Source organism: Paracoccus pacificus (assembly GCF_042680785.1).
Classification (GTDB): domain Bacteria; phylum Pseudomonadota; class Alphaproteobacteria; order Rhodobacterales; family Rhodobacteraceae; genus Paracoccus; species Paracoccus pacificus.
In genome coordinates, this window is sequence record NZ_JBHUEN010000053.1 from 56,658 (window position 1) to 111,974 (window position 55,317).

Sequence of the window (55,317 nt, forward strand, 5' to 3'; positions counted from 1 at the left end):
ACATGACCCAGCGCAGCACTTCATTGCGGTCGCGGCCCAGAAAACTGCCGGTCTTTTCGGCGACATGATACTGGATCACTGCCGATTGGGTCAGCGTCAGGCCATCCTCGCGAAAGACCGGAACTTCGCCCATCTCGTTGATGGCGCGGAATTCGGGGCTGCGGGTCTCGCCGTTGAAGAAATCGACATAGACGGGCTGCCAGTCGTAACCGGCCAGCTGCATGGTCAGCGCCGCCTTATAGGCATTGCCGGATTCGCCAAAGCACCAAAGCTGAGCCGTCATTCCATCTCCGATTCCGTTTTCACCGGGGGCTTTGCGCCCCCGGACCCCCGCAGGATATTTTCACAAGGAAGATGCGGACGGTAACCAATTCTCAACCTTTTCGAGGCAGTTTGTCGATGCGGGACAGGCTGGGAAGCCGTTGGCCGTCAAGGAAGAAGCCCCGATCCGGCAATGATGCCCAAGGGCCCGCAGGATCGGGGCCCCAAAGACAGGTTATGTGCATTCTTCCTTGTCCAAATATCCCCGCCGGAGGCACGCGCGCGTTCCGGCGGGACGATTGCCCGAAATTTCAGAACTGCGCGGCATCCAGCGCCATCACCGGATCGGCGCCGGATTTGATGCGGGCCAGATGGGTCGCCGTCATCGGCAGTTGCCGCGCCATGTAATAGCGCCCGGTGGCCAGCTTGGTCTCGTAAAAACCCGCGTCGGCCGCCCCGGCATCCAGCGCCGCCTGCGCGGCCACCGCCATACGGCCCCACATCAGGCCAAGCGCGACATGACCGAACAGATGCATGAAGTCATACGAGCCGGCCAGCGCCGCATTGGGGTTCTTCATGCCGTTTTCCATGAAGAACATGCCGGCCGCCTGCAGATCCTTCGAGGCGGCTTTCAGCGGTTCGATGAAATCGGCGGCGAGGGGTCCGCCGGCGTTCTCCTTGCAGAAATCCTTCACCATCTCGAAGAAGGCCATGATCGGTTTGCCGCCATCGGCCGCCAGCTTGCGGCCGACCAGATCCAGCGCCTGCACGCCGTTCGCGCCCTCATAGATCATGGTGATGCGGGTATCGCGGACGAACTGGGACATGCCCTGTTCCTCGATATAGCCATGGCCGCCGAACACCTGTTGCGCCAGCACCGTGGTGTCGAAACCCTTGTCGGTCAGAAAGCCCTTGATGACCGGCGTCAGTAACGAGATCATACCGTCCGCCGCCTTGTCGCCGTTATGGGCCTGGTCGATCAGATGTGCGCCCCAGAAGGCCAGCATCCGAGCGCCTTCCAGAAAGCTTTTCTGGTCCATCAGGCTGCGCCGGATGTCGGGATGGACGATCAGCGGATCGGCCGGGCCCTTCGGGTTCGCATCGCCGGTAACGGCACGGCCCTGCAGACGTTCGCGGGCATAATTTGCCGCCGCCTGATATGCGCCGACCGCGCAGGCATAGCCCTGAAGCCCGACCCCCATGCGCGCTTCGTTCATCATCGTGAACATGGCCCGCATGCCTTTGTGCAGATCGCCCAAAAGCCAGCCCTTGGCGCCGTCATAGTTCATGACGCAGGTGGCATTGCCGTGAATGCCCATCTTTTCTTCAAGATTGCCGACGCTGACCCGGTTGCGTTCGCCCAGCGAGCCATCCGCGTTGACCAGAAACTTCGGCACGATGAACAGGCTGATGCCCTTGGTGCCCTCGCCGCCGCCGGGCGCCTTTGCCAGCACCAGATGGATGACGTTCTCTGCCAGATCATGGTCGCCGGCCGAGATGAAGATCTTCTGTCCGGTGATCAGATAACTGCCATCCTCCTGCGGTTCGGCCTTGGTGCGCAGCATGCCCAGATCGGTGCCGGCATGGGGCTCGGTCAGGTTCATGGTGCCGGTCCATTCGCAACTGACCATCCTGGGCAGATAGGTCTGCTTTTGCGCATCGGTGCCGTGGGCGTGGATCGCCGAATAGGCGCCATGCGTCAGGCCCTGATACATGTTCAGAGCCATGTTGGCCGAAACGAACATCTCGCCCGTCGCCAGCCCCAGAAGATAGGGCATGCCCTGACCGCCATATTCGGGGTCGCAGTCAAGCGCGGTCCAGCCGCCGTCACGTATTGCGGCAAAGGCGCCGTCAAAGCCGGTCGGCGTCCGCACCACGCCGTTTTCCAGCGTGCAGCCCTCGCGGTCGCCGACGGCGTTCAGGGGCGCCAACACTTCCGCGGCAAGCTGCCCGGCCGCTTCCAGCACGGCCGCGGTGAATTCCCGGTCCAGTTCGGCGTGGCCCGGCAACGGGCTTTCCGAGACTTTCAGAACGTCATGCAGCACGAACTGCATATCCTGGACGGGCGGGGTATAGGCGGTCATTTAAGCTCTCCGTGGGCGGGGGATTCGAATTTGGCGGTCTCGGTTTTGGCGGTCTCGGTTTTGGCGGTTTCGGTGGCCAGCTTTTCCTCGATCAGGTCCAACTGGCCGCGCAGGTCCTTGATCGCGATGCCCAGATCCTGACGTTGCCGTTCCAGCGCGATCAGACGCTCGCGCCCTATCTGAATGGCGGCGGACAGTTGGGCCATGTTCTTGCCGGGCTCGTAAAGCTCCAGCAGCTCGCGGATTTCCTCGAGGCTGAAGCCAAAGCGCTTGCCGCGCAGGATCAGCGTCAGCCGGCCCCGGTCGGCGCGGTTGTAAAGACGATGCTGACCGCGCCGGATCGGGGACAGCAGTTCCCGCGCCTCGTAGAAACGCAATGTCCGGGGGGTAACGCCGAAACGATCACACATCTCTCGAATATTCATGAGGTCCGATAAGGGTGTGACTTCAGCCATTGGTTCACCGCGTACTGATCGACATGCCGCACCGAAATGGTGCAACGTTATCATGGCATATAGTTGACGCGAACGTAAACAAAACGTCGCGTCAGGAATTGCCCGCGACGTGGCGCCGGAAATTGGCGACGGGCCCCGCGTCGGCGCGCCATGGGCCATAGCCGCCCGACGGCGCCGGGCAATCCGCCGCCGCGCCGTTTAGCGTGTTTCGGGTCAGGACCGATGCGGCACCCGCCCTGGGTCGGGCGCGGCGCGGACGGATCAGGCGTTGCGGAATTCCTCATAGCCGTAGCCCTGAAGGTACAGCAGCGAGGTCAGGTCACCGTGGTTGATCCGGACATCCGTCTGGGCCGCGACGACGGGTTTCGCGTGCAGCGCCACGCCGGTTCCGGCCAGATGCAGCATGCCCAGATCATTGGCGCCGTCCCCGACCGCGATCACGTCCAGCCGCGACAGCCCGCGTTCCTCGGTGATTTCGCGCAGGGCGTCGACCTTGGCCTCGCGCCCGAGGATCGGCAGCGAGACATGCCCGGTCAGCACCCCGTCGTCGATCATCAGGATATTGCCGCGGGTCTGATCAAAGCCCAGCACCTCGGCCACCTTGTCGGTGAATGCCGTGAACCCGCCCGAAACGAGGACGCACCATGCGCCGTTGGCCTTCATCGTCGCCATCAGGGTCTGGGCACCGGGGGCGAGCGTGATGCGGGTATCCAGCACCTCCTGGATGACGGATTCGGGAAGGCCCGCCAGAAGCCCGACGCGCTCGGTCAGCGCCTCGTCAAAGGCAAGCTCTCCGTTCATCGCGCGGGCGGTGATTTCGGCCACGCGCGGACCGACGCCGGCGAAATCGGCAAGTTCGTCGACGCATTCCTGCTCGATCATGGTGCTGTCCATGTCGGCCATCAGCATCGCCTTGCGCCGGCCCTGACTGGGCTGGACGACCAGATCAATGCCCTGAGCCTGCAATTCCTCCCAGACGCGCCACTGATCTTCCGGGGGTTCGGCAAGGCGCAGATCGACGGCGATTCCGGGGTTCAGCCAGTCAAGCCCGCTTGCCTGCCAGCGCGCGGCAAGGTTTTCGGCCAGCCTCTGGGTCAGATCGGCGCGCGTCGGATTTGCAAGCAATGTGGCGGTGAACATCGGAAAACTCGCGGCTTTGAATGGCGGATGGGGGCTGGTTAGAACACAATGCCCGCTCGCGCCATGGTGGAAAGCGCAGATCGCAGGAAACCCTTCGGCGGCGCGGCGCGTTAGTGGGCAAATGTTTAACAGGAGGGCGCCATGTCCATCGCACGCGTAACCGAAATTTCCGCAACCTCGGAAAAGGGCTTTGAAGACGCCGTCCGGCAGGGGTTGCAGCGCGCCAATGAGACGCTGCGCAACGTCAAAAGCGCCTGGATCAAGGAACAGAGTGTCGATTGCGAGGGCGGCGAGATCGGCCGCTTTCGGGTCAACATGATGGTGACCTTCGTTCTGGACGACTGACGAGGTCTCCTGCAAACGGATTGTTAAACAGTTTTCGTATTACGAGTTTGGGAAGGTCGGGTCGGGCTAACGCTTGTACCCGGCCTTTCTAACTGTGCGTTTCCAGTTCCGTGACGGGCTTGCCATTCCGGTCACCTGTTTCTGGCACCGGCTTCCGGGTGCGAGCTTCCGGCCACCAGCTTCCAGCCACCAGCGCATCGCCGCATCCATCGGAGATGACCCGAAAATCCGCTTGCGGGAATCGCGGCGCGGGTATATCGCCGATAGCGGGACACGCCGCCCCAACGCGGCGCTTATAGCTGGAAGGCTAATCATATGGGCAATACTGCTCCGGCCGCGCGGCCGGTCAATCCGCGCTTTTCATCTGGCCCCTGTGCCAAGATCCCCGGATATTCGCTGGACATGCTTGCCGACGCGCCCTTGGGCCGGTCGCATCGTGCCGCCGTGGGCAAGGCCAAGCTGGCCGAGGCCATCGACCTGACCCGTCAGGTGCTGGGCGTTCCCGAAGATTACCGCATCGGCATCGTCCCCGCCTCGGACACCGGCGCGGTCGAAATGGCGCTGTGGTCGCTGCTGGGCGCGCGCCCGGTCGAGATGCTCGCATGGGAAAGTTTCGGCGAGGGATGGGTCACCGACGTAGTCAAGCAGCTTAAGCTGGACGCGACGGTGCGCAAGGCCGATTACGGCAAGATCGTCGATTTCGCCGAGGTCGATTTCGACCGCGACGTGGTTTTTACGTGGAACGGCACCACCTCGGGCGTGCGGCTGCCGAACGGCGACGCGATCCCGGCCGACCGGGCCGGGCTGACCATCTGCGACGCCACCAGCGCCGCCTATGCGATGGATCTGCCGTGGGACAAGCTGGATGTGGTGACGTTCAGTTGGCAGAAGGTTCTGGGCGGCGAGGGCGGACATGGCGTCCTGATCCTGTCGCCGCGTGCCGTCGAGCGGTTGGAAAGCCATGTTCCGGCCTGGCCGCTGCCGAAGATTTTCCGCATGACCAAGGGCGGCAAGCTGATCGAGGGCATCTTCAAGGGCGAGACGATCAACACGCCCTCGATGCTGTGCGTCGAGGATTATCTGGTGTCGCTGAAATGGGCGCAGAACCTGGGCGGTCTCTCCGCGCTGATCGGGCGTTGCGATGCCAATGCCGCCGCAATCCGCGATTTCATCGCCGGCAAGGACTGGATCGCCGATCTGGCCGAGGATCCGGCGACGGGATCGACCACCAGCGTCTGCCTGAAATTCACCGATCCCGCGATCCGGGACGGTGCGGCTTTCGCCAAAGCCGTGGCCAAGCGGCTGGAGCGTGAGGGCGTGGCGCTGGACGCCGGTTCCTATCGCGATGCGCCCCCCGGTCTGCGGATCTGGTGCGGGGCCACGATCGAGGCCGCGGATGTGGCGGCGCTGATGCCCTGGGTCGAGTGGGCCTACCGCGCCGAGATCGAAGCGCAGGGCTGAACCGTCGGCCGGGGGCGCTGCCCCCGGACCCCCGGGATATTTTCGCAAGAAAGAAATGAATTTGCGTGGCTGCCTGCCCGCATCCTGTCAAAGGACATATGACATGCCGAAGGTACTTGTTTCCGACAAGCTGAGCGAAACCGCCGTCCAGATCTTTCGCGATCGCGGCGTCGAGGTGGATTATCTGCCCGATCTGGGCAAGGACAAGGAAAAGCTGGCCGAGGTGATCGGGCAGTACGACGGGTTGGCGATCCGTTCGGCCACCAAGGTGACCGAAAAGCTGCTGGAGAAGGCGGTCAATCTGAAGGTGATCGGCCGCGCCGGGATCGGGGTCGACAATGTCGATATTCCGGCCGCGAGCAAAAAGGGCGTGATCGTCATGAACACGCCCTTCGGCAATTCGGTCACCACGGCCGAGCATGCCATCGCCATGATGTTCGCCGTCGCCCGGCAATTGCCCGAGGCCAGCAGCTCGACCCATGCGGGCAAGTGGGAGAAGAACCGCTTCATGGGGGTTGAGCTGTTCAACAAGACGCTGGGGGTGGTCGGCGCGGGCAACATCGGGTCCATCGTCATCAACCGAGCGCTTGGGCTGCATATGAAGGTGCTGGCCTATGATCCCTTCCTGTCCGAGGAGCGCGCCAAGGAACTTGGGGTGACCAAGGTCGAACTGGATGACCTGTGGGCGAAGTCGGATTTCATCACCTTCCACGTGCCGCTGACCGACAAGACCCGCGATATCCTGTCGCGCGACGCGATTGCCAAGCTGAAGCCCGGCGTGCGCATCATCAACTGCGCCCGTGGCGGACTGGTGGATGAGGCGGCGCTGGCCGAGGCGCTGCGGGACGGCCGCGTCGCCGGTGCGGCCTTCGATGTCTTTGCCGAGGAGCCGGCCACGGCGAGCCCCTTGTTCAACCTGCCGAATGTGGTGGTGACGCCGCATCTGGGCGCCTCGACCACCGAAGCGCAGGAAAACGTGGCCCTTCAGGTCGCCGAACAGATGTCGGACTATCTGCTGACCGGGGCAGTGCAGAACGCGCTGAACATGCCCAGCGTCACCGCCGAGGAAGCCGCCGTCATGGGGCCGTGGCTGCGGCTTGCGGGTCATCTGGGCGCCTTCGTCGGGCAGATGACCGATCAGCCGATCAAGGCGATCAACGTGCTTTACGACGGCTCGGTCGCCGAGATGAACCTGAACGCGCTGAATGCGGCGGTGATCGCGGGGGTGATGAAGGCCACGAACCCGGATGTGAACATGGTCTCGGCCCCGGTCATGGCGCGCGAACGCGGCGTGCAGGTCGCCACCACGCATCAGGAAAAATCGGGCGCTTTCGATGGTTACATCAAGGTCACCGTGGTGACGGCCGAGCGTGAACGCTCGATCGCCGGGACGGTGTTCAGCGACGGCAAGCCCCGCTTCATCCAGATCCGCGGGATCAATGTTGACGCCGAAATCGGCGAGCATATGCTTTACACCCGGAACAAGGACGTGCCGGGTGTGATCGGTGCGCTGGGGACGACGCTGGGCGATCTTGGGGTCAACATCGCGAACTTTACCCTTGGCCGCACCCGCTCGGGCGAGGATGCGATCGCGATCCTTTATCTGGACGAGCCGCCCCGGACCGAGGTGCTGGACGCGCTGCGCCGGACCGGCAAGTTCCTGCAGGTGCGCCCGCTGCACTTCGAGATCGGCTGATCACGATGGCGCAGGTCTATGCCATCGGCGATATCCACGGCCAGCTGGACCTGCTGAGATCGGCCCATGCCCGCATCACGGCCGATGCGGGCACGGATAATCCCCGCATCGTTCATATAGGCGATCTTCTGGATCGCGGACCGGACAGCCGGGGCGTCGTCGATTACCTGATCGAGGGCCAGCGCGCCGGGCGCGACTGGATCGTCGTGAAAGGCAATCACGACAGGTTCCTGCCCCGGCTCATCACCAATCCCGAATGGATAGACTCCGGGCTGGCGTCCGGGCGGCACTGGCTGGATCATACCGGGCTGGGCGCGGCGGCGACCTTGCGCAGCTATGGCATCGATCCCGATCAGCCGAAGGACGCGATTATTGCCGAGGCCCGGGCCAAAGTGCCCACGCACCATGTCAAATGGCTGAAAAGCCTGCCGAACTGGTATCTGGACCCGCACGGGCTGTTCGTGCATGCCGGGATCCGGCCCGGCGTCGATATTCAGGACCAGGCCGAGCAGGATCTGGTCTGGATACGGCAGGGCTGGCTGGAAAACACCCGCGATCACGGCGTTCTGGTGGTGCACGGCCATACCGCGCTGGACCACGCGACCCATTACGGCAACCGGCTGAACATCGACAGCGGGGCAGCCTATGGCGGTCCGTTGTCGGCGATCGTGCTGGATGATGACGGCGCGTCGCTGCTGGTCGAGGGTGGCGGCCGCCAGCCGTTGCGCCCCGGGATCGCGCAGTGAGATCGACGCGCCTGCCCTGGCTGCTGACAGGGGTGATCATCCTGGGCGCGGCGGTCATCCTTCTGGCCATGGGCCGGGTGCCGATCTGCACATGCGGATCCGTCAAGCTGTGGTACGGCGAGACCATGAGCAGCGAGAATTCGCAGCATCTCATCGACTGGTATTCGCCCTCTCATATCCTGCACGGAATTCTGTTCTATGCCGCGCTGTGGCTGGTGGCGCGGCGTATCCCCATCAGCTGGCGGCTGGTCATCGCGACGCTGATCGAAGCGGCATGGGAGCTGACCGAGAACAGCGATGCGATCATCGAGCGGTATCGCGCGGTCACGATCTCGCTGCACTATTATGGCGATTCGGTCGTCAACTCGGTCTCGGACATGGTGATGATGGTGATCGGCTTCGGTCTGGCGCGGGTTTTGCCGGTCTGGGCCAGCGTCGCCATCGTGATCGGGGCGGAATTGCTGACCATGTGGATCATTCGCGACGGTTTGGCGTTGAACATACTGATGCTGGTCCATCCGATGGACTGGGTACGCACATGGCAAGCGGGGGGCTGAGATGAAAACGGCGATCGTGATGGCGGGGCTTGTCCTGTCGGGCTTGGCCCCTGCGGCAGCCGAAGAGGTCGGGCGGGTCGGTGTCGATTGGGTCGGCAACGACATCATCGTCGAGGCGGTGCCCGACCCCAAGGTGCAGGGCGTCACCTGCCATCTGGCCTATTTCGAACGGTCGACCTTTGACCGGCTGAAGAACGGCAACTGGTTCGAGGACCCCTCGAACAGCGCTATCGAATGCAGCCGCACCGGCAAGGTCGTGCTGGGCGACATCGCGCGGGGACCCGAGGGTGAAGAGGTGTTTTCGGAATCGCGCTCGCTGATCTTCAAGTCGCTGCGGGTGACGCGGATTTATGATGAGGCGAACCAGACGCTGATCTATCTGGCGCACGCGAATGAGGTGACCGAGGGTTCGGCGAAGATGGCGATTTCATCGGTGCCGCTTTTCGGCAACTGAAAATTTGACATCGCCCCCGCCAAGGCTAGGCTTTCCGTGGTCCATTAGGGGGGGATTAACATGTCCGATATCGTCATTCTGTCCGGGGCGCGTACCGCGATTGGCGGCTTTGGCGGGTCACTCGCCGCAATACCCCCGACCGAGCTTGCCGCGACGGTGACACGCGCGGCGCTGGAACGTGCGGGAGTGGCGCCCGACCGGATCGGCACGGTGGTTTTCGGCCATGTCATCAACACCGAACCCCGCGATATGTATCTGTCCCGGGTCGCGATGCTGGATGCCGCTATTCCCGACACCACCCCGGCGATGAACGTCAACCGCCTGTGCGGCTCGGGCGTGCAGGCGATCGTTTCGGCGGCGCAGGCGCTGACCCTGGGCGAGGCCGAGTTCGCCGTTGCCGGCGGCGCCGAATCGATGAGCCGCGCCCCCTACGGCCTGTTGACCGCGCGTTGGGGGCAGAAAATGGGCGATACCAAGGCGCTGGACATGATGACCGGGGCGCTGACCTGCCCGATGGGCACCGGGCATATGGGCGTGACGGCGGAAAACGTCGCCGCTGAACATGGCATCTCGCGTCAGGATCAGGATGCTTTCGCGCTGGAAAGCCAGAACCGCGCCGCCGCCGCCATCGCCGAGGGGCGGTTCCGCGACCAGATCGTGCCCATCGAGGTCAAGACCCGCAAGGGCGTGGTGTCGTTCGACACCGATGAACATCCGAAACAGACCAGCCCCGAGGCTCTGGCCGGTCTGAAAACCGTATTCCAGAAAGACGGCACCGTCACCGCCGGCAACGCGAGCGGCATCAACGATGGTGCGGCCGCGCTGGTTCTGGCCCGAGCCGATGCCGCCCGGACCGCCGGTCTGACGCCCCGCGCGCGCATCATCGGCTGGGCGGTGGCCGGCGTGCCGCCGCAGGTCATGGGCATCGGCCCGGTGCCGGCGGTGCGCAAATTGCTGGAGAAAACCGGGCTTGGTGTCGGCGATTTCGACGTGATCGAATCGAATGAGGCGTTCGCCGCGCAGGCGCTTGCCGTGTCGCGCGCGCTTGGCTTCGACGCGGACCGCGTGAACCCGAACGGTGGCGCCATCGCGCTTGGCCATCCGGTGGGCGCGACCGGGGCCATCATTACCGTCAAGGCGCTGGCCGAACTGGAACGTACCGGCGGCCAACGCGCGCTGGTCACCATGTGCATCGGCGGCGGGCAGGGGATCGCACTGGCCATCGAGCGGATCTGAGGGCGCTGCGCGGTACGCCCGGCCGGTGACGGCGTAAGCCTCGCCCGGACGGCAAGCCGGTTGGCAGAGCCCGCTGCCTGCGCCGTGGCCCCCGCGCGGATCGTCCGTATAGACCAAAAGCCACACGCCCGGTGACTGACTGAACCGCCGCGGTGAGCCGCCCGGCTGAGCGTGCGTCGCGCTCAGTCCATTGCCACGCGCCGCCGTGGGTCCGCGGGGACCGGCGTGCCGGCGATTTCCAGCACCATCTTGCGGCGCACCGCAGTCTCGAAACTTTCGTCGCCGTCCGCCGTGACCATGAACGCGCCCGAGCCGCCGATCAGCCGGTCCAGATATTCCTGTTCCAGATTCGGGCCGGTCGGCCTTCCGCTGCAATCAAGGCACAGAACCGGCAGACCGTTGATGGTGATGCCGGCGTCCAGCACCGCCTGCCGCGCTGACGCGATCGGCGGTCCGCTGCCGTTCCAAAGGCTGTCGCTTGAGAAATCAATCACCTTGCGCCAGCCGTTGAAGTCGTTTTTCTCGATAAGATCCAGACTGTACAACAGCGCCGCGCCGATAGCGTTGCCGCCGATCGATTCGCGCGGCGCGCCCATCAGCGCGTCGGCAAAGCGCCGGGCGTCCGTCGCGCCACCGATCACCATCCACGGCACGATCACATCGGTCGTATCGGCGAATTCGACATAGGTGACGGCAACGCCGCCGGCCGTGTCGGCGATTGCCGCCAGCACCTCGGGCGAGGTCATCGCGTTGGCATAGCCGCGTCGCTGCAACTCCAGCTCGATGGCGTCGATCGAACCCGAGGCATCGGTCAGAAGCACCAGCTCCAGTTCCACATCCTGCGCCAAAGCCGCGATCGGCGCGGAAAACAGCATCAGAACGGCGATGATGTGGCGCATGGGTTCAACCTTTCCGGCGAAAGATGACGTGCCCTGTCCCGGGGGTTTTTGACGGCGGCGCCAAAAACGGAAACGGGCCGCCCGGATCAGACGGCCCGCGAGATCTTCGGAGATGGTTCGGTTAGGGTTGGTGCCTACCGTCCCAGTCAGGGCTCTCAACCCTTGGGTCTGCCCTTAGGCCACGGCCCCCCTGACTGTCCCGTCACCTCTCTCCAATATCACTCTCGACACTGGACCACCTCCTTTCGCTCTGGTTGCCGTTACCAAAAGCGTGCCACAGTTTTGAATCCTGTCAACGCATTTCTGCGATCCGCGTGGCGCGGCGATCCAACATGTTGCGTACGATGATGCGAAACGGCACCAGCGCCAGTATGCCGATGGCCAGCTTCACCAGAAAGTCAGCGGCGCCAAGCGACAGCCATACCGGCACCAAAGGACCCCAGCCCAGCAGCGGCACCGCCTCGTTCGCCCAGGCCACATCCTCGGCCGGGTTGATGAAGCTGAAGGCGCTGGCGAATGCGACCGAAAAGAACGTGAGCGTGTCCAGCACCGATCCGGCGATGGTTCCGAACAGCGGCGCTTTCCACCAGCCCAGCCGGTCGCGCAGCCGGTTGAAGACGCCGATGTCCAGAAACTGCGCCAACAGGAACGCCAGTCCCGAGGCGACGGCGATGCGCGTCGTCGTCGCATCCACCCGGGCGGCGATGGCCGAACAGATCAGCCCGACCACGAAACCGGCGACCACGACCCGTCGTGCTGCCGCTGGGCCGTGGACGCGGTTGACGATGTCGGTCACCAGAAAGGCGAACGGGTAGGTGAAGGCCCCCCAGGTCAGCGATTCGCCAAAACGGAACTGGACAAGGATGTTCGAGGCCACGACGACGATGGCCATGGCGATGATGCCGGGCAGAAAGCGGGTCATTATGATTTCCGTTTTACAAGGTTGCGGAAGAACTCGGCCCGCCAGCGCGGACAGGGGGGCGGATAGCCCCGCCCGCACCGCCTGTCAATGCCGAGATCACGGGCCGCCGGCGGGACCCGCGTTCAGGCCGTGGTCAACGTGCAGTCAGGGGACGACCCGGTATTCGACCAGTTCGGTGCGCTGCACGAACAGGAAATTGTCGTCTGAGATCATGGTCAGCCGCACGCCTTTGTCATCCTGCCAGACCGCGATGCCTTCCAGATTGTCGAACCGCATCGGTCCCGCGACCAACAGCTCTTGCTCATCGGTGAAACCGTCCTCGCCAAGCGCGAAGCTGCGCACCCGCGACCGAAAGCCCAGAACCCCCCAGAAGTCGCGTTCCAGCAGATAGAACCGTCCGTCGGGGCCGAAATCCGAGCCGACCGGCAACCACGGACCACGGCGCGGAATCTGGAACGGCTGGTCCCATTCGCCGTCCCGCAGCCGCCAGACCGGAAACGGCTGGTCCTCGGCCTTGGAACGCTCGGGCATCGTGTAAATCGTCCCCTCCGGGGAAACGGCCAGCGATTCAAGCCCCTTGTTCGGCTCGAACGATTTGAATGCATCGGGCGAGTTCAGCAGGATCGCGGGCCCGTCCGGCCTGTCATAGGCGACCACCCGGTGCAGCCCCTCGTAAGACACGTAGATCCGGCCGTTCGCGTCGATCGCCAGCCCCTCGCTATCGCCGAGCTGACCGGGCTTCAGGACTTTGCCCTTGCTGTCGCGCAGTCTGGAGCCGCCCGTGGTCTTGACCGCCTCGATCCTGCCGTCGGCATTGCGGGTGATGGTCCCCCAGCGCAGCGTGGCGCGATCCGACAGGACGGTCAGTTCCGTGCCGTCATCGCTGATCTCCAGCCCCGAGAAGCCGCCGAAATCGGCGTCATCCTCTTGCCAGATATAGGTGCCAATATATTCGGCGCTGGCTGAGATGGCGGGAATCGGCATCCCCGCCGCCAGCGCCGTGCAAAGCCCCGCGATCAGCGCGCGGCAGCTACGTTTCGACATACAGAAGGAAGCTCACTCAATCGGTAGGAACGGGGGTGACGGGTCGCGGGCTGGGGCCCGGGCGCGGGTTTCGGCGGGTTGATCCGCTCCTGTATCGCCTGCGCCGCCGCATCGCAATGATCGCCGGGCGGCACTTCGGCCTGACCGGTGCAGCCGGGACTGCCGGCGGGGCAGCGCAGCCGGACGTGGAAATGATAGTCATGCCCGTTCAGGACCTGAATCTTGCGCAGATAGCTGCGGTCGCCGCGCTCGGACTGGCACATCGACCATTTCGCCACCGGATCGACGAAGATGCGCTGCACCCGCGGGTCGCGGGCGGCGGCGCGGATGATCGCCATATGCGCCCCCGACCACAGCGCGCTGGGTTGGGTGCCGTTGCCGGCGACCACGGATTGCGACGAGATTTTCTCGCGTTCGCCCTGCGACAGTTGCAGGCTGGGCGGCGGCAGCATCCAGATATCGGCATCCAGCCCAAGCTGATGGCTGGCATGGCCGGTGACCATGGGGCCACCGCGCGGCTGGCTCATGTCGCCGAAATAAAGCCCGCGCCAGCCGACCTGGGCGGCCACCTGCGACAGCCCCTGCAACAGGCCGACCAGATCGGGGGTGCCGTAAAAGCGGTTCCGCGACAGGCGCATCACCTGCCATGTGGGGCCGGATTCGGGCATCGCCACCAGCCCGCTCGCACAGCCCTTGCTGTAAAATCCGATCGCCTGCGCCGGTCCGGCGGTGGGGCCGCGCGCTGCGCCGAAGACGTCCTTTGCAAGCGGGTCGGCCGTCGCGGGAACCCCGCAAATCAGCGCCAGCCCGGCGGCAAGCGCCCAAGAAACGATCTTGCCCATCACTGCCCCTCATCTCCTTTTGGTTGGACCCAGAGTAGCAGCCACAGCCCGAAAAGGAATATCACGATCAGCGGAGAAATGCCGACGCGCTGGGACCCGCTTAACGTGGTCGCAAGCGTGATAAGCATCGGCGCGAGGAAGGTGGTCGCCTTGCCGGAAAGCGCGTAAAGGCCGAACGCTTCGGTCGCGCGATCGGGCACGGTGTGGCGCGCCATCATGGTGCGCCCCGCCGCCTGCATCGCACCCCCCGCGCCGCCGATGATACAGCCGCAGACATAGAATATTTGATCGGGCAGGCGCGAGCCTTGGGCGACCGCGATGCCGAAAATGCTCTCCCGGCCCATGCCGATCAGGATGACGCAGACCACCAGCAACGCCAGCGCGCAGGCGATGATCACCGGCTTGGGTCCCCAGCGGCGGTCGGCGTGGCCACCCAGCCAACTGACCACGGCGGCCGCGACCACGCTGACCAGACCAAAGCGCCCGACATCGACCACCGTCCAGCCAAGCACGCCGGCGCCATATATGCCGCCGAATGCATACATGCCGTTCAGCGCGTCACGCAGCAGCATCGAGCTTGCCAGCCAGGCGGCAAGGCTGGTCCGGTGGCGCAGGCTGGCGATCAGCCGCACCAGATTTGTCATCGCCGCCCCGATCCGCAGCCGCTTGCCGGTCGCGGCGGGCTCGCGCACCCACAGGAAGAACGGGATCATGAACACGACATACCAGATGGCGGTGAACGGGCCGACAAAGCGCGTGCCCTCGCGCGTCTCGGGGTTCAGCCCGAACAGCGGATCGAAACCCAGCAGGGTCTTTCCCGACGTGCCGCTTTCGGCGAAAAACCCGACCATGATCAAAAGCGCGACGGCGCCGCCGACATAGCCAAGCGCGAAACCATTGCCGGAAATGCGGCCGATCTCTTGCTCGGGGCCAAGCGAGGGCAGCATCGCGTTGGTGAAGATGGTCGCAAACTCCATCCCGATCAGCCCGATGCCGAACATGGTGATGGTCAGGATCAGGTCGGGCGACTGGGGTGCCAGCCACCACAGCCCGGCCGCGCCGATCACATACAGCGCCGAGAACAGCCAGATCCAGATCAGCCGCCGCCCGGTGTTGTCGGCGATCGCGCCCAGCACCGGCGCAAGCACCGCCACGATGACGCCCGATATGGTCAGACCCAGACCCCAAAGCGATTGCGCATTGGCCTTGGCCTGCATCACGTCAAGCCCCTGCGAGACATAATGAATGCGCGCGATCTCGCTGAAATAGGTCGAGAAAATGAACGTCAGCAGCAAGGTCGCATAGGGTTGGCTGGCCCAGTCGAACAGCCACCAGCCCCAGATTCTGCGCCGTTGCCCGCCGGTCGTCATATCAGCCATGGCTCTGGTTATCCCTCATGTCGATTGCATAAGGCCGAAAACCGGCCGCTCTGGCAACCCGCCTAGGCGTCTTCGGGCGGCGCGTTCAGGGGCGGCCATGGCCGCAGGGCGTCGGCCTTGATCCAGGCCGCGACCCAATCGGGCAGGGCGGGGCTGTCGTGTTCCTGTCCGATGACCCTTAGCAGTTCGGCCGGCGGAACGATGCCATCGGCCGAGGTCACCGCCGAACGCAGCAGCATCTGCGAGGTGCATTTGCCCTTACGCCACATGCTTTGCTCCATATAAAAGAACCGCTCGTCCCAGCCGATGACCCGCGACAGCATCACGAAGCGGTCGAACAGGCGCACGCGGTGGCGATAGCGCACGGTATTGCCCGCGACGGTGATGCCCCAGCGGTTCTTGCGCAAATGGCCGATCAGGCCGGTTCGCCGCGCCATCGGAATGCGGCCAAGATCGTAAAGCGTCAGGGTGCGGCCGTTGTTCAGCTCGATCCACGGGTCGATGTCCCACGGCCAGCAGATATGGGTCGAGACATGGGTGCCCGTCATCGGGATGGCGGGCGCATTGCGGAACTTCCACAGCTCCTTGACGAAACGGACGACAGGATACACGCGGGATCCCCCTTTTTGACCAGCGGGTAAGCCGTGGTCCGCTGCGCGTCAATCGAAACGCCGCGACACCTTTGCGCGAAGGCCGGTCAAGGGCGGTTGCAACCGGGCCCCCGCTGCCTTACGTGAATTGCCGGACCAGCAAGCGAGCGAGGATCGAATGACGACGCTGTACCAGGCGCTGATGCTAATCTTGGACGTGGTGTGGTTCGTGATGATCGCGCATATCCTGCTGTCCTGGCTACTCGGCTTTGGTGTTCTGAACCCGCGCCAGCCGATCGTCGCCCAGCTTTGGCAAGGGCTGAGCCGTCTGCTCGAGCCGATCTATGGCCCGATCCGCGCGATCCTTCCGAATACCGGCGGGCTGGATCTGGCGCCGCTGGTGGTCTTTATCATCGTCATCATCCTGCAACGCGCGCTTCAGAACAACGCCGGCTTCTTTCTGGGCTGAGTGATGCCGCCCGACCTGCTTTTGCGTCAGGTCTTTGGCTATGACGCCTTTCGTCCCGGTCAGGCCGAGATCGTCGAGGCCGTAGCCGCCGGGCGCGATGTGCTGGCGATCATGCCGACGGGCGGCGGCAAATCGCTTTGCTTTCAGCTTCCGGCGCTCATGCGCGAAGGGCTGACGGTCGTCATCTCGCCGCTGATCGCGCTGATGCGGGATCAGGTCCGGGGGCTCGAGGCGCTGGGCGTGGCTGCGGGGGCGCTGACCAGCGGCAACACCGATGCGGAAACCGCGGCGGTTCATCAGGCCGTCGCCGACGGGCGGCTGCGGCTTTTGTACATGGCGCCCGAGCGGCTGGCGGCGGGCGGGACGGTGCACTTCCTGCGCCGCGCCGGGGTGACGGCGATCGCCGTGGACGAGGCGCATTGCGTCAGCCAGTGGGGCCATGATTTCCGCCCCGACTATCTGCGCATCGGCGAATTGAAGCGGGCGCTGAACGTGCCGCTTGCGGCCTTTACCGCCACGGCCGACGCCGAGACCCGGACCGAGATCGTGGCGCGGCTGTTCGGCGGGGCGGATCCGGTCACCTTTCTGCGCGGTTTCGATCGCCCGAACATCCGTCTGGCGTTTCAGCCAAAGGACCAGCCCCGCCGCCAGCTCATGGAGTTCGCCGCCGCGCGTCGCGGGCAGTCGGGCATCGTCTATTGCGCCAGCCGGGCGCGCACCGAAACGCTTGCCGCCGCGCTGTCACAGGCCGGTCAGCCCGCCATCCCCTATCACGGCGGCATGGAGGCCGGGCCGCGGCGCGAGGCCGAGACTCGCTTTCAGCGCGATGACGGGCTGATCGTCGTCGCCACCGTTGCCTTTGGCATGGGCATCGACAAGCCCGACATCCGTTGGGTGGCGCATGCCGACCTGCCGAAGTCGATCGAGGCTTATTATCAGGAAATCGGCCGTGCCGGGCGCGACGGCGCGCCGGCCGAGACGCTGACGCTTTACGGCGCCGACGACATTCGCTTGCGCCGTGCCCAGATCGACGAAGGGCTGGCCCCGCCCGGCCGCAAGGCGGCCGATCATGCGCGGCTGAACGCGCTTCTGGGTCTGGCCGAAGCGCAGGGCTGCCGCCGCCGCCGACTGCTCGACTATTTCGGCGAGGACAGCGGCCCTTGCGGCAATTGCGACCTGTGCAGCGATCCGCCGAAGCTGTTCGACGGCACCGAAGCCGTGCGCAAGGCGCTTTCGGCGGTTCTGCGGACGGATGAATGGTTCGGCACCGGCCATCTGATCGACATCCTGCTGGGGCAGGCGACCGAAAAGGTGCGGGCGCGCGGTCATGACCATCTGCCGACCTTCGGCGTCGGCTCAGATCTGTCGCGGGCGCAATGGGGCGCGGTGTTTCGTCAGATGTTGGGGCTGGATCTGCTGCGGCCCGACCCGTCCCGCCACGGCGCGCTGCGCATGACCGAGGGCGCGCGGCCGATCCTGCGCGGTGAGAACACCGTCACGCTGCGGCGTGACCTGATCGGCAAGGCGCGTCCGGCCTATGCGGTCCGTGCCCTTGTGGATGACGAGGATGCGCCTCTGTTGTCGGCGCTGAAGGCCGCCCGCCGCGCGCTGGCCGAGGCGCAGCGGGTGCCGGCCTATGTCATCTTTACCGACAAGACGCTGATCGAAATGGCCCAGACCCGGCCCGCCGATCTGGACCAGATGGCGCGGATCGGCGGGGTCGGGGCCAAGAAGCTTGAAAGCTATGGCGCGGCATTCCTGAAGGTCATCGCGGGCGAGGCCCCGGCCGCGATGCACCCGGCGCGGCGCAAGCTGGCCGGCAGCGCCTCGGGCGATTTGTATGACCGGCTGATGGCGGTTCAGCAGCAGCTTGCGCGCGGCGACGACGGCACGGCCAAGCCGATGTCATGCCCGGCCGGCACCATCCGCCGCATCGCGCAGGATCGCCCGCGCGATCTGTCGCGCTATCTGGATCCGAACCGGCTGGAGCGTTTCGGCGCCGCCTTCGCGGCCGAGATCGAGATGCCGGATCAGGTCGGCTGAGCACCGGCGGCGCCGGCTGTGGGGTTCGCTTCCGCGCCGGGATTCGCCGTGTTCTCGTTTTTGTCCTCGTTCTCGGGCGTGTTTTGCGGCGGCTTCACCCGGAAGATCGCGCAATACAGCGCCGGCACGAACACCAGCGTGACCAGCGTACCCGCGATGATCCCGCCCATCATGGCGAATGCCATCGGCCCCCAGAAAACTTCACGCGAAATCGGGATAAGCGCCAGGCTTGCCGCCGCGGCGGTCAGCAGGATCGGGCGTGCGCGGCTGTCGGACGCCTCGAACACCGCGTCCCAACGCGAGCGGCCCTTTTGCAGCAACACCTCGATCTCGTGCACCAGAATGATCGAGTTGCGGATCAGGATGCCGATCAGCGCCAGAATGCCCAGAATCGCCACGAACCCCATCGGTACGCCGAACGGCAACAATGCCGCCACCACGCCGATCAGCCCAAGCGGCGCCGCCGCAAAGACGATCAGCGCAAGCCGGAAACTTTGCATCTGCGCCATGACCAGAACCGCCATGATCAGCAGCATGACCGGAACCACGGCGGCGATCGGCGCCTGACTTTCGGATGAGGATTCGACCGTGCCGCCGATCTCGACGCGAATATCGGATGGCAGCTTCGCCGTATATTCGGCGACGGCGGGGCCAAGCGCGTTGACCAGCGTGGCGGGCTGGTCGACCGAGGCGATGGCCGCCTTGACGGTCACCGTGGGCAGGCCGTTCCGCTGCTGGATCAGCGGTTGTTCGGTGCCATAGGTCAGCCGCGCAAGGCTGATCAGCGGAATCCCCACGCCGCTCGGGGTCGACAGTTGCAGGTTCTGCAACGAATCCACCGACTGCCGGTCGGCCGCATCACCCCGCGCCACCACGTCGATCAGGAAAATATCGTCGCGCAACTGGGTGACCACCTTGCCGCTGAACATGGCCGAGACCGCGGTTGCGATAGATTGCGAGCTGATCCCGATCCGGCGCACCTTGTCCTGATCAATCTCCAACCGCAGAACCCGGGCCGGTTCGTTCCAGTTGAGTTCGATATCGCGCAGCCGCGGCTCGGTGGCCAGAACCGTCGCCAGTCCGCGCGCGGCGTCGCGCACCGTCTCGGTATCCGGTCCGCTGACCCGGTACTGCACCGGCTTGCCCACCGGCGGCCCGATTTCCAGATTTTTCACAAAGACATTGACGCCGGTGAGTTCGGTCGCCGCGAATGCGTTCAGCTTGGCCTTTACCCGGTCGCGCTGCGCCAGCCCGCCGGTCTGGATGATGATCTGGCCCATCTGCGGGCCCGGCGTCGGCACGTCCAGCGACAGGACAAAGCGCGGTGCGCCGCGCCCCACATACGAGGTCCAGAAGGCAACGTCCTCGTCGTCCTTCAGTTGCGCTTCCAGCCTGTCCATGACCTCGGTCGTCGCCGCGATCGAGGCGTTTTGCCGCAACCCGACATCGACGATCACCTCGGGCCGGTCCGAGGTCGGGAAAAACTGCTGCTCGACGAAGCGCATGCCGAATACCGATGCCGCGAACAGCAGCACCGTGACCGCGATGGTCAGCCATTTGGCCCGCATCGCCGCCCGCAGCAGGGCATGGAACATCCGGCGCAGACGGCCGGGGCCGGCGTGGGCGTGTTTCATCTGCCGGGGCAAAAGCGTCACCCCAAGGATGGGCGCGAACAGCACCGCCACGATCCAGCTGACCACCAGCGAAACCGCGATGACGACGAACAGCGAGAAGGTGAATTCGCCCGCGGCGGAAGAGTTCAGCCCGATCGGAATGAACCCCGCGACCGTCACCAGCGTCCCCGACAGCATCGGGAATGCGATCGAGGTCCAGGCATAGCTTGCCGCCTGCTCGCGGCTCTCGCCCAGTTCCAGCCGCGAGATCATCGTCTCGATGGCGATCATCGCGTCATCGACCAAGAGCCCCAGCGCGATGATCAGCGCCCCCAGCGAGATGCGCTGCAAGGTGATGTCATACAGATCGAGGATCACGAAGGTGATGGCCAGAACCAGCGGAATGGTCAGCGTGACGACAAAGCCGGCCCGGAGGCCAAGGCTGACGAAGCTGACCAGAAGCACGATGGCCACCGCCTCGGCCAGCGCGCGGACGAAATGGCCCACCGCCTCGTCCACCACGCGGGGCTGGTCGGCGACCTTGTGCATCTCGATCCCGATCGGCAGATCCTCGGCGATCTGATTCATCATCTGGTCCAGCTCTTCGCCGAATTTGACGATGTTCTGGCCCTCGCGCATGCCGATCTGAAGCCCGATCGCGTCCTTGCCGTCATAGCGGAAAAGCTCGGTCGGCGGATCTTCATATCCGCGCCGCACCGTGGCCACGTCGGACAGGTTGAAGAACTTGCCGTTGACGACGAAATTCACCGCCGCGATCGCGCTCGCATCGCTGAACTGACCGTCCATGCGCACCAGAATACGCTCGGGCCCGGCCTGAATCTCGCCCGAGGGCACGATCGAGTTCTGGGTGGCAAGCGAGTTCATCACCTCTTGCTCGTTCAGGCCAAGCGCGGCCAGACGGCTGGGCGAGAATTCCAAGAACACCTGTTCCTTGCGCTCGCCCAGCAACTCGGTCTTGCCGGCCGCGCTGATGCCCTGAACGCGCTTGCGGATCGCCTCGACCCGGTCGCGCATCTCGCGATAGCTGAACCCGTCCGAGGTGAAGGCATAGATGTTGCCGTAAACGTCGCCGAAATCGTCGTTGAACTGAAAACCCTGGAATTCCTGCGGAAACTCGGGCCGCAGGTCGGCCATCATGTTGCGGACCCGCTGCCAGCTTGCCTTGACCTCCGGGCCGCGCACAGTGTCCAGAAGCTCGACATAGACGATGGCCCGGCCCGGCATGGTCACCGAACGGGTGTTTTTCAGCTCGTTCAGCGCCTCGAGTTTGGTCTCGATGCGCGTGGTGACCTGTTTCAGCGTTTCATCGACGGTTGCGCCGGGCAGGCTGGCGCCGATGATCATGGTCTTGATCGTGAAGCTGGGGTCTTCCTCGCGGCCAAGGCCGTTATAGGAAAGCATCCCCGCGATCATCGACACGATCAGCAGGAACCACACGAATGAGCGGTGATGCAGCGCCCAGTCGGACAGGTTGAACCGTTTCATTCGGTGATCCCTTTACCGACTTGCTGGCCTTCTTGCAGGCTGTGAATGCCGCGCACCACGACCTCCTGACCCTCGGTCAGGCCGTCGGTCACGCGCAGCCTGCCCGCGATCAGGTTCGGCCCGGGCGCAACCGTGATCGGGGTCAGGGTGACGGTGCCGGTCTGGTTTGTTCCCGTCTGGTCAGTTCTCGTCTGGTCCGCTCCGGTCTGGCCCGATCCCGTCTGGCCTTGTGCGGTCTGGTCCGATCCCATCTGATCGGTGCCCCCCGGTTCTGCGCCGGGCCGGTTGACGACCCACACCGCCGAACTGCCGTCATCGCGTTTCAGGACCGCGCTTTCCGGCAGGCTGAGACTGGTCGTCGCCGAGGCCGAATTCGCCAGTCGCGCCCGGATCAGACTGCCAAGGCGGAAGATGCTGCCATCCTCAAGCGCCAGATAGACGCGCCGCGTCCGGGTGGCGGCATCGGCCAATGGCTCGATCCGGTCCAGCGTCGCCCCGGTCGTGACATCGGGGGCAGTCTGGTTCCAGACCGCAAAGCGGGCTTTCGGATCCAGCGCCGACAACACCGTCTCGGGCAGGTCGACGACCGCCTCGCGCGCGCCGACGCCGGACAGGACCAGTATCGGCTCGCCCGCCGAAACCACCGCGCCGGGATCGGTCAGCACCTTGCTGACGACGCCGTTGAAAGGCGCGGTCAATTCGGCGAAGCCCCGCGCGTCGCGGGCGCTGGCAAGCTGCGCCTCGGCCTGATCAAACGCCGCCTGCGCCGAGGTCAGGGCCTGTTCGGCCGCCTCGACCTGCGAGGCCGAGGAGATGCCGCGCGACGACAGTTCGCGGGTCCGCTCGGCGGTCGAGCGGGCGGTATCCAGTTGCACTTTGGCCGAGTCGACCGCCGCCGTCGCCGCGCGCACGTCGCCCTCCAGATCCCCGGGGTCCAGTTCGGCCAGCGTATCGCCCTTCTTGACCTCGTCGCCAAGATCGACCGGGCGCGAGACCATGCGCCCAAGGGTCTGAAACCCAAGCTGCACCTCGTTGCGGGCCTGAATGACGCCGGGCGTGCCGTATTGAACCGGGGGCAGTTCGCTGACCCGTTCCGTCACCACGGGGCGCGGCGGTGGTGGTGCGGCCGGCGCGGCCGCTTCCTGTGACCACGGCCAGCGGAAGCCTTCGGCCAAGGCCGTCTGCGGCACGGCGGTAAGCGTCAGCGCGGCCACGGTCAGCAGGGCCGGGACAACGGTTACCGTCGGGATTGCCGATCTGATCGTCATTTCGGCGCCCCCGGGTTGGCCGCATCCGCGCTGCCGGCACCCTTATCGCCGGACGCCGCGCCGCTGACCCCCGTATCGCTGGCCCCCGCGTCGTCGGCCCCCGCGCCGCTGCTCCCTACTTCGTTTGGCCGCGCCGCCTCGACCAGCCGCCCCGGATACAGCATCTGTGAACCGGCGCCGACGACGATCTGCCCCGGTGACAGCCCGTCCGATACAAGCACGCTGTCGGTGGTGAACCGGGCGATCGAAATCTTGGCCATGGTGACGGTCTGGGTCTTGGGATCGACCACCCAGACCGCCGGATCGGTGCCGTCCTCGGACAGAACCGTCCATGGCAGCCGGATGCTGGGGGTGCTTGGAAGCTGGACCGTGCCCCTGACCGCCGCCCCCAGCAGCGAGGCGTCGGGCGGGGCGTCGCGGATTTCGGCCCGGACCGCGACCGAGGCGGTGTTCGGATCGACCAGAGGCGCGATTTCGGTGACCGTGCCGGACATGCCCGGGCCCGGCGCGTCGATCAGTTCCAGCGACACCGGCGCGCCCATCGCCTTTTCGGTATGCGGATCGTCGGGGGTTTGAAACACCGCCTCGAACCCGTCCATCGCGGCAAGCGACAGGACCGGCTGCGCCGCCCCGACGATCTGGCCCGGTTCGGCATTGCGCGCGGTGATGACCCCGTCGACCGACGCCCGCAGCACGGTGTCGTCCACGCTGCGCCGACCCTGCGCCTGATCGGTCAGCGCCTGTTGCAGGCGGCCTTGCGCCTGGCTTAACGCCTCGGCCGCACTGTCACGCGCGGCGCGGGTTCCGACGCCGCGCTCCAGCATCGCGGCCTGACGTTGCGCGGCCTGCTCGGCCTGCGCCACGATCGCCTGCGCCGAAACGACGGCGGCATCGGCCGCCAGCATGCTTTGATATTGCTGCAACGGGTCGATCCGGGCCAGCAGATCGCCACGCTTGACCCTGTCGCCGACCTCTGCGCGCACCTCGATCACCCGGCCGCCGCTACGGAAACTAAGATCGACGCTGGTCTTGGCCTCGATCGTTCCGGTCAGCGATATCGAATAGGTCTGCGGGCTGATCTCGACGGGGACGTATTCGACCCGCAGCGGAACCTCGGCCATTGCCGAAAGCGGAGAAATGGCCGCGACCCAAAACGCCGACAATAGAAAATACCGCATGAACCCGATCTTTCGTCCGCCGTATCTTGCGCCTTACTGGACCGATTGCATGGTCAGATATCGGCGAAAAGACAAGTTTGTCGTTAGGTCACATCGCCCCGGCGGTGGAATTCCGCCCGTTGCCACATCGCCGAACCCAGCACCATGGCAAGGGTGTCGACGGCCCGGTCCACATCCTCGATGCCGTTGTAAAGCGGGGCGAAACCAAAGCGCAGCACGTCGGGGGCGCGGAAATCGCCGATCACCCCGTTCGCGATCAGGGCCTGCATCACCGCAAAGGCCGAGGCGTGACGGAACGACACCTGAGAGCCGCGCCGGGCCGGATCGCGGGGGCTGTGGAGTTCAAGTTGCGGGCAACGCGCCTCGACCCCCGCGATGAACCTTTGGCCAAGCGTGATCGAACGGGCGCGTAACGCGGCCATGTCGACCCCGTCCCAGACATCCAAAGCCGCGTCCAGCGCAGTGAGCGCGATGACCGGCGGGGTCCCGACGCGCATCCGTTCGATCCCGGCGGCGGGTTGATAGTCCCGGTCGAAATCAAACGGGGCCGCATGTCCCATCCAGCCCTGAAGGCTGGGCTGCGCCCGTTCCGCATGACGTGGATTGACCCAGATGAACGCCGGCGCGCCGGGGCCGCCGTTCAGGTATTTATAGGTGCAGCCAACGGCGAAATCGGCACCCACCCCCAGCAGATCCACATCCACCGCGCCCGCCGAATGGGCCAGATCCCACAGGGTAAGCACGCCGTTTTCATGCGCGCGCGCGGTCAGCGCGGCCATGTCGTGCCGACGTCCGGTGCGATAGTCGACCTCGGTCAGCATCAGAACCGCGACCTCGGGGCCGATCATCCCGGCGACCTCCCCGGGCGCCACCACCCGCAGATCCGCGTCGCGGGACCGCGCGATACCCTGCGCGACATAAAGGTCGGACGGAAAATTGCCGCTGTCGGACAGGATGACCCGCCGTTCCGGACGCAGGGACAGGGCGGCGGACAGGGCCTGATAGACCTTGATCGACAGCGTGTCGCCCATCACGACCTGCCCCGGCCCGGCGCCGATCAACCCCGCGATCCGGTCGCCGACGCGACGCGGCTGCGTATACCAGCCGGCCTGATTCCAGCCGCCGATCAGCATGTTTCCCCATTCCTCGCCCATCATCCGCGCCACCCTGTCGCGGGCGGCAAGCGGCAGCGGCCCCAGCGAATTGCCATCCAGATAGGTGATGCTATCGGGCAGGTGGAAAAGCGCGCGCGTCTGGCTAAAGTCGGTCATCAAAGGGCCTGATCGTTGTTCGGAAAGGATTTCATGGCGCAGCATATCACCGATTGGGACGATGCCTATGCCAACGGAATCCATATTCCCGACGGCGCGACCTATCCGGCGCGATGGCAAGCCGCGGCCGCCGCTTTCCGGCAGGCGCGCGGCGCGCGGGCACGGATCGGCCTGCGCTATGGGCCAGAGGTGCGGCAGCTTATGGACCTGTTTCTTCCCGATTTTCTTCCCGATGGCACGGCAAAGGGGCTTTGCATATTCGTTCACGGCGGCTGGTGGATGGATTTCGACCCCTCGTTCTGGTCGCATCTGGCGGCGGGTCCGCTGGCCCACGGCTGGGCGGTGGCGATGCCCGGCTATACCTTGGCGCCCATGGCGCGGATCGCCGGGATCACCCGGCAGATCGCCGCCGCCATCGCCCACGCCGCCGCTTTGATCCCCGACGTGCCGGTCGCTCTGACCGGCCATTCGGCGGGCGGTCATCTTGTCGCACGCATGGTCTGCGATCCGTCGCCATTGCCACCCGCCACGGCCGCCCGGCTGCGCCGGTGCTTGCCGATCTCGGCGCTGGCGGATCTGCGGCCGCTTATGCGGCTGGCCGATAACCGGATCCTGCAAATCGACCCGGACGAGGCGATGCGCGAAAGCCCGATATTGCTGGCGCCCCGCCTTGACCTGCCGATACCGGTCTGGATCGGCGGCGATGAACGGCCCGAGTTCCTGCGCCACTCGCGCATTCTGGCCGATATCTGGCAGGGCATGGGCGCCGACACCAGCCTGACGATCGCGCCCGGACGCCACCATTTCGACGTGATCGAAGGTCTGTCCGATCCGGATCATCCGCTGACCCGTGCGATCATCTGCGATTAATTCCGCTTTACAAAGTTGACTATTTTAGTCATCCGTCGGTCGAACCGACCTGATGGAGACCTGATGTCGCGCCGTATCGCCCTGATCGTTTGTACCGCCCTGACCCCTTTGCCGGCGCTTGCCGCGCCAACCACGGCCGAGGTGATCGACACTTACGCCGACATCGCCGAGGCCGGGTATTCGGACAGCCTGTCGACGGCGCGCGATCTGCAAACCGCCGTGCAAAGACTGACCGCCGACCCTTCCGAGGAAAACCTGAACGCCGCGCGCGAGGCGTGGAAGGCGGCTCGCGTTCCCTATCAGCAGACCGAGGTGTTTCGTTTCGGCAACCCGATCGTCGACGACTGGGAAGGGGCGATCAACTCCTGGCCGCTGGACGAGGGGCTGATTGACTATGTCGCCGACGGCTTCGGCACGAATGAGGAAAACGCGCTGGCGGGCCTGAATGTCATCGCCAACCCGACGATCACGATCGGAGGCAAGCAGATCGACGCGACGGTGATCACCCCCGAACTGATCTCCGGCACCCTGCACGAGGCCGACGGGAACGAGGCGAATGTCGCCTCGGGCTATCACGCCATCGAATTCCTGCTGTGGGGGCAGGATCTGAATGGCACCGGCCCGGGCGCGGGCGAACGGCCCTGGACCGATTATGCCAAGGGCGATGCCTGCACGGGCGGCAATTGCGACCGCCGCGCGGCATATCTTCAGGCGGCGACCGAATTGCTGGTCCGCGACATGGCCTATATGGCCGAGCAATGGGGCCCGGACGGCGCCGCGCGCAAAACCCTGACCGACGATCCCGACGCGGGCATCCGCGCCATGCTGACCGGCATGGGCAGCCTGTCCTATGGCGAGCAGGCGGGCGAGCGGATGAAGCTGGGTCTGATGCTGAACGACCCTGAAGAAGAGCATGACTGCTTTTCCGACAATACGCCGAACAGCCACTATTATGACGGGCTGGGCGTCGATAACGTCTATCTGGGCCGTTACAAGCGCGTCGACGGCACCGAGGTCGCGGGGCCTTCGCTGTCGGAACTCGTCGCCGCCGCCGATCCCGCGATCGACAGCCAGCTCAAGGCCGAACTGGCGGATTCGCTGACCAAGCTTGATGCGTTGCGCAAGGCGCAGGCGGCCGGAATGGCCTATGACCAGATGCTGGCGCCGGGCAATGACGAAGGGGAAAGACTGATCATGGCCGCGGTCGACGCGCTGGTCGCCCAGACCCGTTCGATCGAACGCGCCGCCAGTGCGCTGAATGTCGATCAGGTGACTATCGAGGGTTCGGACAGTCTGGACCAGCCCGAGGCGGTGTTTCAGTAAATGCCGGATCGGGACGGCGGCGGCGCTGTCCCGGCCGCGTGTAGGCAGATCATGAAAATTCGCGCCAGACACCTGATCCCGTTGTTTTCCTGCCTTTTCGGGGCGGCTCTCGCCGCCCAGCCGGCGGCCGATCAGAATGCGCTGGCCGTGCAGATGCTGCCGCGCACCAAGGCGGAAGCCGCGCGGATCAAGGCGGTCATCGCACCCACCACCGATTTCACCCGCCCCGAAAAGTTCGAACAGAAGCCCGGCGGCGCGGCAAGCGTGCGTGCGCGCGACACGGCCGACGCCTTTTCGCAAAGCTCGGCCAACATGAGCTTTGAGCGCGAGATGGATTTCAAGCTGGGGAACGGGTTGTTTCGCAAGACCTGGGTCGCCGCGCCATCCTCGACCCGCGCCTCGGACGGGCTGGGCCCGCTTTACAACGCGCGCGGCTGTCAGGACTGTCACATCAAGGACGGGCGCGGCCATCCGCCCGCGCCGGGCCAGGCGGCGGTGTCGATGTTCCTGCGGCTTTCGGTTCCCGGTGGCGCGACGCCCTGGGTCGATCAGGCGGACGCGATCGAGGAATTCCTGTCGACCAGCCCCGACCCGGTCTATGGCGGCCAGCTTCAGGATTTCGCGGTGCCGGGCGTCCCGCCCGAGGGGCAGATGCGCATCGACTGGCAGATCCAGCCGGTCACGCTTGCCGACGGCACGGTGGTGAATCTGCGGAAACCCGCGTTTAGCATTGACAATCCGGCCTATGGGCCGCCGTCGCCCGATCTGCAGATCTCGGCCCGGGTGGCGCCGCCGATGATCGGGCTCGGCCTGCTTGAAGCGATCCCCGAGGCCGATATTCTGGCCAATGCCGACCCGGATGACCGCGACGGCGACGGCGTGTCGGGGCGGGCCAACATCGTCTGGTCGGTCGAAAACGGGCGCCCGATGCTGGGCCGGTTCGGCCTCAAGGCCGGCGCGCCGACGATCCGGCATCAGTCGGCCGCGGCCTTCGCGGGCGATATGGGGCTGTCGACGCCGCTTTTCACCGATCCTTACGGCGAATGCACCGCGGCCCAGACCGCCTGCCGCGCCGCCGCCGTCGGGCAGGAACCGGACATCCGCGACGGGCTGGAGGTTGACGGGGCGTCGCTGGATCTGGTCACCTTTTATTCGCGCAATCTGGCCGTCCCCGAGCGGCGCAATCCCGGCGATCCGCAGGTTTTGCGCGGCAAGGAGGTGTTCTACACCGCGCAATGCCAGGCCTGCCACGTGCCGAAATTCGTCACCGCCCGGCTGAAGGATCAGCCCGAGCAGAGTTTTCAGCTGATTTGGCCCTATTCCGATCTGCTGCTGCACGACATGGGCGAGGGGCTGGCCGACAACCGGCCCGAATCCCGCGCCACCGGGCGCGAATGGCGCACCGCGCCGCTGTGGGGGCTGGGCCTGACCAAGACCGTCGGCGGGCAGGAAAACTATCTGCACGATGGCCGTGCGACCTCGATTCTCGAAGCCGTGCTGTGGCACGGTGGGGAGGCGCAGGCGGCGCGTGACCGCGTGGTCGCCCTGTCCAAAACCGACCGCGATGCCCTTATCGCCTTTCTGGAAAGCCTGTGATGCGTAACTTTTCGCTTATTCTCTCCGCCCTGCTGCCGGCTGGCTGCGCGATGCTGATCTCGGGCGTGGCTGTCGCCGGTACCGCCGAAGTGGTCCGGGATCTGGCGCTGCCCGGCTATCAGGCATTCGCCGATCAGACGGTCATTTACCGCGATGCGGCCGAAAAAGATTGCGGCGTCAATGCGATGCGCGAGGGTTATGACGCGGTTTTCGATACCTGGCTGCAGGTGCAGCCGCTGATGTTCGGTCCGGCCGAGGAACATGGCAGAGCCCTTGCCGTAGTGTTCTGGCCCGATCCCAAGGGCATGGCGGCGCGGTCGATTTCGGCGGCGATGAAGGGCGATCCGGCGACGCTGGACGACCCGGAGGCGTTCGCCAAGGGCTCGGTCGCGGGGCGGGGCCTGCTGGCGCTTGAAAAGCTGTTATACGACCCCGCCTTGATGGATCAGCCGCAATCCTGCGCGCTGCGCCGTGCAATCGCGCGCGATCTGGCGCGTACCGGCGATCAGATCCTGACCGGCTGGAAACAGGGTTATGCCGAAGCGCTGCTTGACCCGGCGAACAAGGGCGACGGCACCTATCTGGACGACAAAGAGGTGCTCCAGATGCTTTATACGCAGGTCCTCGCCGCGCTCGAGATGGACGAGGACAAGCGGATCGGCCGGCCGCTGGCCACCGCCGACCGTCCCCGGCCCGAGCTGGCCGAGGCGGCGCTTTCGGGGCGTGCGCAGCGCAATCTGGTGCAATCGCTGAACGGGATCGAGGCTTTTGTCGCGGCACTTTGCCCCGAATGCGGCAAGACCCAGGCCGCGCTTGATCAGGCCGAGACCGCCGCCAGCGCGCTGGACGACCCGAGCTTTGCCGGGATCGCCACGCCGGAGGGCTGGAACAGGCTGGACGCGGTGCGCGCCAAGATCAGCGAGGCGCGCCAGATCGCTCAGGTCGAGATCGCCGGCGCGCTTGGCGTCACCAAGGGTTTCAACGCGGCGGACGGCGACTAGGCGGGGTTAGTAAGCATGACCAATCGCAGGACATTTATGGCGACGTTGGCGGCGGCTGCGGCGCTGCCCCGGATCGGCTGGGCCTCGGCCGGCAGTCCGGTTTTTCTGGCCGCAGCCATGACCGGGACCGCGGTCGATCAGGCCGCCGATCCGGCGGCGCGGGATTATGCGCTGTTCGGCCTTGATGAGCAGGGCGCCGAGATCTTTCGCATCGCGCTGCCGGCGCGCGGGCATGCGGCGGCGGCCCATCCCAGCCGCCCCGAGGCGGTCGGGTTTGCCCGGCGCCCCGGCACCTTCGCGGTGGTCATCGACTGCCGCGACGGCGCGGTCAAGCATCGGCTGACCCCGCCCGACGGGTTGCAGTTCAACGGCCACGGCTGTTTTTCCGCCGATGGCGCGCTGCTTTACACCTCTGAGGTCGTTGCCGAGGGCAGCGCGGGGCGGATCGGGCTGTGGGATGCGGCTAACGGCTATCGCCGCATCGGCACTTGGGAATCGGGCGGCATCGGTCCGCATGAAATCCGGCGCCTGCCCGGCAGCGATGATCTGGTGGTCGCGAATGGCGGCATCCGGACCGACCCCAATGACCGGACCAAGCTTAATCTGGACACGATGCAGCCGGCGCTGTCATGGATCAACGCGCGGGGTAAGATTGAGGCGAGGACCGAACTGCCGGCCGAGCTCAATCAGGCCTCGATCCGGCATCTTGCCATCGCACCCGACGGGCTGGTCGCCTTTGCCATGCAATGGGAAGGCGATCCGGCCCGGATCGTGCCGCTTCTGGGCCTTGCGCGGCGCGGGCGGGCGCCGGTGCTGGCAGAGGCGCCCGACACCGATCTGGTCGCCATGAAAGGCTATGCGGGCTCGATCGCGCTGGATCCGGCACGGGGCGAGGTCGGGATCACCTCACCGCATGGCGGCGCCCTTATGGTGCATGATCTCGAAGGACGCCTGCGCCGCATGTACCGGCGCCCCGATGTGAGCGGCATCGCGCTTGGCCCCGATGGCTTCGTCGCGACCGACGGCAATGGTGCTGTGATGAAGGCGACGGGCGCGCGACTGGAACTTTTGAACCGCAGCGAAGTCGCCTGGGACAATCACCTGATCGCGGTCTGACAGCCGGTCATCGCCGCAGATGAACGGGCCTCATGCCGCCCAAGCGGTCCGCGGCGGGGGGCCGGACGCGCCGCGTCCGGTTGCGTCCCCGGCTTGCGCCCCCGGCGGCTTGTCCCCGCCGGCAAACGGGCGGGGCGACGGAAGATTCCGGCATGACGGCGCGCACCGCCGCCGCGTCCGACAACCGTCACTGATAGCTGCGCACCAACGCCCCCGCGATCATGCCCCAGCCGTCGACCACGACGAAAAACGCCAGCTTGAAGGGCAGCGCCACGACCGCGGGCGGTACCATCATCATCCCCATCGACATCAGCACCGCCGAGACGACAAGGTCGATGATCAGGAAGGGCAGGGATACCAGAAAGCCGATCTCGAAGGCGCGCTGAATCTCGGACAGCATGAAGCCGGGAACCAGCACGCTCAGCGCGACCGGTGGGTTGCTGGCTGCGCTGTCCGCGCCGGTGGCGGTGCTTTGCGGGGCGGCCTGTATGCCTGTCGGGGCGATCTCCTGCAAGGCGGCAAGCGTATCAGGATCCGCGCGCGCCTCCATGAAGCCGCGAAACGGAACCACGCCGCGCTGGAACGCCTCGGACAGGGTGATCTGGCCTTCCTGCAGGGGCCGGCCGGCGACCTCCCAGAAGTCGCGGAAAACCGGGTCCATGACGAACCATGTCAGAAACACCGCCAGCGAGACGATCAGCATGTTCGGGGGCGATTGCTGCAACCCGATCGACTGGCGCAGGATGGACAGGACCGTCACGATGAACGGAAAGCAGGTCACCATGATCGCGATCGCGGGCGCGAGCGACAGGGCGGTCAGCATGACCACCAGCAGAACCGCGTTCTGCCCGACCCCGTTCGCGCCCTGACCAAGGGCCTGACCCAGATCGCCGATGTCCTGCGCAAGCGCGGCCCCGGGCAGCAGGGTCAGAAACAGCAGGGCGACCCGGAGCGGTTTCACGACGCGGCTGTCCCGCCGGTCACCCGGACGCAGACCCGGCCGTCATCGCCGGCGGCAAGCTCGCCGCGCGCGATAACCCGGTCGCCGACGCAGATATCGACCCCGTCGGAGATCGCCTGATCGAGCCCCAGAACGTCATCGGGCCGCAGGGCGGCAAGCTCGGCCACGGTCATCGTCGCGCGGCCAAGCCGCACCGTCACCTCGACGGGGATCGCGTCCATGGCGACGAGTGTCTGAGAGCGTTCGATTGCGACGGTCATTCAGCATGTCCTTTCGGCTTAAGTGCCTGATCCACGATGGTGATGATCTCTTGCGCGGCCTGTTCGGGATCGAAGACCAGCCGTCCCCCTTCCAGCAGAAGCTGCGGGGCAGCGCCCTTGGTCACCGAGATTGCGACGCCGTCGCATCCGGCGGCCGCCGCCCTGACGGCAGCCTCCTGCGCCGGGTCGCAGATCAGCCGAATGCTGTGCGCCTGATGATCCGACAGCAGCCCCTGCAACGCCCGGGACAGGGCCAGCGTCAGCCGGTCGGCGCAGGTCGCCTCGGCCAGGGCCCCGATGGCGGCGGCGATCAACGGCCGATAGCTGGCCGCGAGTTCCGCGCGGGCCGCCGCGACAGCCCGGTCCAGTTCCGCGACCGAACGGTTCATCACCGCGATGCCGTCGCGCAGCGCCTCGGCCTCGCGGTGATGCGCATGGGCAATCCCGGCCTCGAAACCCTGCTGCCGGGCTAACGCGAGATCCGCAGGGGTGATCGGGACTGCGACGGCGCCATGGGGAGCGGCCGCAAAACGCTCGAGCTTCAGGGCGGCCATGGTCATCGCGCGCCGCCCTTGTCGGCGATCCAGCCCGAAAGAATGCGCAGGCTTTCGTCCTGCCGGGCTTTCATCATTTCCTTCAGTCGGGCGACCGGGTCATCGCTGGGCGCGGTGATCGTGGGCAGCGAGAAATCGAAGCTCGCGGGCCGGGCAGAGGGTGCGGGCAGCGACTGATAGGCTTCGGGCTGCACCATGGCGATATCCGTCATCGGCGCGTCCCCGGGGGCGGGCAACGTCGGCAGCGGTCGCGAATCGTCCAGTTGCGGGGTTTTCCCGGCCGGCCGCGCCCGCAGCATCGGCCGCAGCACCAGCGCCGCGAACGCGAGCGCGAACAGCCCGATCAGCCCGATGCGCGCAAGATCGCCAAGCGGCAGCCCCGACAGAATCCCGCCCTGCGTCGCCAGCGACCCGGCTTCGGATTGCGGCTGAAAGGGCATCGACTTGACGGTGATCTGATCACCCCGGCTGTCATCGAAACCGACCGCCGAGGCGACCAGTTCCCGGATCGCGTCAAGCTCGGTTTGCGGGCGCGGGATCGCGGGCGCGTTCGGGTCTTTCGGGTCGGGGACGCCGTTCACCAGCACCGCGACCGTCAGACGCCGCGTGGCGCCGGGCATCCTGCGCATTTCGCGCGTCACCTGCGACACCTGATAATTGGTCCGAGAGCGGGTTTCGCTGCGCGCCGACTTGCTCTGGTCGCCCGGCTGGCCGGCGTTCTCGGGCAGGTTCGAGGCCGCCGTCACCGGCTGGGCGCCGCCATTGCTGGACTGATCCGAGGTTTCCTGAACCTCTTCCGAGACGATTGCCTTGTCCTTGGGCTCGAAACGCTGCTCGGTCACCAGTTCCTGTTCGGTCACCAGATCCAGATTGACCTCGACCAGAACGTTGCCGACACCGACGCGGGGCTCCAGAATCCGTTCGACATTGCGGCGCATTTCATCCTGCCGGTCCTGCCCCTGCGCCGTCGCATCCTCATCGCCGGTCGAAACCACGCCCGAGAGGCTGTCGATGATGGTCACATTCTCGGGCGTCATGCCCGGCACGCCGGATGAGACGAGGTATTTCAATGATTTGGCCTGCGCGCGGCTGATCGGGCCGCCCGAGGTCGTCAGCGTGACCGAGGCCGAGCCGCTGATCTCGCGGCGATAGCCCCGGCTGGCGGGGACGGCCAGATGAACCCGGGCGGCGCGCACATTCGGCAAGGCCAGAATCGTGCGCGCCAGTTCCCCCTCTTTCGCGCGCCAATAGGCGGCGTCGAACATCTGCGAGGTGGTGCCAAAGCCGGACATGCCATCCAGAAGCTCATAGCCCGCGCCACCCGCTGCCGGCAGACCCTGACCGGCCAGATCCATGCGCAGCCTGTCCCGCTGGGCGGCGTCCACCCAGATCGAATCGCCGCGCACCTCATAGACCACGCCGGAACGTTCGACCGCCGCCACGACCTGCCCGGCCTGACCGGACTCGAGCCCGCCATACAGAAGCGCCATCGGGGTGCGGCCGGCCAGCATCGCAAACGCGGCGACGGCAAGGAAGGTGGCGAGAAACGCGCCGGCAAGCATCAGCTTCTGCCGCGCGGTCCTGTCCGCCCAGTATTCCTGCAATTTTTGCACCACGCCCCCGCGAATCATTTTTGGTTCCGACAGCTCGGTTCTGGCACGGCGCCCATTAAGAAAACGTTAGTGCCAAGCTGGTAGACCGTGCTGAACCAGACGGAGAATCAGTCATGACCGCCAGCGCCAGCGCCACCGAAGGTCCGCCCAGATCAGGAAAGAAGATGCTGCTTCTGGCGGGCATCACCGTACTGGCGGTGGCGGCGGGGTTTGCGGGCAGCTATCTGGGCTATGTCCCGCTGCCCGCATTCGCCAGCCGCGCCGAAGATCCGGCGACCGAAAACCCCTTTGCCGGCATCGAATTCGTCGACGTGCCGGCGGTCATGGTCACGATTCCCGGAAACCCGGCCCGGCAGGTCGTCCTTGCCGCCAAGCTGGAGGTCGACGCCGCCAACCGCGCCGCGGTCGAACATATGCAGCCGCGCATCGCGGACACGTTCAACACCTTCCTTTCGGCGATCGACCCGCAGGCGTTTGAGCGCAGGGGCATTCTCGACATCATCCGGACCGAGCTGGCCACAAGGGTCGAGATGGTCCTTGGCAAGGGATTGGTCCGCGACGTCCTTATCACCCAATTCGGGATCAGGTGAATGATATATCAAATTCTGCAGGCTTCGATCGGGGTCGGCTCGGTCGCGCTGGCGATCTTCTGCATGGTGCTGGCGCGGCGGCTGCGCCGGCTGAACGATCTGGAAACCGGGCTCGGCGGGGCGATCGCGGTGATGACGGCCGAGATCGCGCGGCTGGAGACGGCGATCAGGGCCGCCCGGGACGAGGCGACCGTGGCCACCCAAAGGCTTGCCGAAGAGGTCGAACGCGCCAAGCAAGAGCGCGCCTTCTGGGTCCTGCAGCGCAAGTTCTCGGACGCGCAGGAGGCCGGGAAACCCGCCGAAACGCCGCCGCGCCAGCGCCGGCGCCTGCGGGCCGCAAGGCCGGAGGTCAGCCATGAAGCGGCCTAAGCGTATCCTGCCGCTGCTCGGCGCGGCGTTTCTGGTCCCGGCGGCGGTGTTTTCGCTGCAGTTCCTGCCGTCCGATATGTTCACCGCAACCGCCGCCGCACCGGATTTTCTGGAAGGCTGCGCCGACGTTCCCGAGGCTGTCGCCATGGCCGAGGAACTGCGTCAGCGCAACCAGCGGCTTGAGGCCTATATGGTCGATCTTGACCGCCGCAAGGCCGAGATCACCAAGGCCGAGGAAAGCCTCAGATCATGGCTCGAGAAGGTCAGATCGGCCAACAGCGGCAGCCGCGCCAAATCGGCCGGGGCGGATAAGGCGCGGCAGGACGATCTGGCCCGGATGATCGCGCTTTACGACGAAATGGCGCCGAAGGACTCGGCCGCCGTCCTGTCGAACCTGCCGCCGGATTTCGCCGCCGAGATCCTGATGCGGGTCGATTCCGGGACCGGCGCGAAGATCATCGCCGCCATTGACCCGCGCCAGGCGGCCGAACTGACCGCGCGCATGGGCGTCATCGCCATGCGCAAACTGAACTGATCGGAGAAGCGGATGTTCGGAATCCTTGGAATTCTTCTGACCATCGGCATGGTTTTCGGCGGCTACGCCCTTGCCGGCGGCCATCTTGAGGTCATCCTTTATGCCCTGCCGTTCGAGATGATGATCATCGGCGGCGCGGCGATCGGCTCCTACGTGCTGTCGAATGAAACCCCGGTGCTGAAGCATACGCCGGGCGGCCTTGCGCTGGCCTTCAAGGGGCCGCGGTGGACGTCGCGCGATCATCAGGACATGCTGTGCCTGATGTTTCAGATGCTGCGGCTGGCCCGCGCCAACCCGGTCGAGCTTGAAGAGCATATCGAGCGGCCCCGCGAATCAGCGATTTTCCAGCAATATCCGCGTATTCTGGCCGATGAGGAATCGGTTCAACTGATCGCCGACACGCTGCGCTCGGCCAGTCTCAACTATGACGATCCCTATCAGGTCGAGGAAATGCTGGCACGCCGCATCGCGCTTTTGCGGCACGAACAGATGCATGTGCCGCATGCGCTGCAAAGCATGGCCGATGCGCTGCCCGCGCTTGGGATCGTTGCCGCCGTGCTGGGCGTCATCAAGACGATGAGCGCGATCGACCAGCCGCCGGAAGTGCTTGGCAAGATGATCGGCTCGGCGCTGGTCGGGACGTTTCTGGGGGTGTTTCTCGCCTATGGTTTCGTGGCGCCGCTGGCCCAGAGGCTTGGCAATGTCATCAAAACCGATCTGGCGTTCTATGATGTGATCAAATCGGTGCTGGTCGCCGGCCTGCACCAGCACGCGACCAATCTGTGCGTCGAGGTTGGCCGCCAGGCCGCGCCCGAGCCGCTGCGCCCCAGCTTTGTCACGCTGGAAAGCGCGTTGCGCGAAATAAAGCGAGCGTCATGATGCGGGTCGCGGCACTCCTCGCCCTCTGGGGATCGGCCTTGCCCGCCTTGGCCGAGCCGGCCTCGCTTCAGGCCTTCCGCGAGGAGGTGGCGGCCCAGCTTCTGGCCGGGCCGATCGGCGCGGCTGAAGTCGCGGAATATCGCGCCCGCCTTGCCGATTTCACCCCGGAAGACCGGCTGCGCGCCATCATCTTCCTGCGCCGTTCCGGCATCATGGAGGGCGCGCCCTTGTCGCTGACCGCGCTTCTGAAACCGGCCCGCGATACGGGGGACCGGAAATGAGCGTCGGGGCCGTAACCTCGCGCCCGGGCGGACGGGCGGCGGCGGCGCGCCCGCTGCTGGTGACCGGCGCACTGGTTCTGATCGTCATGTCGATGGTGCTGCCGATCCCCGCGTCATTCCTTGACGCCGGGATCGCGCTGTCGATCGCTACGGCGACGCTTATACTGGTCATGGCCTCACTGGTCGACAAACCGACCGATTTTCAGGCCTTTCCGGTGCTTTTGCTGGTGTCGCTGTTCATGCGTCTGTCGCTGAACGTTTCATCGACGCGGCTGATCCTGACCCAGGGCCATACCGGGCCGGACGCCGCCGGCGATGTGATCAGCGGCTTCTCGGAATTTGTCGCGGGCGGCTCGCTTCTGGTCGGCGTGACGGTTTTCGCGGTGATCTCGGTGGTCAATTTCATGGTCATCACCAAGGGCTCGGGCCGCATGGCCGAGGTCGCGGCGCGTTTCGCGCTCGATTCGCTGCCCGGCAAGCAGCTGGCGATCGACGCGGACCTGAATGCCGGCTCGATCGACCATGAGGAGGCCAAGGCCCGCCGGGTCCGCGATCAGCGCGAGATCAGCTTTTTCGGATCCCTCGACGGGGCGTCGAAATTCGTCAAGGGCGACGCGGTCGCCGGCATCCTGATCACCCTGATCAACCTGTTCATCGGTCTTGCGGTCGGGCTGCTCGCGCATGGGCTGCCCCTGTCCGAGGCGCTGACGACCTATTCGCACCTGACCATCGGCGACGGGCTGGTCAGCCAGATCCCGGCGCTGATCACCTCGATGGCGGCGGCGCTTTTGCTGTCGCGTGGCGGGGCCACCGATACCACCGCCGATCTGATCTCGCAGCAACTGCTCAGCAACTGGCGGGTGCCGGCGATCGTGGCTGCGGGCATGGTCATCCTGTCGCTGGTCCCAGGCATGCCGAAGCTGTTGTTTCTGTCGATCGCGGCAACGCTTGGGTTTCTGGCGTGGCGAACGCGGCGCCGCGCGGCGCAGCCCGAGCCGGCGGAGCAGACCTCCCCGGCCGAACGCGGCCCGGCGCCGGCGCCGCGTATCGGCGACATGCTGGACATGGACGAGATCGCGGTCGAAATCGGCCCCGATCTGGTCATGGCCGCGCTGGACGAGGGCAGGGGGCTTGGCGCCCGTATCCTGAACCTGCGATCGCATTTCGCCCGCAGCTATGGGCTGATCCTGCCCGAGGTCCGCATCACCGACGCCGCCGGTCTCTCGGGCGCCGATTATCAGATCAAGCTGCATGGGGTGATCAGGGGGCGCGGCACCCTGCGGGCCTTCGGCGCGCTGGCGCTTGGCGATGATGCCGGCGTGAGCGGCCTTGTGGGTGAGCGGGTCAAGGAGCCCGTCTATGGCAGCCCGGCGGTGTGGATCGGGGTCGAGGATCAGGATCACGCCGCCATCATGGGCGCGACCGTGGTCACCCCGATGGAGGTGCTTTCGACCCATCTGATGGAGGTGGTCAAAAGCAACCTCTCTGCCCTGATGACGATGTCGGCGATGCAGAAACTGATCGCCGAGTTGAAAAACCTGTCGGACACCGCCCGCGCCGAGGCGAACCAGCGCTATTTCGACGCCATGATCCCCGACAAGGTCGCGCCCGAGCTGTTGCTTGCGGTCCTCCGCGCGCTTCTGGATGAACGGATCTCGATCCGCAACCTGCCGCTGATCCTCGATGCCGTGCATGAGTTCCGCGCCGCGACTCAGCCCGACGCGGTCTATGAGCTGGTGCGCAAGCGGCTGCGCGGCCAGATCACCGAGGCGCTGGGGCGCGACGGCGAGATCGGCATCCTGCAACTCCACCCGGTCTGGGAGACCGAGTTCACCCGCGCCGAGGCCGAGATGAGCCGCGGCGGCGCCGGCCCGATGTCGCCCGTCATCGCCCGGCGCGTGACCGAGGCCGTGCGGCAGGCGCTGACCAGCGCCCGGTTCGAACGCGAGCCGGTCCTCGCGGTACCCGATCATCGTCGGCGGCTGATCCGCGCCATGCTGGGGCAGGCCGGCGTCGCCGTCACCGTGCTGGGCTTCGACGAGATCGACCCGGCCGCGCGGGTGCGGCTGGCCGGCACGGTCGAGGCCGCATGATCCCGGACCTGATCGGCAATCTAGATCCGGCGTGGCTGCTGATCTATGCGCGCATTCAGGCGTGCATTCTGGCGCTGCCGGTCCTGTCCGAACGTTGGTTCGGCGTCAGATTGCGGGTATCGCTCGCCGTGGCGCTGAGCCCGTTTCTGATGGCGGTCGCGGGGGATATCGCGGCACCCACCGCGCCGCTGGGGCTGGTGATCGCGGTCGGCCAGCAACTCGTGCTCGGGTTTCTGATGGGGGTGCTGGTGCGGCTGGTGTTTCTGGCGATCAACATCGCGGCGACCGCCATCGCCTCGACGGCATCCTTGTCGCAGATCATCGGCACCGGGACCGAGGCCTCGCCGCATCCGATCGGCAATCTGCTGAACCTTGCGGCCTCAGCGATCATCATGGCACTTGGGTTTCACCTGCGTATGGTCGATTATCTGGCCGACAGCATGCGGCTTTGGCCGCCCGGCGGCTGGCCCGATGCCGCCACGGTGCTGCAGACCGGCGTCGCCACGATCATGCAAAGCTTCGCGCTGGCGATGATCCTGTCGGCGCCGTTCATCATCGGCGGGTTCCTGTACCAGACCCTGTCCGGCGTGGTCAGCCGGGTGATGCCGTCGCTGCCGGTGTCGCTGATCGGCGCGCCGGCCGCGATCCTTCTGGCGCTGATCGCGCTCGTTATCCTTGCGCCCTCGATCCTGTCGGTTTGGACGGGCGCCGTCATGGACTGGCGGTTGCCCGATCTGGGGATGGCACGATGAGCGAGGACAAGGACGACAAGCAATATGACGCCAGCCCGCAAAAGCTGCGCAAGGCGCGCGAGAAAGGCGATATCCCCCGCACGCCCGAGGTCGGCTCGGCGCTGGCCTATATCGGCAGTTTCGTCGGCCTTTGTCTGATCGGCGCGCCGCTTTGCCTTTACTGGCTGGCTCAGGCGGTACGGATCGGGTTCGATTTCGGCCCCGGCCCCGGCCCCGGCTCCAACGACGCGCCCGCGGCTGGCCGGTTTGACGCGGCGGCGGGATTTGTGGGGGTGTCGGGGCTGTTGATGCTGGCGGTGATGGCGGTGCCGGCGACGCTTGTTCTGGCCGGGCTGGTGGCGCAGCGATCCATCGTCTTTTCGCCGCAAAAACTCGCCCCCGATTTCTCGCGCATCAACCCGGTCAAGAATGCGGCGCAGAAATTCGGCAAGTCGGGGCTGGTCACGTTCCTCATGTCGCTTGCCCGGGTCAGCCTGGTGGCCGCCGGGGGCTGGTATCTTTTCGCCAGCCTGCTGGACCGGCTGGCGGCCACCGTCTTTACCGGCGGCCCGCAATGGGTGCAGGGCCTGGGCGACATGCTGTGGCAGGTGATCATGCTGGGGGCCGGTATCGCGGCCGGATTCGCCGTCCTTGATCTGCTGTGGAAGCATCACGAACATCGCCAGCGCAACCGGATGACCCGAAAGGAGATGGAGGACGAGCACAAGGACAGCGAAGGCGATCCGCATATGAAGGCCGCGCGCCGGCAGAAGGCCATAGACCTTGCGCTGAACAGCATGCTGAAGGATGTGGAAACCGCCGATGTGGTGATGGTCAACCCGACCCATTACGCGGTGGCGCTGAAATGGAACCGGGGCAGCGGAAGGGCGCCGATCTGCGTCGCCAAGGGCACCGATGCGGTCGCCGCCCGCATCCGCGCCCGCGCCGCCGAGGCCAGGGTGCCGCTTTGGCCCGATCCGCCGGCGACCCGCGCGCTTTATGCGACGGTCGACATCGGACAGGAAATTCCCGCCGATCATTTCGCAGCGGTCGCGGCGGCGATCCGCTTCGCCCAAAAAATGCGCGACAAGGCGCGGCAGGGGTGGTGACAACATGATCACGCCGCGACCCGAGGAAATGGACCGGCTCGTCCATCTTGCCCGTCTGGCGCAGGACCGCGAGACGCGGCGGTTCTCGGCGTTTCGCAGCCATGTGATGGTGCTTCAGGCGCAGGTCGACGGGCTGCGCTGTGACCTTGACCAGAGCGCCCGCGCCCCGGCGCCGACGACCATCGCCGAGGCTCGCCATGCCAGTGCCTACACCGGCGAGGTGGCGCGCGCCCTTGGCAATGCGGCGGCCGAGCTGGAGCGGCTTTCGGATAAATTCGAAAGCGCGCGTCGCGATGCCCTGCGTGCCTTCGGCCGGGCCGAGGTGATGCGCGATCTGGTCATTCGGGCCAGAGCCGAGCGGCGGGAAAAGCTGGAAAAGCGGGTTTGATCCGTTGGTTACCGCGCCGTTGATGCGGTTTCGGCGCTGATCTGACGTCGGGTCGCGGAAGATTGCCGACTTGCGCGGTTCCGCGCGCGTGCGGCGCCGACGCGGATCCTACGCCGGGTCAGCCACCCGCCACCTTCCGCGCCGTTTCGGCTGCTGCCGGCGATGGCCGCATTGGACAAAGCCCGGGCGACCTGATAGGCCGTTCGGCACAGAAACAAGGGATGTCGCCGCATGCATCTGGACGATCAGACCACCGCGTTGGAAACCTCTGATCCGGGGCAGGCCGCGCCGGAATGGACCAGCGCGCGGGCCCGCGCGATTTTCGATCAGCCGTTCATGGACCTGCTGTTTCAGGCGCAGACCGTTCACCGCCAGTATCATGATCCGAACAAGGTCCAGCTTAGCCGGCTTTTGTCGATCAAGACCGGCGGCTGCCCGGAAGATTGCGGCTATTGCAGCCAGTCGGCCAAGCACGGGACCGGGCTGAAAGCCTCGAAACTGCTGGAGGTGCAGCGTGTCATTGCCGAGGCCAAGCGGGCCCGCGACGCCGGTGCGACGCGCTATTGCATGGGGGCGGCGTGGCGCAGCCCGAAAGACCGCGACATGGATCAGGTGATCGCCATGGTCGAGGGGGTCAAGGCGCTGGGCATGGAAACCTGCATGACGCTGGGCATGCTGGACCAGGATCAGGCGCTGCGGCTGAAAGGCGCGGGGCTCGACTATTACAACCACAACATCGACACCTCCGAGGCGCATTACGACAAGGTCATCACCACCCGGAGCTTTGCCGACCGGCTGGAAACGCTGGCGAATGTGCGGGAAAGCGGCATCAAGGTCTGCTCGGGCGGGATCCTCGGGTTGGGCGAGGGCGCGCAGGACCGCGTCGATATGCTGGTGACGCTGGCCAATCTGCCCGAGCCGCCCGAAAGCGTGCCGATCAACATGCTGATCCCGATCGAGGGCACGCCGCTTGCGGATGCGGCGCCGGTCGATCCGGTGGATTTCGTCCGCACCATCGCGCTGGCCCGGATCATGATGCCGAAATCCCATGTCCGGCTGTCCGCCGGCCGCACCGCGATGACCGACGAGATGCAGGCGCTGTGCTTTTTTGCCGGTGCGAACTCGATCTTCGCGGGCGATACGCTGCTGACCGCCGACAATCCGGGCGAGGATCACGACATGCGCCTGTTCGCCAAGCTGGGCATCCAGCCGATGCGCCGCGACGAACATTGATCGACGCCGGCGGCGCGGGCAACGATCAAGGCATCGGCCGTGGCGGCAGCGTCGCTTGCCTTGCCGGTCGCGCCGGGCACGGGGAAACCGTCTGATGAAATTCGTCATTTCCGGCACGGGCACGGATATCGGCAAGACGGTGCTGGCGGCGGGGCTGTGCCGCATGCTCGGCGCCGATTACTGGAAACCGTTGCAGACCGGCGTTCTGGCTGCGACCGAAGATGCGCCCGAAGATGCGCCCGAAACTGCAGGCGGCGATGCCGCGACGGTGGCGCGGCTTTCCGGTGCGCGGATATGGCCCGGCGCCCATGTCCTGCCCCAGCCGCTGTCGCCGCATCGCGCCGCCGAACTGGCCGGGGTCGATATCGACCTGCCCCGGCTGCGCGCGATCCCGCCGTCGCCACGGCTGATCATCGAGGGCGCGGGCGGGGTTCTGGTGCCGGTGACCCGGCAGCTTCTGTTCGCGGATCTTTTCGCGCAATGGGGTTTGCCGGTCGTGCTTGCGGCCACGACCGGGCTTGGCACGATCAGCCACAGCCTGACCGCGATCGAGGCGCTGCGGGCGCGCGGCGTGCCCATCCTCGGGGTCGCGTTCATCGGCGCCGAGGATGAGGACAACGTGGCGACCATCGGCCAGATCGGCCGGGTGCGGGTGCTGGGCCGGTTGCCGCGACTGGCGCCGCTGACGCCCGAATCGCTGGAACGGGCCATGACGGCGCATTTTGATGCAGGGGATTTCGAATGACGGACGGCGGTAACCATCACCACCATCATGACGGCTGCGGATGCGGCGCGGATCACGGCCATCAGGGTGAAAGCGTGATTGCCGCGCCCAAACCCGCCGGTGACGGCTGGCAGACCGGCGAAAGCCCGGTCTGGCGGCCCTTTACCCAGCATGCGACCGAACCGCCCGCGCCCGTCGCCACCCATGCCGAAGGCGCATTCATCACCACCGGGGACGGCCGCCGCATTCTGGACGGGATCAGCAGTTGGTGGGTGGTGACCCATGGGCACCGCTATGCGCCGATCATGCAGGCGATCCGCGATCAGTCCGAACGGCTGGATCAGGTCATTTTCGCGAATTTCACCCATGAGCCGGCCGAGCGGCTGGCCCGCGCGCTGGTCGAAATGGCGCCGGAGGGCCTGACCCGGGTGTTCTATTCCGACAGCGGCAGCACCGCGGTCGAGGTCGGGCTGAAGATGGCGCTGGGTTATTGGCACAACCGCGGCGCGGCCCGGCACCGGATCGTGGTGATGGAGCACAGCTATCACGGCGACACCATCGGCACGATGAGCGTGGGCGAGCGCGGGGTGTTCAACGCCGCCTACAACCCGGTCCTGTTCGATGTCGGGACGATCCCTTTCCCCACAGGCGACGGCCAGACCACGCTCGACGCGTTCGAGGCGCTTGCCGCTGCGGGCGACGTGGCCGCGCTGATCGTCGAGCCGCTGGTTCTGGGGGCGGGCGGGATGCTGATGTACGGCCCCGACGTTCTGGCGGGGCTGCGGCAGATCTGCGACCGCCACGGCGTCCTGCTGATCGCGGATGAGGTGATGACCGGCTGGGGCCGGACCGGCAGCCTGTGGGCCTGCGATCATGCGCAGATCAGCCCCGATATCCTGTGCACCTCGAAGGGGTTGACCGGGGGCAGCGTGCCTTTGGCCGCCACCCTTGCCAGCGAGCCGGTGTTTCAGGCCCATTACTCGACCGATCGCAGCCGGACGTTTTTCCATTCCTCCAGTTTCACCGCCAATCCGATCGCCTGTGCCGCCGGGCTGGCCAATGTCGAGGTGTGGCGGACCGAGCCGGTCGCCGCGCGTATCCGCGACGTGGTGCGGATGCAGGCGGGGCATCTCGACCGGCTTGCCCGGGACCCGCGGTTCGAAAACCCGCGGCAATGCGGGACCATTACGGCGATCGACATGAAGGTCGGTCAGGCGGGCTATCTGGCCGATGCCGGCCCGCGCCTGCGCGCCCATTGCCTTGCCCAAGGGGTGCTACTGCGACCGCTGGGCAATACGGTTTACGTGCTGCCGCCCTATTGCGTCTCATCGGCCGATCTTGATCTGGCCTATGACGCGATCGCGACGTTTCAGCCCGAGTAAAAATCAGCCGGGACGAAAAACGGGGCCGCAACGGCCCCGCGTATATTTCCCGGCTCCGACGTCGCCACCGGCCCCCTAAATTCCCAGCGCCTGATAGCTTTGCGCGATGCGGCGGATCGAGACGATATAGGCGGCGGTGCGCAGGTCATCGACCTTTTCGTCATTCTGCCAGACCTCGGCCATGCTTTGGAACGCCCCGCGCATGGTGTCGTCAAGGCCCGAACGGACCAGTTCCAGCTCGCTCGCCCCTTTCAGATATTTGTCCTTGAAGCCGGCCGACAGCGTCCAGCCCAGACCGCGATCCGCCGACAGCCGTTCCAGCTCGTTGACCAGCAGGCGGTGGCGGGCTTCCTGTTCCCGCCGCTCCATCCGGCCAAAGCGGATATGGGTCAGGTTCTTGACCCATTCGAAATAGGACACGGTCACGCCGCCCGCATTGGCATACATGTCGGGCACGATCACCACGCCGCGCTTTTTCAGGATCGCGTCACCTTCCGAGGTGATCGGGCCGTTGGCGGCCTCGACGATCAGCCGGGTCTTGATCCGCTCGGCGTTCTCGGCGTTGATCACGCCTTCGATCGCGGCCGGGATCAGGATGTCGCATTCGGTCTCCAACGCCTCGAGGCTGTTCTGGGTATAGCTGGTGGCACCCGCGAAACCGTAGACGCCGCCGGTGGTGCGCAGGTGCTCATACAGATCACCGATGTGAAGGCCATCGGGGTTGAACACCGCGCCGTCGCGTTCGGCCACGGCGATGATCTTGCAGCCATCGTTGTCCGACAGGAATTGCGCGGCGTGAAAGCCCACGTTGCCAAGCCCCTGCACGACGATCTTCTTGCCTTCCAGCGCCCCGCTCAGCCCGGCCGCCTTCATCGCCTCGGGGTGGCGGAAGAATTCGTGGATCGCGTATTGGACGCCCCGACCCGTCGCCTCGACCCGGCCAGCGATGCCGCCGAAGGACAGGGGCTTGCCGGTCACGCAGCCGCGCGCGTCGATGTCGTCGGGATGCAGGCGCTTATAGGCATCGGCCATCCACGCCATTTCCCGTTCGCCCGTGCCCATGTCGGGGGCAGGGACGTTCTGGCTGGGCGAGATCAGGCTGCGGCGCGACAGCTCATAGGTGAAACGGCGGGTGATCCGCTCCAGCTCATCCTCGTTGTATTCGCGCGGATCAATCCGCAAACCGCCCTTCGAGCCGCCGAAAGGCACCTCGACCAGCGCGCATTTATAGGTCATCAGCGCGGCCAGCGCCTCGACCTCGTCCTGATTGACCGACATGGCATAGCGGATGCCGCCCTTGACGGGCTCCATATGTTCCGAATGGACCGAGCGATAGCCGGTGAAGGTCTTGATTTCGCCGCGCATCCGGACCCCGAAGCGCACCGTATAGGTGGAGTTGCAGACCCTGATCTTTTCCTCGAGCCCCGGGGGAAGATCCATCAGGCTTGCCGCACGCGTGAACATGATATCGACTGAGTCGCGGAACGAGGGATGGGTGGCAGCCATGGTGGGTCCTTTCGGTCATTGCCAACGCAGCGGATGCCCCGACAATCGGTTCAGAATTGTCTGGTGGCAACCGCCAAATTGACCGAAACGCCGCCGGCCATGCCGGCAATTCGACGAGAAAGGTCGTAAAACATACGATTTCTGATGCTATTACGACATAAATCCGCCTATCTGCACGGGTCGTGTGCGGTCGATATGCGTGCGCACTTGGCACATTGCCATTTGCATGTAATGACTAGATTAATGAGTGTGTTCACCTCATTTTGAGGTACGTTTCTTGGGATTCTGTAATGCGTGATGAAGCGCCGGTTAATAGAGGACGCAAGTTTCAACAGGTAATTCATGGCGCGCGCAGGGTTTTTCTGCGCGACGGTTTCGAGGGCGCGAGCGTGGATGAAATCGCCCGTGTCGCCGGCGTCTCCAAGGCCACGCTTTACAGTTATTTCCCCGACAAGCGGCTGATGTTCCTGCACGTCTTTCGGGAAGAGCTTGCCAACTGCTTTGCCGACAGCAGCATGCTTCTGACCATCGAGGCGCCCCCCGAGGTGATATTGCCGGCGGTCATGCGTCTGGTGGCGGATCATATCACCTCGGATCAGGGTGTGAGTATTTACCGGGTTTGCATTGGCGAGGCGGCACGTTTCCCCGAAATCGCCAAGGCATATCACGACGCCGGGCCAAAGCGGCTTTGCCGCCATCTGGCCTGTTATCTGCAAGGCGCGGTCGACCGGGGCGAGCTGATCATTCCGGATGTTGAAATTGCCGCCGCGCAATTGCTGGAGCTGGCCGCGATCGAAATCCGCAATACCGCGAATTTCCAGGGTCCGACGCGGGTGAACCCCGAGCGGATGGAGGAAATCTGCCGCGCCGGGATGCAGATGTTCATGTCCTGCTATGGGGCGGCCAACGCGATGCGGCATCCGCCCAGCAGGTTTCAGGGACAGTCGGGACGGTCCTGATCGCCGGTGGCACCTGCCACCGCGCCCATCCCATCACCGCCAGCCACCGTAACCGACCGGCAGGGGTGCGCCCCAACGGGGCGGTGATTTTTGGCAACGCTATGTGCGGCTTGCGCCATGATCCTGTTACACGCGGGGTTTTACCGGCGGCGGATTGCGGATATGTTGCGCCACAAGCTTAGCCTGATCCGACCCGACCGGCGGCCTGCCTTGTGCTGCCGATCACCCGATCGACCAATGATGGACCGAACATGAACGCGAAAACCCCTGCTGTTATTGCATTGTCGCTTCTGACCCTGGCTGCCTGCACCCCGAACACGCCGCCGACGGCACCGGTTCCCGCCGCGCCGATGCCCGTCGCGCAGGTCAGCGGGCTGGAGGAGCGTGAGCCCGATGCCTGCCGCGCCAAGGATTACACCTCGGCCCTGTCCAAGCCGGGAAGCGTGATCCCGACGCTTGGGGTGACCCGCGACTACCGGGTCGTCGAATACCGGGGAATCGAGCCGCAGGAATACGACCCGCTTCGGATCGTGTTCCGTCTGGATCAGGCCGGCAACATCTATAACATCGACTGCGGCTGATCCTGTCACCGCCTCATCTGAAGGGACCTTCAAATGACGAAATTCACCGTTCCGGCCGCGCTTGCCGCCGTTGTCGCCCTTTCCGCGTGCGAGCCGACCGCGCCGACGACCACGACGGTCGTCACCGGCCCGGCCGCGACGGATACCTGCAACATGCGGGCGGCCTATGGGCTTTTGGGTCAGCCCAGCACGGCGCTGACCACGGGTGTGCTGCCCCCCGGCACGCTGATCGTGACCTTCGATGGCGCGGGCCGCGCCGCCGACTATAACCCGCAGCGGCTGATCGTCGAGCTTGACCGCAACGGCAAGGCGGCGTCGCTGCGCTGCGGCTGATCTGCCGGTAACGATCGGGGCGCGTCCGGGGGCAACCTTGGGTGCGCCTTTTTGCTTTAAGGGGGTAGGGCAGTGACACAAGACGCCGAAATCTTCTATCGGACCTATGTCGGGCGCGAACGTCAGCCGCTGACGCTGAGCTTCACCGAATACCGCCGTTGGTTGGACAACATCCGCGCCGATGCGGGGCTGATGGCCGCGCTGGACCGTCTGGCCACAGGGGCCGAGCCTTACGGCGATTTGGATGAGGGCGACGCCCGGATTTTCCCCGGCCGCGTGTTCCCCTATGCGGCTGAGGTGAGGGCCAAGCTCGACTGGCTGGAACCCCGCGCGCAGCATGTGCTCGCCGGCGCGCTATTACCGCAGCTTTGGACCGATCTTGGCTTTGCGGGCGATGCTTCGGCTGACATGCGCGCGGGCAAAGCGGCGCACCACCTTTCCTGTTGATCAGCGCCGGCGAAACTGTCACGCTTTCGCCATGATAAACGCAAATTCGCCGCTGCAATTCGACCCGGATCGCGTCGTCTTTGACCGGACCGAGTTGAATGTTATCCTTTCAGTCTATGGAAAGATGGTGGCGGCGGGCGAATGGCGCGATTATGCGCTGGCGTTTCTGCGCGATGTGGCGGTGTTTTCGGTGTTCCGCCGCGCGGCCGAACATCCGATCTACCGGATCGAGAAGCGGCCCCGGCTGCGCAATGCCCAAGGGGCCTATGCCGTCATCGGCATGGACGGGCAGGTGCTGAAGCGCGGCCACGACCTGCCGACTGTCCTGCGGGTTCTGGAACGCAAGCTGATCCGGGCGGTGAACTAGCCTATCGCACCGATCAGCGGCGGCAGGTCCGCAAGCCGGTCAATGCGGGCGAAGCGCTCTGCGCCGGGTTCGGGCTCCTCGGCATGTTCGTGTGACCAGGTCAGCGCGTGGGGCACGAAAACGCCCCAGCCGCCCGCCGCGATCGCCGGCAGCACATCCGATTTCAGCGAGTTGCCGACCATGGCCGCGCGTTCCGGCCCGTCTCCGTGGCGGGTGAAGATGCGGGCATAGGTGTCGGGCCGCTTGTCGGCGACGATCTCGACGGCATCGAAATGATCGCCAAGGCCCGAGGCGGCCAGCTTGCGTTCCTGATCGAACAGGTCGCCCTTGGTGATCAGGACCAGCCGATAACGACCGGCCAGCATTTCCAGAACCTGCCCCGCGTCGGGCAGGGTGTCGACCGGGTGGGCCAGCATATCGCGGCCGATCTGCAGGATGCGCGCGATCAGCGCCGGGTCGGCCCGGCCGCCGGTGACCTCCAGCGCGGTTTCGATCATCGACAGGGTAAAGCCCTTGATGCCATAGCCATAGACGGCAAGGTTCCGGGCCTCGATCTGATACAGCCGTTCGGTCGTTGCGGCGACGGGCAGGTGGTCGGCCAGCAGATCGGCCAGATGCGCCTCGGAGTTGCGAAAGAACCGCTCATTTTCCCACAGCGTGTCATCGGCGTCGAAACCGATCGTGGTGATCCGGCTCATCGCCGACCCGATTTGGCCTCACCCGATTTGGCCTCACCCGGCTTGATCTTGACCGCCACGCCGCGTGCAAAGGCATCAAGGCGGCTGCGCGCTTCGGGCTGGGTGTTGACCACGCCCGCCACGCAGGCTTCGGCATAGGCGGCGTCCAGCGCGGACATGTTCTGCATATGCGAGATGGCCGAGCAGATGGCGAAATTGGTCAAGGGCAGGTTCTGGGCGGCACGGTTGGCCAGTTCCATCGCCAGGGTTTCGGTGTCTTCGACCAGATATTGGCACAGGCCCACATCGACGGCCTCTTGCCCCTGATACAGCCGCCCGGTCAGCATCATGTCGATCATCCGCGCCTTGCCGATCAGATCGCGGACCCGGATCGTGGCGCCGCCGCCGGTGAACAGCCCGCGCTGGCCCTCGGGCAGGCCGAACCATGTCTGCGGGCTGGCGACGCGGATATGGGCGGCGCTGGCCAGCTCCAGCCCGCCGCCGACCACCGCGCCCTTGAGCGCGGCGATGATCGGGACGCCGCCGTATTCCATCTTGTTGAACGCCTCATGCCAGCGCAGGCAAAGCTGCCAGAAATCGGCCGGGCTGCGGTCGGCGTCGTGATGTTCGACCAGATCCAGCCCGGCGCTGAAATGATCGCCCTCGGCCCGCAGCACGCAGGCGCGGACACCGGCGCCGGGAAGGGTCGAGAAGATTTCGATCAGCTCCTCGATCGTCGCGCTGTCCAGCGCGTTGCGCTTGGCCGGACGGTTCAGGCTGACCACGGCGACGCCCTGTTCGGTCAGCGACAGGGCGATGTTCTTGGGCGACAGATCGTTGACGCGTTTCACGGCAGACCCCCGGTTATCCAGTGAATGACGAATGGTATGGTCACGATGCTGGCGGCGGTCGAGATCAGGATGGTGGTCGAGACCCGCTGCATGGCGACGTTGAAATGCTGTGCCAGAATATAGACGTTTCCCGCCACCGGAAGGGCGGCGGCGGCGACCATGACCCCGGCGGCAAAGGGCTGCACGCCGAAAATGCCGAATGCGGCGATGCCGACAGCCAGCGGGTGCAGCGTCAGCTTGGCGAAGCTCAGCCATATCGCCGGCCCGATCCGCGAGGCGCTGCGCGCCACCAGACTCGCCCCGATGGCGAAAAGCGCGCCGGGTGTTGCGGCGGCGCCCAGCAGATCCAGAAACTCGACCAGCGGATCCGGCAAAGGCAGCCGCAGCCACGCCCACACCAGCCCCGCCGCCATCGAGATGATCATCGGGTTGCCGACCAGCCCCTTCAACAGCGGTGCGACGGTGCGCCAGCCGATGGGCCCCCGGCCGCTGCCCGAGATGATCAGGGTGATCAGCGTGGAAAACACCAGCAGATCGACGATCAGCACCATCAGCACCGGCCCGACGGCCTGCGGCCCCAAAAGCACGACCAGCATCGGCACACCCAGAAAGCCGGTGTTTCCGATCACGCAGCAATGCGCCTCCATCGCCATTTCGGGCAGGGACAGCCCGCGGGCACGTGCCACCGCCATGCCGATCAGCCAGACCGTCAGCGAGCCCCCCAGATAGGCCATGACGAAGGCGGGGTCCCACAGACTGGTCAGATCGAGCGCGGCCGAAAACCTGAACAGCATCGCCGAAAGTGCGAAATAAAAGACGAACTTCGTCAGCCACTCGGTCGCGACGGGTGGGAAGAACCTGATCCGGGCGGCGAACCAGCCAAGCGCGATGATGGCAAAGAATGGAAGTGTTTTCAGGAATATGGGAAGCATATCTAATAAAAAACACCAATTGCCGCCAGCCATTGTCCCGCCCGACGCCCGATGCAAAGCATTCCCGGCCGATACATGCAAGGCGCGGCCATGCTATCCATGCTCTTCGGCGGCGGTTTCGGCCAGCGCGCGGTTGATCGCCGCCAGCGTATCGACATGAAACAGCACCCCGATCAGCGCGGCCTGCCCCGAGGGGTCGCGCCAGGTCACCGGAAGCACCGGCTGGCCGCAGCGGTCGAACTGGCGCAGCGCCTCGGACAGGCTCGCGGTGTCGCGCAACACCTGCCCCTGCGCGATCATCCGGTCGATCTCGGCGCGCGGCGGGGCCTTGGGCGTGTCCACCTCCTTCATCACCGACCCGACAAGGATCCGTTGCGGCAGCCAGTCCTGCGGCCCGTGGGTCACGCGCAGACCCCGCCGTTCCAGTTGCAGCATGAAGAATGAGCGGTGGACGAGCCGAGAGGACACCGCCGTCGACAGCGACACGGCGGTCAGCACCGCCAGGCCGGTCTGCCAGCCGCCGCTCAACTCGAACACCATCAACGCGGCGGACAGCGGCGCGCCGAAGACCGAGGCCCCCACCGCGGCCATCCCGGCAAAGGCATAAAGCGCCTCGGTGCCGGCGAAACCGGGCAGGATATAGGTGAACATCTTGCCGAACATCAGCCCGGCCACCGCGCCCAGCGTCAGGGCCGGCGCCAGAATTCCCCCGCCCATGCGGCCACCCATGGTGATGGCCGTCCCGACCAGCTTGGCGGCGACCAGCGCCGTCGCCAGCGCCAGCGCCATGCGCCCGGTCAGCGCCGATTCGATCGTCTCGGTGCCGATGCCGATCACGTCGGGAAAGGCGATCGCCAGCAGGCCCAGCATCGCCCCCGCCGCCATCGGCCGCAGCCAGCGCGGGCCGCCGACGGCGCGCTGCGCCCGGCCGAACAGCGCGTCCGAGGCCAGAACGGCCCACATCAGACCGGCCGCGATGATACCGCAACCGATGCCGGTGGCGATGAAGGCGGGGAATTGCACCGCAAAGCCGGCATCGGAAACCGCGGGCGGGTCGAATTGCGTCGTGTTGCCGAAAACCAGACGGTAAAGCATGGTTCCCGTCACGGCTGCGATGGCGACCGGCGACAGGGTCCGCACGGACAGGTGGCGCAGGATGACCTCATGCGCGAAGATCGCCCCGGCAAGTGGGGCGTTGAAGCTGGCCGCGACCGCGCCGGCCGTGGCGCAGCCGAACAGATCGCGCGCCGACATCGGGTTCATTTTCAGCCAGCGCGAGACGAAGGTCGGAATGATCGCGGCCAGATGGATGATCGGCGCCTCGGGGCCGGTGGCGCCGCCGGCGGTCAGGGTGACGACCGACGCCACGCTGGAGCCGAGCCCCGCCCTGACCTCGACCTGGCCGCGCCCGACCGTGGCGCCCTCGATCACGTCCGAGACGGTGCGGGCGCGGGCGTCGGGGGTGGTGCGGTCAAGGATGATGCCGGTCAGCATGCCGCCCAGCATCGGCACGAACAAAAGCCACCACCACGGCACCAGCCCGGTCAGCAGCGCCGATTTAAGATCGTCCGCCCCGTACAGAAGCTGTGCCAGCCCGGTCAGCGCCAGCCGGAACGCGATCGCGGCCAGCCCGCCGCCGGCCCCGATCAGAAACGCCAGCGCCCAGAACCGCAGCTCGACCGGGCCCTGATCGCGCAGTTGCGCGGCCGCCTGCCGGCCCTGCCTGCGCAGCCAGCGGGTGCGGCGCGCAAGGCGCAGGTGTCGGGCGCGACGGTCGCGGATCGGATCGGTCATCAGGCGCTTTCGGCTGGGTCGGCGTTTGCCCGCTATGCGAAGCGCCGCCGTCAAGATCAAGTCTGGATTTGCGCCGCGCCGCGTGCTTCAACCCTTTCATGGGCCAAGCCGATGTCGAAACCGCGATTTCCGAGCTGCGCGACCTTTTGGGGCCGCGCCTGTCGGTCGCGCGTCCCGACCGCGAGGCGCATGCCGGGTCCGAGACCTGGCACAGCGCCGCGCCCCCCGATGCCGTCGCATGGCCGGAATCGACCGCCGAGGTCGCCGCGATCCTGCGCATCTGCTACGCCCGTGACCTGCCGGTGATCGCATGGGGCACCGGCACCTCGCTGGAAGGGCATGCGCTGGCGCCGCTGGGGGGCGTCTCGCTTGATATGTCGCGCATGGACCGGGTGCTCGAGGTCCGCCCCGAGGATATGCTGGCCGTCGTGCAGCCCGGCGTGACGCGCGAGGCGCTGAATGTGGAATTGCGGGCAACGGGGTTGTTCTTTCCGGTCGATCCGGGCGCCAATGCCAGCCTTGGCGGGATGGCGGCCACGCGCGCCAGCGGCACCACCACGGTTCGCTATGGCAGCATGCGCGACAACGTTCTGGGCCTTGAGGCGGTGCTGTCCGACGGCCGGATCATCCGCACCGGATCGCGCGCGGCCAAATCCAGCGCCGGCTATGATCTGACCGCGCTGCTGCTCGGCTCGGAAGGCACATTGGGCATCATCACCGAACTGACCCTGCGTCTGCACGGCCAGCCCGAGGAAATCGCCAGCGCGGTCTGTGCCTTTCCCGGGCTGGACGATGCGGTGAACTGCGTGATCGCCACGATCCAGTCGGGCATACCGATGGCGCGGATCGAATTCGTCGACGAGGCGACGGCGCGCGCCTTCAACCTTTATGCCGGCACGCAATTGCCGGAAAAGCCGCATCTCATGATCGAATTCAACGGCTCGGCCACCGGTGTGGCCGAAGACGCGGCCCGTTTCGGCGAGATCGCGGCCGAGTTCGGCGGCGTGGATTTCGACTGGACCACCTCGCCCGAGGCGCGCGCCCGGCTGTGGAAGATGCGTCACGGCGCCTATCCCGCCTGCCTTGCGCTGCGTCCGGGCGCGACCGCGATGGTCACCGATATCTGCGTGCCGATCAGCCGGTTGGCCGAAGCGGTCGCCGAAACCCGCGCCGATATCGACGCCGCCGGCATGCTGGGCCCGATCCTCGGCCATGTCGGCGACGGCAATTTTCACGCCATCCTGCTGATCGACCCCGACCAGTCCGAGGATCTGGCCCGCGCCAAGCGCATCTCGGCCCGGCTGGCCGAACGGGCGCTGCGGATGGGCGGAACCATCACCGGAGAGCATGGCGTCGGCATCGGCAAGCGCCATCTGATGCAGGCCGAGCATGGCGAGGGCTGGCAGGTGATGGGCGCGATCAAAGAGGCGCTGGACCCCAAGAACATCCTGAATCCGGGCAAGCTGGTCCCGTGACAGGCGGTTCGGCCGGCGACCCGGCCGGCGCCCCGGCCAATGACCCGGGCCGCCAATGTTTGACTTTCTGACCAATTCGTGACCGTTCCGGACCCACGCCAGCGTGACTTTTTGTGACGAACGGGTGATAACGACGAAAAGAAAAAACCAAGGGGCAGTGCAGTGAAACGGTTTCTGACCATATGCAGCATCTTTCTGATGCTTTTCGTCGCGGCCTGCGGTCGCAGCCCCGCACGGGTCTCGGGTGGTCCCGGCGGGTATGTCGGCGGCGCGGTCCCGCAGATTTCGGATTCGAAACCGCATGTCTGGGTCGGCGGACACCCGTATA

The 55,317-nt window shown here is 65.8% G+C and carries 56 protein-coding genes (2 of these 56 running past the window's edge); 33 read left to right on the forward strand and 23 right to left on the reverse strand.

Annotation, left to right across the window (positions count from 1 at the left end):
• From ACFSCT_RS18450 to serB, 4 genes are all read right to left on the reverse strand, one after another.
• Positions 1-283 carry the beginning of a glutathione S-transferase family protein gene (locus ACFSCT_RS18450; protein WP_379145230.1) on the reverse strand. Its footprint begins 344 nt before the window's first position, so 283 of the gene's 627 nt are visible here — the first part of the coding sequence; it begins with the start codon at positions 281-283; its stop codon lies off the left edge, out of view.
• A 289-nt stretch (positions 284-572) separates the two neighbouring features.
• Positions 573-2,345, reverse strand: coding sequence for an acyl-CoA dehydrogenase C-terminal domain-containing protein (locus ACFSCT_RS18455; RefSeq protein WP_379145232.1), 1,773 nt, complete (start codon positions 2,343-2,345; stop codon positions 573-575).
• Positions 2,342-2,770 carry a MerR family transcriptional regulator gene (locus ACFSCT_RS18460; protein ID WP_379145234.1) on the reverse strand — a complete coding sequence of 143 codons (429 nt, stop codon included), beginning with the start codon at positions 2,768-2,770 and terminating at the stop codon, positions 2,342-2,344. The genes ACFSCT_RS18455 and ACFSCT_RS18460 overlap by 4 nt, the downstream gene beginning before the upstream one ends.
• 291 nt (positions 2,771-3,061) lie before the next feature.
• Positions 3,062-3,940 (reverse strand): phosphoserine phosphatase SerB, encoded by an 879-nt coding sequence (gene serB, locus ACFSCT_RS18465; RefSeq protein ID WP_379145236.1) that lies wholly within the window; start codon positions 3,938-3,940, stop codon positions 3,062-3,064.
• A 141-nt stretch (positions 3,941-4,081) separates the two neighbouring features.
• Between serB and ACFSCT_RS18470 the strand changes: the two genes are divergently transcribed.
• The 7 genes from ACFSCT_RS18470 (at position 4,082) to ACFSCT_RS18500 (ending at position 10,435) form a co-directional block, all read left to right on the forward strand.
• The gene (locus ACFSCT_RS18470; RefSeq protein ID WP_379145238.1) at positions 4,082-4,285 is read left to right on the forward strand and encodes a dodecin family protein; all 204 of its coding nucleotides are present in this window, start codon (positions 4,082-4,084) and stop codon (positions 4,283-4,285) included.
• Positions 4,286-4,600: 315 nt separating this feature from the next.
• Positions 4,601-5,746 (forward strand): phosphoserine transaminase, encoded by a 1,146-nt coding sequence (locus ACFSCT_RS18475; protein ID WP_379145240.1) that lies wholly within the window; start codon positions 4,601-4,603, stop codon positions 5,744-5,746.
• Positions 5,747-5,849: 103 nt separating this feature from the next.
• Positions 5,850-7,442, forward strand: a complete 1,593-nt coding sequence (serA, locus tag ACFSCT_RS18480; protein ID WP_379145241.1) for a phosphoglycerate dehydrogenase — start codon at positions 5,850-5,852, stop codon at positions 7,440-7,442.
• 5 nt (positions 7,443-7,447) lie between these two features.
• Complete coding sequence (locus ACFSCT_RS18485; RefSeq protein ID WP_379145242.1) at positions 7,448-8,188, forward strand: metallophosphoesterase; 741 nt, start codon at positions 7,448-7,450, stop codon at positions 8,186-8,188.
• Positions 8,185-8,745, forward strand: coding sequence for a DUF2585 domain-containing protein (locus ACFSCT_RS18490; RefSeq protein WP_379145245.1), 561 nt, complete (start codon positions 8,185-8,187; stop codon positions 8,743-8,745). The genes ACFSCT_RS18485 and ACFSCT_RS18490 overlap by 4 nt, the downstream gene beginning before the upstream one ends.
• A 1-nt stretch (position 8,746) precedes the next feature.
• Positions 8,747-9,199 carry a CreA family protein gene (locus tag ACFSCT_RS18495; RefSeq protein ID WP_379145247.1) on the forward strand — a complete coding sequence of 151 codons (453 nt, stop codon included), beginning with the start codon at positions 8,747-8,749 and terminating at the stop codon, positions 9,197-9,199.
• Positions 9,200-9,259: 60 nt separating this feature from the next.
• Entirely contained in the window at positions 9,260-10,435 is a 1,176-nt protein-coding gene (locus tag ACFSCT_RS18500; RefSeq protein ID WP_379145249.1) for an acetyl-CoA C-acyltransferase family protein, read from the forward strand.
• Positions 10,436-10,617: 182 nt separating this feature from the next.
• Here the strand turns inward: ACFSCT_RS18500 and ACFSCT_RS18505 are convergent, their stop codons facing one another.
• From ACFSCT_RS18505 to ACFSCT_RS18530, 6 genes are all read right to left on the reverse strand, one after another.
• Positions 10,618-11,334 (reverse strand): DUF1194 domain-containing protein, encoded by a 717-nt coding sequence (locus tag ACFSCT_RS18505; protein WP_379145250.1) that lies wholly within the window; start codon positions 11,332-11,334, stop codon positions 10,618-10,620.
• A 292-nt stretch (positions 11,335-11,626) separates the two neighbouring features.
• Positions 11,627-12,256: a VUT family protein gene (locus ACFSCT_RS18510; protein ID WP_379145252.1), complete on the reverse strand. Its 630-nt coding sequence runs from the start codon at positions 12,254-12,256 to the stop codon at positions 11,627-11,629.
• A gap of 144 nt (positions 12,257-12,400) precedes the next feature.
• On the reverse strand, positions 12,401-13,300 hold the full coding sequence (locus ACFSCT_RS18515; protein ID WP_379145254.1) for an esterase-like activity of phytase family protein: 900 nt from the start codon (positions 13,298-13,300) through the stop codon (positions 12,401-12,403).
• Positions 13,273-14,142, reverse strand: a complete 870-nt coding sequence (gene mepA, locus ACFSCT_RS18520; RefSeq protein ID WP_379145256.1) for a penicillin-insensitive murein endopeptidase — start codon at positions 14,140-14,142, stop codon at positions 13,273-13,275. Before mepA ends, ACFSCT_RS18515 begins: the two co-directional genes overlap by 28 nt.
• Positions 14,142-15,512 (reverse strand): MFS transporter, encoded by a 1,371-nt coding sequence (locus ACFSCT_RS18525; RefSeq protein WP_379145587.1) that lies wholly within the window; start codon positions 15,510-15,512, stop codon positions 14,142-14,144. The genes mepA and ACFSCT_RS18525 overlap by 1 nt, the downstream gene beginning before the upstream one ends.
• Before the next feature lie 71 nt (positions 15,513-15,583).
• Positions 15,584-16,132 (reverse strand): acyl-CoA thioesterase, encoded by a 549-nt coding sequence (locus ACFSCT_RS18530; RefSeq protein WP_379145258.1) that lies wholly within the window; start codon positions 16,130-16,132, stop codon positions 15,584-15,586.
• Between the two features lie 157 nt (positions 16,133-16,289).
• On the opposite strand from ACFSCT_RS18530, the gene ACFSCT_RS18535 reads away from it, so the two are divergent.
• A complete protein-coding gene (locus tag ACFSCT_RS18535) occupies positions 16,290-16,580 on the forward strand; it encodes a YggT family protein (protein WP_379145260.1) in 291 nt (96 codons plus the stop codon).
• 3 nt (positions 16,581-16,583) lie between these two features.
• Positions 16,584-18,623, forward strand: coding sequence for a DNA helicase RecQ (recQ, locus tag ACFSCT_RS18540; RefSeq protein WP_379145262.1), 2,040 nt, complete (start codon positions 16,584-16,586; stop codon positions 18,621-18,623).
• Here the strand turns inward: recQ and ACFSCT_RS18545 are convergent.
• The 4 genes from ACFSCT_RS18545 to kynU form a co-directional block, all read right to left on the reverse strand.
• Entirely contained in the window at positions 18,611-21,742 is a 3,132-nt protein-coding gene (locus tag ACFSCT_RS18545; RefSeq protein WP_379145265.1) for an efflux RND transporter permease subunit, read from the reverse strand. The two genes, recQ and ACFSCT_RS18545, sit on opposite strands and share 13 nt — an antisense overlap.
• Complete coding sequence (locus ACFSCT_RS18550) at positions 21,739-23,010, reverse strand: efflux RND transporter periplasmic adaptor subunit (RefSeq protein WP_379145268.1); 1,272 nt, start codon at positions 23,008-23,010, stop codon at positions 21,739-21,741. The genes ACFSCT_RS18545 and ACFSCT_RS18550 overlap by 4 nt, the downstream gene beginning before the upstream one ends.
• A complete protein-coding gene (locus ACFSCT_RS18555) occupies positions 23,007-24,188 on the reverse strand; it encodes an efflux RND transporter periplasmic adaptor subunit (protein ID WP_379145269.1) in 1,182 nt (393 codons plus the stop codon). Before ACFSCT_RS18555 ends, ACFSCT_RS18550 begins: the two co-directional genes overlap by 4 nt.
• An 83-nt stretch (positions 24,189-24,271) precedes the next feature.
• Positions 24,272-25,459, reverse strand: coding sequence for a kynureninase (kynU, locus tag ACFSCT_RS18560; protein ID WP_379145270.1), 1,188 nt, complete (start codon positions 25,457-25,459; stop codon positions 24,272-24,274).
• A gap of 33 nt (positions 25,460-25,492) precedes the next feature.
• Between kynU and ACFSCT_RS18565 the strand changes: the two genes are divergently transcribed.
• From ACFSCT_RS18565 to ACFSCT_RS18585, 5 genes are all read left to right on the forward strand, one after another.
• Complete coding sequence (locus ACFSCT_RS18565; protein WP_379145271.1) at positions 25,493-26,329, forward strand: alpha/beta hydrolase; 837 nt, start codon at positions 25,493-25,495, stop codon at positions 26,327-26,329.
• A gap of 63 nt (positions 26,330-26,392) precedes the next feature.
• Positions 26,393-27,652: an imelysin family protein gene (locus tag ACFSCT_RS18570; RefSeq protein WP_379145273.1), complete on the forward strand. Its 1,260-nt coding sequence runs from the start codon at positions 26,393-26,395 to the stop codon at positions 27,650-27,652.
• 153 nt (positions 27,653-27,805) lie between these two features.
• Entirely contained in the window at positions 27,806-29,248 is a 1,443-nt protein-coding gene (locus tag ACFSCT_RS18575) for a di-heme oxidoreductase family protein (RefSeq protein ID WP_379145589.1), read from the forward strand.
• On the forward strand, positions 29,248-30,249 hold the full coding sequence (locus ACFSCT_RS18580) for an imelysin family protein (RefSeq protein WP_379145275.1): 1,002 nt from the start codon (positions 29,248-29,250) through the stop codon (positions 30,247-30,249). The genes ACFSCT_RS18575 and ACFSCT_RS18580 overlap by 1 nt, the downstream gene beginning before the upstream one ends.
• A gap of 15 nt (positions 30,250-30,264) precedes the next feature.
• On the forward strand, positions 30,265-31,365 hold the full coding sequence (locus tag ACFSCT_RS18585; RefSeq protein WP_379145277.1) for a DUF1513 domain-containing protein: 1,101 nt from the start codon (positions 30,265-30,267) through the stop codon (positions 31,363-31,365).
• Positions 31,366-31,552: 187 nt separating this feature from the next.
• Here ACFSCT_RS18585 and fliP read toward each other — a convergent pair whose 3' ends face one another.
• Genes fliP through fliF form a run of 4 tightly spaced genes read right to left on the reverse strand, consistent with a single transcriptional unit; the run spans position 31,553 to position 34,771 of the window.
• Positions 31,553-32,326 (reverse strand): flagellar type III secretion system pore protein FliP, encoded by a 774-nt coding sequence (fliP, locus tag ACFSCT_RS18590; RefSeq protein WP_379145279.1) that lies wholly within the window; start codon positions 32,324-32,326, stop codon positions 31,553-31,555.
• Positions 32,323-32,586 (reverse strand): FliM/FliN family flagellar motor switch protein, encoded by a 264-nt coding sequence (locus ACFSCT_RS18595; protein WP_379145281.1) that lies wholly within the window; start codon positions 32,584-32,586, stop codon positions 32,323-32,325. Before ACFSCT_RS18595 ends, fliP begins: the two co-directional genes overlap by 4 nt.
• Positions 32,583-33,146: a hypothetical protein gene (locus ACFSCT_RS18600; RefSeq protein ID WP_379145283.1), complete on the reverse strand. Its 564-nt coding sequence runs from the start codon at positions 33,144-33,146 to the stop codon at positions 32,583-32,585. Before ACFSCT_RS18600 ends, ACFSCT_RS18595 begins: the two co-directional genes overlap by 4 nt.
• On the reverse strand, positions 33,143-34,771 hold the full coding sequence (gene fliF, locus ACFSCT_RS18605; protein ID WP_379145285.1) for a flagellar basal-body MS-ring/collar protein FliF: 1,629 nt from the start codon (positions 34,769-34,771) through the stop codon (positions 33,143-33,145). Before fliF ends, ACFSCT_RS18600 begins: the two co-directional genes overlap by 4 nt.
• A gap of 95 nt (positions 34,772-34,866) precedes the next feature.
• Here fliF and ACFSCT_RS18610 point away from each other — a divergent pair, with 95 nt between their 5' ends.
• The 12 genes from ACFSCT_RS18610 to ACFSCT_RS18665 all read left to right on the forward strand — a co-directional run bounded on the left by ACFSCT_RS18610 (position 34,867) and on the right by ACFSCT_RS18665 (position 45,067).
• A complete protein-coding gene (locus ACFSCT_RS18610; RefSeq protein WP_379145287.1) occupies positions 34,867-35,343 on the forward strand; it encodes a flagellar basal body-associated FliL family protein in 477 nt (158 codons plus the stop codon).
• Positions 35,344-35,712, forward strand: coding sequence for a hypothetical protein (locus tag ACFSCT_RS18615; protein ID WP_379145289.1), 369 nt, complete (start codon positions 35,344-35,346; stop codon positions 35,710-35,712).
• The gene (locus ACFSCT_RS18620; protein ID WP_379145291.1) at positions 35,699-36,247 is read left to right on the forward strand and encodes a MotE family protein; all 549 of its coding nucleotides are present in this window, start codon (positions 35,699-35,701) and stop codon (positions 36,245-36,247) included. The genes ACFSCT_RS18615 and ACFSCT_RS18620 overlap by 14 nt, the downstream gene beginning before the upstream one ends.
• Positions 36,248-36,259: 12 nt before the next feature.
• On the forward strand, positions 36,260-37,126 hold the full coding sequence (gene motA, locus ACFSCT_RS18625; protein ID WP_379145293.1) for a flagellar motor stator protein MotA: 867 nt from the start codon (positions 36,260-36,262) through the stop codon (positions 37,124-37,126).
• Entirely contained in the window at positions 37,123-37,407 is a 285-nt protein-coding gene (locus ACFSCT_RS18630) for a hypothetical protein (protein WP_379145295.1), read from the forward strand. The genes motA and ACFSCT_RS18630 overlap by 4 nt, the downstream gene beginning before the upstream one ends.
• Complete coding sequence (locus ACFSCT_RS18635; RefSeq protein WP_379145297.1) at positions 37,404-39,500, forward strand: flagellar biosynthesis protein FlhA; 2,097 nt, start codon at positions 37,404-37,406, stop codon at positions 39,498-39,500. The genes ACFSCT_RS18630 and ACFSCT_RS18635 overlap by 4 nt, the downstream gene beginning before the upstream one ends.
• Positions 39,497-40,252, forward strand: a complete 756-nt coding sequence (locus ACFSCT_RS18640) for a flagellar biosynthetic protein FliR (RefSeq protein ID WP_379145299.1) — start codon at positions 39,497-39,499, stop codon at positions 40,250-40,252. The genes ACFSCT_RS18635 and ACFSCT_RS18640 overlap by 4 nt, the downstream gene beginning before the upstream one ends.
• On the forward strand, positions 40,249-41,340 hold the full coding sequence (locus ACFSCT_RS18645; protein ID WP_379145301.1) for an EscU/YscU/HrcU family type III secretion system export apparatus switch protein: 1,092 nt from the start codon (positions 40,249-40,251) through the stop codon (positions 41,338-41,340). Before ACFSCT_RS18640 ends, ACFSCT_RS18645 begins: the two co-directional genes overlap by 4 nt.
• 4 nt (positions 41,341-41,344) lie before the next feature.
• Positions 41,345-41,728 (forward strand): hypothetical protein, encoded by a 384-nt coding sequence (locus ACFSCT_RS18650; protein ID WP_379145304.1) that lies wholly within the window; start codon positions 41,345-41,347, stop codon positions 41,726-41,728.
• A gap of 231 nt (positions 41,729-41,959) precedes the next feature.
• Positions 41,960-42,961 (forward strand): biotin synthase BioB, encoded by a 1,002-nt coding sequence (gene bioB / locus ACFSCT_RS18655; protein ID WP_379145306.1) that lies wholly within the window; start codon positions 41,960-41,962, stop codon positions 42,959-42,961.
• Positions 42,962-43,055: 94 nt separating this feature from the next.
• Positions 43,056-43,706 carry a dethiobiotin synthase gene (gene bioD, locus ACFSCT_RS18660; protein ID WP_379145308.1) on the forward strand — a complete coding sequence of 217 codons (651 nt, stop codon included), beginning with the start codon at positions 43,056-43,058 and terminating at the stop codon, positions 43,704-43,706.
• Positions 43,703-45,067 (forward strand): adenosylmethionine--8-amino-7-oxononanoate transaminase, encoded by a 1,365-nt coding sequence (locus tag ACFSCT_RS18665; protein WP_379145310.1) that lies wholly within the window; start codon positions 43,703-43,705, stop codon positions 45,065-45,067. Before bioD ends, ACFSCT_RS18665 begins: the two co-directional genes overlap by 4 nt.
• Before the next feature lie 75 nt (positions 45,068-45,142).
• On the opposite strand, the gene ACFSCT_RS18670 is transcribed toward ACFSCT_RS18665, so the two are convergent.
• The gene (locus tag ACFSCT_RS18670) at positions 45,143-46,573 is read right to left on the reverse strand and encodes a Glu/Leu/Phe/Val family dehydrogenase (RefSeq protein WP_379145312.1); all 1,431 of its coding nucleotides are present in this window, start codon (positions 46,571-46,573) and stop codon (positions 45,143-45,145) included.
• A gap of 290 nt (positions 46,574-46,863) precedes the next feature.
• Here ACFSCT_RS18670 and ACFSCT_RS18675 point away from each other — a divergent pair, with 290 nt between their 5' ends.
• From ACFSCT_RS18675 to ACFSCT_RS18695, 5 genes are all read left to right on the forward strand, one after another.
• Positions 46,864-47,532, forward strand: coding sequence for a TetR/AcrR family transcriptional regulator (locus tag ACFSCT_RS18675; RefSeq protein WP_379145314.1), 669 nt, complete (start codon positions 46,864-46,866; stop codon positions 47,530-47,532).
• A 251-nt stretch (positions 47,533-47,783) separates the two neighbouring features.
• Positions 47,784-48,113 (forward strand): hypothetical protein, encoded by a 330-nt coding sequence (locus ACFSCT_RS18680; RefSeq protein WP_379145315.1) that lies wholly within the window; start codon positions 47,784-47,786, stop codon positions 48,111-48,113.
• 33 nt (positions 48,114-48,146) lie between these two features.
• Positions 48,147-48,446 carry an I78 family peptidase inhibitor gene (locus ACFSCT_RS18685; protein WP_379145317.1) on the forward strand — a complete coding sequence of 100 codons (300 nt, stop codon included), beginning with the start codon at positions 48,147-48,149 and terminating at the stop codon, positions 48,444-48,446.
• Positions 48,447-48,518: 72 nt separating this feature from the next.
• Positions 48,519-48,893: a hypothetical protein gene (locus ACFSCT_RS18690; RefSeq protein ID WP_379145318.1), complete on the forward strand. Its 375-nt coding sequence runs from the start codon at positions 48,519-48,521 to the stop codon at positions 48,891-48,893.
• Positions 48,894-48,924: 31 nt separating this feature from the next.
• A complete protein-coding gene (locus tag ACFSCT_RS18695; protein WP_379145320.1) occupies positions 48,925-49,260 on the forward strand; it encodes a DUF2794 domain-containing protein in 336 nt (111 codons plus the stop codon).
• On the opposite strand, the gene ACFSCT_RS18700 is transcribed toward ACFSCT_RS18695, so the two are convergent.
• The 4 genes from ACFSCT_RS18700 to ACFSCT_RS18715 all read right to left on the reverse strand — a co-directional run bounded on the left by ACFSCT_RS18700 (position 49,257) and on the right by ACFSCT_RS18715 (position 53,514).
• Entirely contained in the window at positions 49,257-49,958 is a 702-nt protein-coding gene (locus ACFSCT_RS18700) for an HAD family hydrolase (RefSeq protein WP_379145321.1), read from the reverse strand. The two genes, ACFSCT_RS18695 and ACFSCT_RS18700, sit on opposite strands and share 4 nt — an antisense overlap.
• The gene (locus ACFSCT_RS18705) at positions 49,955-50,788 is read right to left on the reverse strand and encodes a crotonase/enoyl-CoA hydratase family protein (RefSeq protein WP_379145323.1); all 834 of its coding nucleotides are present in this window, start codon (positions 50,786-50,788) and stop codon (positions 49,955-49,957) included. Before ACFSCT_RS18705 ends, ACFSCT_RS18700 begins: the two co-directional genes overlap by 4 nt.
• Entirely contained in the window at positions 50,785-51,720 is a 936-nt protein-coding gene (locus ACFSCT_RS18710) for an AEC family transporter (RefSeq protein ID WP_379145324.1), read from the reverse strand. The genes ACFSCT_RS18705 and ACFSCT_RS18710 overlap by 4 nt, the downstream gene beginning before the upstream one ends.
• Positions 51,721-51,813: 93 nt before the next feature.
• Positions 51,814-53,514, reverse strand: a complete 1,701-nt coding sequence (locus ACFSCT_RS18715) for a chloride channel protein (protein ID WP_379145326.1) — start codon at positions 53,512-53,514, stop codon at positions 51,814-51,816.
• 98 nt (positions 53,515-53,612) lie between these two features.
• Between ACFSCT_RS18715 and ACFSCT_RS18720 the strand changes: the two genes are divergently transcribed.
• Both ACFSCT_RS18720 and ACFSCT_RS18725 read left to right on the forward strand, forming a co-directional pair.
• Positions 53,613-54,989 (forward strand): FAD-binding oxidoreductase, encoded by a 1,377-nt coding sequence (locus tag ACFSCT_RS18720; protein ID WP_379145327.1) that lies wholly within the window; start codon positions 53,613-53,615, stop codon positions 54,987-54,989.
• Between the two features lie 198 nt (positions 54,990-55,187).
• Positions 55,188-55,317: the start of a glycoside hydrolase family 25 protein gene (locus ACFSCT_RS18725; RefSeq protein ID WP_379145591.1), read on the forward strand. 629 nt of this gene lie beyond the right edge of the window; the window shows 130 of its 759 coding nt (coding positions 1-130); it begins with the start codon at positions 55,188-55,190; its stop codon lies beyond the right edge, outside the window.

Excerpts from the sequence above, each read along its gene's own strand:
- ACFSCT_RS18455 (WP_379145232.1), bottom strand. The coding sequence starts at position 2,345 with ATGACCGCCTATACCCCGCCCGTCCAGGATATGCAGTTCGTGCTGCAT.
- ACFSCT_RS18460 (WP_379145234.1), bottom strand. The coding sequence starts at position 2,770 with ATGAATATTCGAGAGATGTGTGATCGTTTCGGCGTTACCCCCCGGACA.
- serB (WP_379145236.1), bottom strand. The coding sequence starts at position 3,940 with ATGTTCACCGCCACATTGCTTGCAAATCCGACGCGCGCCGATCTGACC.
- ACFSCT_RS18470 (WP_379145238.1), top strand. The coding sequence starts at position 4,082 with ATGTCCATCGCACGCGTAACCGAAATTTCCGCAACCTCGGAAAAGGGC.
- ACFSCT_RS18475 (WP_379145240.1), top strand. The coding sequence starts at position 4,601 with ATGGGCAATACTGCTCCGGCCGCGCGGCCGGTCAATCCGCGCTTTTCA.
- serA (WP_379145241.1), top strand. The coding sequence starts at position 5,850 with ATGCCGAAGGTACTTGTTTCCGACAAGCTGAGCGAAACCGCCGTCCAG.
- ACFSCT_RS18485 (WP_379145242.1), top strand. The coding sequence starts at position 7,448 with ATGGCGCAGGTCTATGCCATCGGCGATATCCACGGCCAGCTGGACCTG.
- ACFSCT_RS18495 (WP_379145247.1), top strand. The coding sequence starts at position 8,747 with ATGAAAACGGCGATCGTGATGGCGGGGCTTGTCCTGTCGGGCTTGGCC.
- ACFSCT_RS18500 (WP_379145249.1), top strand. The coding sequence starts at position 9,260 with ATGTCCGATATCGTCATTCTGTCCGGGGCGCGTACCGCGATTGGCGGC.
- ACFSCT_RS18505 (WP_379145250.1), bottom strand. The coding sequence starts at position 11,334 with ATGCGCCACATCATCGCCGTTCTGATGCTGTTTTCCGCGCCGATCGCG.
- ACFSCT_RS18510 (WP_379145252.1), bottom strand. The coding sequence starts at position 12,256 with ATGACCCGCTTTCTGCCCGGCATCATCGCCATGGCCATCGTCGTCGTG.
- ACFSCT_RS18515 (WP_379145254.1), bottom strand. The coding sequence starts at position 13,300 with ATGTCGAAACGTAGCTGCCGCGCGCTGATCGCGGGGCTTTGCACGGCG.
- mepA (WP_379145256.1), bottom strand. The coding sequence starts at position 14,142 with ATGGGCAAGATCGTTTCTTGGGCGCTTGCCGCCGGGCTGGCGCTGATT.
- ACFSCT_RS18525 (WP_379145587.1), bottom strand. The coding sequence starts at position 15,512 with ATGACGACCGGCGGGCAACGGCGCAGAATCTGGGGCTGGTGGCTGTTC.
- ACFSCT_RS18535 (WP_379145260.1), top strand. The coding sequence starts at position 16,290 with ATGACGACGCTGTACCAGGCGCTGATGCTAATCTTGGACGTGGTGTGG.
- recQ (WP_379145262.1), top strand. The coding sequence starts at position 16,584 with ATGCCGCCCGACCTGCTTTTGCGTCAGGTCTTTGGCTATGACGCCTTT.
- ACFSCT_RS18545 (WP_379145265.1), bottom strand. The coding sequence starts at position 21,742 with ATGAAACGGTTCAACCTGTCCGACTGGGCGCTGCATCACCGCTCATTC.
- ACFSCT_RS18550 (WP_379145268.1), bottom strand. The coding sequence starts at position 23,010 with ATGACGATCAGATCGGCAATCCCGACGGTAACCGTTGTCCCGGCCCTG.
- ACFSCT_RS18555 (WP_379145269.1), bottom strand. The coding sequence starts at position 24,188 with ATGCGGTATTTTCTATTGTCGGCGTTTTGGGTCGCGGCCATTTCTCCG.
- kynU (WP_379145270.1), bottom strand. The coding sequence starts at position 25,459 with ATGACCGACTTTAGCCAGACGCGCGCGCTTTTCCACCTGCCCGATAGC.
- ACFSCT_RS18565 (WP_379145271.1), top strand. The coding sequence starts at position 25,493 with ATGGCGCAGCATATCACCGATTGGGACGATGCCTATGCCAACGGAATC.
- ACFSCT_RS18570 (WP_379145273.1), top strand. The coding sequence starts at position 26,393 with ATGTCGCGCCGTATCGCCCTGATCGTTTGTACCGCCCTGACCCCTTTG.
- ACFSCT_RS18575 (WP_379145589.1), top strand. The coding sequence starts at position 27,806 with ATGCTGCCGCGCACCAAGGCGGAAGCCGCGCGGATCAAGGCGGTCATC.
- ACFSCT_RS18580 (WP_379145275.1), top strand. The coding sequence starts at position 29,248 with ATGCGTAACTTTTCGCTTATTCTCTCCGCCCTGCTGCCGGCTGGCTGC.
- ACFSCT_RS18585 (WP_379145277.1), top strand. The coding sequence starts at position 30,265 with ATGACCAATCGCAGGACATTTATGGCGACGTTGGCGGCGGCTGCGGCG.
- ACFSCT_RS18595 (WP_379145281.1), bottom strand. The coding sequence starts at position 32,586 with ATGACCGTCGCAATCGAACGCTCTCAGACACTCGTCGCCATGGACGCG.
- ACFSCT_RS18600 (WP_379145283.1), bottom strand. The coding sequence starts at position 33,146 with ATGACCATGGCCGCCCTGAAGCTCGAGCGTTTTGCGGCCGCTCCCCAT.
- fliF (WP_379145285.1), bottom strand. The coding sequence starts at position 34,771 with ATGATTCGCGGGGGCGTGGTGCAAAAATTGCAGGAATACTGGGCGGAC.
- ACFSCT_RS18610 (WP_379145287.1), top strand. The coding sequence starts at position 34,867 with ATGACCGCCAGCGCCAGCGCCACCGAAGGTCCGCCCAGATCAGGAAAG.
- ACFSCT_RS18615 (WP_379145289.1), top strand. The coding sequence starts at position 35,344 with ATGATATATCAAATTCTGCAGGCTTCGATCGGGGTCGGCTCGGTCGCG.
- ACFSCT_RS18620 (WP_379145291.1), top strand. The coding sequence starts at position 35,699 with ATGAAGCGGCCTAAGCGTATCCTGCCGCTGCTCGGCGCGGCGTTTCTG.
- motA (WP_379145293.1), top strand. The coding sequence starts at position 36,260 with ATGTTCGGAATCCTTGGAATTCTTCTGACCATCGGCATGGTTTTCGGC.
- ACFSCT_RS18630 (WP_379145295.1), top strand. The coding sequence starts at position 37,123 with ATGATGCGGGTCGCGGCACTCCTCGCCCTCTGGGGATCGGCCTTGCCC.
- ACFSCT_RS18635 (WP_379145297.1), top strand. The coding sequence starts at position 37,404 with ATGAGCGTCGGGGCCGTAACCTCGCGCCCGGGCGGACGGGCGGCGGCG.
- ACFSCT_RS18640 (WP_379145299.1), top strand. The coding sequence starts at position 39,497 with ATGATCCCGGACCTGATCGGCAATCTAGATCCGGCGTGGCTGCTGATC.
- ACFSCT_RS18645 (WP_379145301.1), top strand. The coding sequence starts at position 40,249 with ATGAGCGAGGACAAGGACGACAAGCAATATGACGCCAGCCCGCAAAAG.
- ACFSCT_RS18650 (WP_379145304.1), top strand. The coding sequence starts at position 41,345 with ATGATCACGCCGCGACCCGAGGAAATGGACCGGCTCGTCCATCTTGCC.
- bioB (WP_379145306.1), top strand. The coding sequence starts at position 41,960 with ATGCATCTGGACGATCAGACCACCGCGTTGGAAACCTCTGATCCGGGG.
- bioD (WP_379145308.1), top strand. The coding sequence starts at position 43,056 with ATGAAATTCGTCATTTCCGGCACGGGCACGGATATCGGCAAGACGGTG.
- ACFSCT_RS18665 (WP_379145310.1), top strand. The coding sequence starts at position 43,703 with ATGACGGACGGCGGTAACCATCACCACCATCATGACGGCTGCGGATGC.
- ACFSCT_RS18670 (WP_379145312.1), bottom strand. The coding sequence starts at position 46,573 with ATGGCTGCCACCCATCCCTCGTTCCGCGACTCAGTCGATATCATGTTC.
- ACFSCT_RS18675 (WP_379145314.1), top strand. The coding sequence starts at position 46,864 with ATGCGTGATGAAGCGCCGGTTAATAGAGGACGCAAGTTTCAACAGGTA.
- ACFSCT_RS18680 (WP_379145315.1), top strand. The coding sequence starts at position 47,784 with ATGAACGCGAAAACCCCTGCTGTTATTGCATTGTCGCTTCTGACCCTG.
- ACFSCT_RS18685 (WP_379145317.1), top strand. The coding sequence starts at position 48,147 with ATGACGAAATTCACCGTTCCGGCCGCGCTTGCCGCCGTTGTCGCCCTT.
- ACFSCT_RS18695 (WP_379145320.1), top strand. The coding sequence starts at position 48,925 with ATGATAAACGCAAATTCGCCGCTGCAATTCGACCCGGATCGCGTCGTC.
- ACFSCT_RS18700 (WP_379145321.1), bottom strand. The coding sequence starts at position 49,958 with ATGAGCCGGATCACCACGATCGGTTTCGACGCCGATGACACGCTGTGG.
- ACFSCT_RS18710 (WP_379145324.1), bottom strand. The coding sequence starts at position 51,720 with ATGCTTCCCATATTCCTGAAAACACTTCCATTCTTTGCCATCATCGCG.
- ACFSCT_RS18715 (WP_379145326.1), bottom strand. The coding sequence starts at position 53,514 with ATGACCGATCCGATCCGCGACCGTCGCGCCCGACACCTGCGCCTTGCG.
- ACFSCT_RS18720 (WP_379145327.1), top strand. The coding sequence starts at position 53,613 with ATGGGCCAAGCCGATGTCGAAACCGCGATTTCCGAGCTGCGCGACCTT.